The sequence below is a fragment of the Flavonifractor sp. An306 genome, from assembly GCF_002159455.1.
Classification (GTDB): Bacteria; Bacillota; Clostridia; order Oscillospirales; family Oscillospiraceae; genus Flavonifractor.
The window spans coordinates 1-40,451 of record NZ_NFIQ01000037.1 but is presented as its reverse complement, the minus strand read 5'-3'; the positions used below and the strand labels follow the sequence as shown (position 1 = coordinate 40,451).

The following is a 40,451-nucleotide window of genomic DNA, read 5'->3' as shown; positions in this document are numbered from 1 at the left end:
CTCCGCCTCCCCTGCCCTGCCCGCCCAAATCCCGGCGGGCAGGGCTTTTTTCGTGCAAAATGCGGGACGGCTAGGCTTGAAATGGCCGCAAGGGGTATGATATAGTATCAGAGTATGTATTTGCTTCGGGAGGCGCGTGTGCTTGTTTGACGGACTGCTCTTTGATCTGGACGGAACCCTGTGGGACTCGGTGGACGCCATCTGTATCTCCTGGCGGCGGGTGCTGGAGCGGCGGGCCCCAGAGCTGGCCGGGCTGATGACCCGGGAGAATGTCACCAGCTGCATGGGAATGCTGCTGCCGGACATTGTGAAAAAGGTGCTGCCCGATCTGCCCCCCGAGCAGCTCCAGCCCGTGCTGGCCGAGCTGCTGGCGGAGGAAAACAGCTACGTGGCCGCCCACGGCGGCGTCCTCTACCCCCAGGTGCCCGAAACCCTGGCGCTGCTGGCCCAAAGCTACCCCCTGTGCATCGTCAGCAACTGCCAGGACGGCTATATCGAGGCCTTTTTCCAGGCCCACGGCCTGGGGCAGTATTTTACCGATTACGAAAATCCCGGCCGCACCGGCAAGGCCAAGGCGGACAACATCGCCCTGGTGGCGGCCCGCAACGGCATGAAGCGCCCCCTCTACATCGGGGACACCCAGGGGGACTATGAGGCCGCCACGGCGGCGGGGGTGCCCTTCCTCCACGCCGCCTACGGCTTTGGCGCCATCGACCATGAGGTGCCCTTCGTCCGCTCCTTCGCCGGGATCCCGGCGGCGGTGGCGCAGCTGTCTCCCCCCTGAGCCAGCCGCCTCTATCGAACTTTCATTTCATCAAGGAGGAACCTTACCTTGTCTCAATACGAAGCTGAAATCAAACGCCGCAGGACCTTCGCCATCATCAGCCACCCGGACGCCGGTAAGACCACGCTGACGGAAAAGTTCCTGCTCTACGGCGGAGCCATCGCCCAGGCCGGTCAGGTCAAGGGCAAGAAAAACACTCGGGCCGCCACCTCCGACTGGATGGAGATCGAGAAGCAGCGCGGCATCTCGGTCACCTCCTCCGTCATGCAGTTCCAGTACGAGGGCTACTGCATCAACATTCTGGACACCCCCGGCCACCAGGACTTCTCCGAGGACACCTACCGCACCCTGATGGCCGCCGACTCCGCCGTCATGGTCATCGACGCCGCCAAGGGCGTGGAGGCCCAGACCCGGAAGCTGTTCAAGGTGTGCGCCATGCGGGACATCCCCATTTTCACCTTCATCAACAAGATGGACCGGGAGGCCCGGGACTCCTTCGAGCTGCTGGAGGAGCTGGAGAAGGAGCTGGGCATCGAGACCTATCCGGTGAACTGGCCCATTGGCTGCGGCAAGGAGTTTCAGGGCGTGTACGACCGGGGCAGCCGGAAGATCATCCACTTCACCTCCAACGGCGGCGCCAAGGCGGCCACCGCCACCGAGGTGGAACTGGGGGACCCCAACCTGGACGCGCTCATCGGCGGGCGGCTCCACCAGCAGCTCACCGACGAGATCGAGCTGCTGGACGGCGCTGCCGCCGAGTTTGACCTGGACCGGGTGCGCCACGGCAAGCTCTCGCCGGTGTTCTTTGGCTCGGCCCTGACCAACTTCGGCGTGGAGCCCTTCCTGGAGCACTTCTTGCAGATGACCACCGCCCCTCTGCCCCGGCGGGCGGGGGATGAGATCATCGACTCCATGGACGACGCCTTCTCCGCCTTTGTGTTCAAGATCCAGGCCAACATGAACAAGGCCCACCGGGACCGGATCGCCTTCATGCGCATTGTCTCCGGCAAGTTTGAGGCCGACCGGGAGGTCTACCACGTCCAGGGCGGCAAGAAAATCCGCCTGTCCCGGCCCCAGCAGCTGATGGCCGCGGAGCGGGAGATCATCGAGGAGGCCTACGCCGGGGACATCATCGGCGTGTTTGACCCGGGCATCTTCTCCATCGGCGATACCCTGTGCACCGCCGCCAAGAAGTTTACCTTTGACCCCATCCCCACCTTCGCCCCCGAGCACTTCAAGCGGGTGCGCAGTCTGGACACCATGAAGCGCAAGCAGTTTTTGAAGGGCATGGAGCAGATCGCCCAGGAGGGCGCCATCCAGATCTTCAAGACCCCCTACTCCGGCATGGAGGAGGTCATCGTGGGCGTGGTGGGCACCCTGCAGTTCGACGTGCTGGAGTACCGGCTGAAAAACGAGTACAACGTGGATTTGTACATGGAGGGCCTGCCCTACGAGTACCTGCGGTGGATCGAGACCGACGACGGCCAGCCGGTGAAGGAGGAGGACCTGACCCTGGGCACCGACACCAAGCTGGTGGAGGACTACAAGGGCAACCAGCTGCTGCTGTTCGGCTCCCAGTGGGCGGTGAACTGGACCCAGGAGCGCAACAAAAACCTCACCTTCCACGAGTTTGGCGGGGCCAGATTCTGATGAGACAGGCCGGGACGACTTTGCCGTCCCGGCCTGTCTGTTCACCTTTTCCACATCTTTGGGATACAATGTGGAAAAGGGGTGTGGTTTGATGGGCAAGGAGCTGGAACAGGCGGACAAATCCCTGTTTTTTCTCACCGTGCTGCTGGGGTCCATCCTGCTGTCCTGGCGGGCCCTGTGGCTCCAGCGGCAGGGGCTGTGCCGGGGGGAGGAGACCGATGTGACCGGCCTGCGGCTGGCCGCGTCGGTGCTGGTAGTGCTGTCCCTGAGTGTATTCTTCTGCCTGGCTCTCCAGGGCCGGAGGGATGCGGCGGGCACGGATGGGGAGGCGTCCGCCGCCACCAACGTGCTGGCCTCCCTGCTGGTGCTGCTGGCCGCCCTGCTGCGGCTGGGAGAGCTGCTGAAGGAGGAGGAAAACAGCCCCGCCGGGTGATACCCGGCGGGGCTGTAGGTTTATTTGACGAAAAAGGTAAAGGTGCCGGAGGCCACCAGCCGCTCCTCCCCGTCGGTGAGGGCCACGTCGTACACCACAATGGTGCGGCCAATCTTCTTGGGCGTAGCCACGCAGAACACCTTGTCCCCTCTGGCGGCAGCCAGAAACTGCATGGAGCTGTCCAAAGTGACGCAGGGCCGGTCCCCGATGGTATAGGCGGCGGTGCCAGTCACCGTGTCGGCCAGGGTGAACAGGGCCCCGCCGTGGATCACGCCCAGGGGGTTATAGGTGTCCTTCCGGACCTCCAGCACCCCCTCCGCCTCATGCTGCCGGATGGCGGTGACCTTCACGCCGCTGCTAGGCCCGAAAAAGGCCCCGCTGTTTACCTGCTCCAGCAGGTCGCTGTAGTCCTTACTGCAAGAAGCCATCCAGAATCTTCTCCTCCGCCTCCTGCTCGGTGAGGCCCAGGGTCATCAGCTTGAGGATCTGGTCCCCGGCGATGCGGCCGATGGCCGCCTCATGGATGAGTTGGGCGTCCACATGGTTGGCCACGATGGCCGGAATGGAGGAGATCCGGGCCTGACCCATGATGATGGAGTCACACTGCACATGGCCGAAGCACTTGGCGTTGCCCGTCATCTTGGGGTAAAACACCTGCTGGGAGTCGTCCTGGGCCACGGAGCGGGAAATCACCCGTCCGGAGGCGTCCTCCCCGTCCAGAATGATCTCCATGTCGCTCTCAGCGGTCTGCTGGCCGTGGGTGAGCAGCTTTTCGGTGATTACCGCCTCGGCCCGGGGGCCTACCACGATTTTGGTCTCCCGCTTGGTGGAGTCCACGCCCCGGATCTGGGTGGACTCCATGTTGAGGCTGGCCCCCTCCTCCAGATACACGATGGTCTGGGGATTCATCACCCGCTTGCCGGTGCCGGGGCCCTCGCCGTAGTGCCGCTCCACATAGCGGACCTTGGAGTTCTTGCCGATGTGGAAGGTGTGCACGCCGTCGTGCTGGCTGGTCTCGCAGCCGGTGTTGTGGATGCCGCAGCCGGCCACGATGTCCACATCGCAGTCGTCGCCGATGAAGAAGTCGTTGTATACCAGCTCGGAAAGGCCGGTCTGGCTGATGATCACCGGGATGTGGACCGACTCGTGCTTGGTGCCGCTTTTCACGGTGATGTCAATGCCCGACTTGCCCGGTTCGGTCTTGGTGGTGATCTCGATGTTGGCGGTGTTGTTGCGGGAGTCCAGCTGTCCGTTGCGGCGGATGTTGTAGGCCCCCTGGGGGGTCTTTTCCAGGTCCGCGATCTCCTTGAGGAGCTTCCACTCTGCCTGATCCATTACTTGTCCGCTCCTTCCGAAAGATAGCTGCAGCCCGTGCTGGTGTTGGCCAGGATCTGGGGGAAGATCTCGTCCTTGGGGCCGTGCTTCTGAATCTGGCCGTCGCCGATCATGACGATCTCGTCCGCCAGGTCGATGATGCGCTCCTGGTGGGAGATGACGATGAGGGTGGCCTCCCGCTTCTGGTGGATGAGCTTGAAGGTCTCGGTGAGCTTGGCGAAGGACCACAGGTCGATGCCCGCCTCCGGCTCGTCAAAGATCATCAGCCCGGACTTGCGGGCCAGAATGGTGGCGATCTCAATGCGCTTGACCTCGCCGCCGGACAGGGAGGCGTCCACCTCCCGGTCGATATAGTCCCCGGCGCACAGCCCCACCTTGGTGAGGTACTGGCAACTCTCCTCCCGGGTGAGCTTCTCGCTGCCCGAGGCCAGGGCCAGCAGGTCCTTTACCTTCAGCCCCTTGAACCGGGGGGGCTGCTGAAAGCCGTAGCTCACCCCCAGCCGGGCCCGGTCGGTGATGGGCATATGGGTAATGTCAGTTCCGTTCCACAAAATCTGGCCTCCGGTGGGCTCCACCAGGCCCATAATGGCCTTGGCCAGGGTGGTCTTGCCGCCCCCGTTGGGGCCGGTGATCACCACAAACTGATGATCTGCCACGGTGAGGGACACATCGTTGAGGATGCCCAGTTCCTGGCCCGCCTCGTCCTCCACCTGATAGCTGAGATGCTTGATCTCCAGCATGAGCGGTCTCTCCTTTGTCAATTGGTTGATCCCAGAGTTAGTATTGTATCACGCTTACCACAAAAATACAACCCTGGCGGGACAAATGCTCCTATTCCGGCATAGAATGGGGGGAATCCAAACAGAATTGGAGGCGGAAGTATGGAACAGACTTCCATTCCCGGCGTGGACCGGGAGGTGTTTGAGCGGGTGTGGCGGCGGGTGATGCCGGATAAGCGGGGGGATTGCCCCTTCACCCTGCCGGCGGAGGGAGAGGCGGCGGTGGAGGAGACGGCCCTGGCGGTACCGGCGGCGGCAGAGGCCCGGATCGTGACCCTGGGGCAGGCGGACGAGGGCCACGACATCCAGTGCCTGGGGCCCGCCTCCGCCGCCTACGGCGCGTCTTTGCAGGGGTACATAGATGACGAGATTTCCGACTGGCGGAGCTATCAGGCCCTGGCCCGCCGCACCCCCGGCGGGGGTGGCCGGGCGCTGGCGGCCATAGCCGCCGACGAGCGCCGTCACGCCAAAAAGCTGAGCACCGCCTATTTTCTCATCTCCGGGGTGCGCTACTGGCCGGAGGTGCGCTCCAGCCAGACCGCCGCGCCCCTCCACGCCGCCCTGCGGGAGCGGTTCTGGGCGGAGCAGCGGGGGGCAGCGGCCTATCAGGCCGCCGCCGCAGAGACCGCCGACCCCTGCCTGAAGGAGCTCTTTTCCGAGCTGGCCGGGGAGGAGGAGACCCACGTGTGGACCATCCGGGGGGTTCTGGAGCAGCTGTGACAAAACGGGAAGGGGCCGCTGCCAATGGCAGCGGCCCCTTGCGGTTCCCTCGATGTCACGCTTCGCGCCCTCCGCGACGGCGCACTGCTTACCGCTGCGCAAAAAACACCTTTGGCCTGCGGCCAAACTGCTTTTTTGTCTGCGCGGTTCACTGTGCGCCTGCTCCCGGGCGCTCAGCGCTTCTGCTTACTTCAGGTTGAAGAAGGCGTCCATGCCCAGGTACTGAGCCACGTCGCCCAGCTCCTCCTCGATGCGGAGCAGCTGGTTGTACTTGGCCACACGGTCGGTACGGCTGGGGGCGCCGGTCTTGATCTGGCCGGCGTTCAGAGCCACGGCGATGTCGGCAATGGTGGCGTCCTCGGTCTCGCCGGAGCGGTGAGACACGATGGCGGTGTAGCCGGCCCGGTTGGCCATCTGGATGGCGTCCAGGGTCTCGGTCAGGGTACCGATCTGGTTGACCTTGATCAGAATGGCGTTGCCCACCTTCTTCTCAATGCCGGTCTTGAGCCGCTCGGTGTTGGTGACGAACAGGTCGTCGCCCACCAGCTGCACCCGGTCGCCGATGGCCTTGGTCAGCATGGCCCAGCCTTCCCAGTCGGTCTCGGCCATGCCGTCCTCCAGGGAGACGATGGGGTAGGTGTCAACGAACTTCTTCCACATGTTCACCAGCTGCTGCTGGGTCATCTTCTTGCCGGACTTGGGCTGGATATAGCACTTCTCCTCCTCGTTCCACCACTCGGAAGAGGCGGCGTCGATGGCGATCTTGAAGTCCTCGCCGGGCTTGTAGCCGGCGTCCTCGATGGCCTTCACGATGACCTTCAGAGCGTCCTCGTCCTTCTTCAGGTTGGGAGCGTAGCCGCCCTCGTCGCCCACGCCGGCGGCGGGAGTGCCGTTCTCCTTCAGGGTGCTCTTCAGGGTGTGGAACACCTCAGCGCACATACGCAGAGCCTCGCGGAAGCAGCAGGCGCCCACGGGCATGATCATGAACTCCTGGATCTCCACGTTGTTGGTGGCGTGAGCGCCGCCGTTGAGGATGTTCATCATGGGCACGGGCAGCACCTTGGCGTTGACGCCGCCGATATAGTTGTACAGGGAGGTGCCCAGGCTCTCGGCGGCGGCCTTGGCGCAGGCCAGGGAGGCGCCCAGGATGGCGTTGGCGCCCAGCTTGGTCTTGTTGGGGGTGCCGTCCAGCTCGATGAGGGCCTTGTCGATGGCGGTCTGATCCAGCACGTTCATGCCCACCAGGCACTCGGCGATCTCGGTGTTGACGTTCTTCACGGCGGTGAGCACGCCCTTGCCCATGTAGCGGCTCTTGTCGCCGTCACGCAGCTCGCAGGCCTCATAGATGCCGGTGGAAGCGCCGGAGGGCACAGCAGCACGGCCCACGGTGCCGTCTTCCAGATAGACCTCCACCTCAACGGTGGGGTTGCCGCGGCTGTCCAGGATCTCACGGCCCAGCACGTCAACGATCTCGATGATCTGCTTCATGATAAAAACTCCTTTCAAATAGGGGAATTGGTGTGTGGGGGGCGGGCAACCGGCCCGCCGGAACTATATTTGGTACGGCGGAAGCCCGCCGGATACCGCTTTAGTTGAGAATCAGCGTCTCCCCGTCCATCTCTGCGGGCTTTTCCAGGCCCATCAGGTCCAGCATGGTGGGGGCGATGTCGGCCAGGCGGCCGTCCCGCAGCTTCACGTCGGCGCCCACAATGTAGAAGGGCACCAGGTTGGTGGTGTGGGCGGTGTAGGGGGTAACCCCATCGTCGTCCAGCATCCGGTCGGCGTTGCCGTGGTCGGCGGTGATGAGGGACACGCCGCCCATCTTGGTGGTGGCCTCCACCACCTTGCCCACGCCGGCGTCCACGGCCTCCACAGCCTTCACGGCGGCGTCAAACACGCCGGTGTGGCCCACCATGTCGCAGTTGGCGAAGTTGAGGATGATCACGTCGTACTTGCCGCTCTCAATGCGCTTGACGGCCTCCTCGGTGACCTCGGGGGCGCTCATCTCGGGCTGCAGGTCGTAGGTGGCCACCTTGGGGGAGGGGATCAGGCACCGGTCCTCGCCGGGGAACACCCGCTCCTCGCCGCCGTTGAAGAAGAAGGTCACATGGGCGTACTTCTCGGTCTCGGCAATGCGCAGCTGGGTGTAGCCCTGACGGGCGATATACTCGCCAAAGATGTTCACCAGCTCCCGGTGGGGGAAGGCGATGAGCACGTTGGGCATGGTGGCGTCGTACTCGGTGGTGCACACGTACGTCACAGGGAAATAGCCCTTTTTCCGCTCCACGTCGGTGAAGGCGGGGTCCACGAAGCAGCGGGTGATCTCCCGGGCCCGGTCGGGGCGGAAGTTCATGAAGATGATGGAGTCGCCCTCCTTCACCTTGCCCTCCTTGGCGCACACGATGGGCTCCACAAACTCGTCGGTGACCCCGGCGTCATAGGACTTCTGCACGGCGTCCACCGGGTCGGCGTTCTCGGCGCCCACGCCCAGGACGATGGCGTCGTAGGCCCGCTGCAGGCGGTCCCACCGCTTGTCCCGGTCCATGGCGTAGAAGCGGCCCATGACGGTGGCCACCTGGCCCACGCCGATCTCCTTGCACTTGTTCACCAGCTGCTCCACGTACTCCTTGCCGGAGGCGGGGGGCACGTCCCGGCCGTCCAGGAAGCAGTGGATGAACACCCGGCGCAGCCCCCGCTTCTTGGCCAGCTCCAGCAGGGCGAAGATGTGGGTGATGTGGCTGTGAACGCCGCCGTCGCTGAGCAGGCCGAACACGTGCAGCGCGCCGTCCCGCTCCTTGCAGTCGTCCATGGCCTCGATATAGGCCTCGTTTTCAAAGAAGCTGCCGTCCTGAATGGACTTGGTGATCCGGGGCAGGTCCTGGAACACCACCCGGCCGGCGCCGATGTTGGTGTGACCCACCTCGGAGTTGCCCATCTGGCCCTCGGGCAGGCCCACGTCCATGCCGGAGGCCGCCAGCTTGCAGCCGGGGTTCTCGGCAAAGATCTTGTCCAGATTGGGGGTATGGGCGGCGGCGATGGCGTTGCCGTTCTTGTCGGCGCGCAGGCCAAAGCCGTCCATGATAATCAGGGTAGTCGGTGTTTTACTCATAGTGTACCTCTTGTTCTCTGACCAGCCTGCTGCCTTATTCCTGATTGGCGGCGTTGATGATCTCCACAAAGTCGGGGGCCTTCAGGGAGGCGCCGCCGATCAGGCCGCCGTCCACGTCGGGCTGGGCCAGCAGCTCCTGGGCGTTCTTGGCGTTCATAGAGCCGCCGTACTGGATGGTGACGGCGCGGGCCACGCGGGCGCCGTACAGCTTGCGGATGACGGCGCGGATGGCCTCGCAGACCTCGTTGGCCTGCTCGGCGGTGGCGGTCTTGCCGGTGCCGATGGCCCAGATGGGCTCATAGGCGATGACCACATGGCGCATCTTGTCGGCGGGCACGCCGGACAGGGCGGCCTTCACCTGGTAGGAAATGAGGTCCATGGTGACCCCCAGCTCCCGCTGCTCCAGGCTCTCACCCACGCAAACGATGGGGTACAGGCCGGCCTCCAGGGCGGCGTGGACCTTCTTGTTCACGGTGAAGTCGGTCTCGTTGTAGTACTGGCGGCGCTCGGAGTGGCCGATGATCACGTACTTCACGCCGATGTCCTTGAGCATCTCGGGAGAGACCTCGCCGGTGAAAGCGCCGTGAGACTCATAGTGGCAGGTCTCGGCGCCGATGGCCACCCGGCTCTCCTTGAACAGCCGCACGGCGGCCTGCAGGTTCACGGAGGGCACGCACAGCACCACCTCACACCACTTGGGCTTGCCGATGAGGGGCTTGAGCTCCTCGGCAAAGGCCTTGGTCTCGGTGAGGGTCTTGTTCATCTTCCAGTTTCCGGCGATAATGGTCTTGCGGTATCTTCTGTTCATTGGGATCTTACCTCTTTCTTCCAGTCTTCTATTTCAGGTCCATGAACCGACGATGTTGAAATTACTTGTCCAGCAGGCAATTTACGCCACAAAATCAAGCGTCCAGCAGGCAGGCCACGCCGGGCAGCTCCTTGCCCTCCATGAACTCCAGGGAGGCGCCGCCGCCGGTGGAGATGTGGGTCATCTTGTCGGCGTAGCCCAGCTGCTGCACAGCGGCCGCGGAGTCGCCGCCGCCAATGATGGTGATAGCGCTGCTCTTGCTCAGAGCCTCGGCCACGGCCTTGGTGCCGGCGGCGAAGGCGGGGAACTCAAACACGCCCATGGGCCCGTTCCAGATGACGGTGCCGGCATCCTTCACAGCCTCGCTGTAAGCGGCGATGGCCTTGGGGCCGATGTCCATGCCCAGGCAGTCGTCGGGGATGTGCATGCTGTCCACGGTCATGGGCTCGGCGTCGGCGGCAAACTCCTTGGCGCACACGGTATCCTCGGGCAGCAGCAGCTTGACGCCCTTCTCCTGGGCCTTCTTCATCATGTCGTTGCAGTAGTCCAGCCAGTCCTCCTCCAGCAGGGACTTGCCGATGGAGCCGCCCTGGGCCTTCAGGAAGGTGTAGGTCATGCCGCCGCCGATGATGATGGTGTCGGCGATCTCCAGCAGGTTGTTGATGACGCCGATCTTGGAGGACACCTTGGAGCCGCCCAGGATGGCCACCAGGGGCCGCTTGGGATTGGCCAGGGCGCCGCCGATGATCTCCAGCTCCTTCTGGATCAGGAAGCCGGACACGGCGGGCAGGTAGTCGGCCACGCCGGCGGTGGAGGCGTGGGCGCGGTGGACGGCGCCGAAGGCGTCGGATACGTAAACCTCAGCCATGGAGGCCATGGCCTTGGCCAGCTCGGGATCGTTCTTGGTCTCGCCCTTCTCGAAGCGGGTGTTCTCCAGCAGCATGATCTGGCCGGGCTTCAGGGCGGCGGCCTTGGCCTGGGCGTCGGGGCCCACCACGTCCTCGGCCATGATCACGTCCTTGCCCAGCAGCTCGCTCAGGCGGGCGGCCACCGGCTTCAGGCTCAGGGAAGGCACCACCTCGCCCTTGGGCTTGCCCATGTGGGAGCAGGCGATCACGGCGGCGTTCTGGTCCAGCAGGTACTGGATGGTGGGCAGAGCGGCCCGGATGCGCTTGTCGTCGGTGATGACGCCGCTGCCGTCCTTGGCCATGGGCACGTTGAAATCGCAGCGCAGCAGAACCTTCTTGCCGGCCACATCGATGTCCTTCACAGTTTTCTTGTTGTAGTTCATCCTGTACAAGCTCCTTTCATCTCACCTTCCCCGGTGAGGCCGGGGAAGTCCAGCTGCCGCAGCGCCTCATAGGTCACGATGGCCGCGGCGTTGGACAGGTTCAGACACCGGGCTTCCGCCCGGATGGGGATACGAATGCAGCGGTCGCTGTGGGCCATGCGGAACTCCTCCGGCAGGCCGGCGGTCTCCTTGCCGAAGATGAGATAGCACTCATCCCGGAAAACCGCCTGGGTGTAGGACCTGGGGGCCTTGGTGGTGGCCAGCCAGATGTCCTGCGCCTTTGTCTTGCGGAAAAAGTCGTCCAGGCCCTGGTAGACCCGTACGTCCACCAGATGCCAGTAGTCCAGGCCCGCCCGCTTGACCGCCTTGTCGCTGATATCAAAGCCCAGGGGCTCAATGAGATGGAGCCGGGTTCCCGTCACCGCGCAGGTGCGGGCGATATTCCCGGTATTTTGTGGGATCTCCGGCTCAAAAAGCACAATATTGAGCATTTCCCCACCTCTTTCCAGCCTCTTTTTTTACCAGCGGAGGCTATTGTACTCCAAACCCGCACAAATTTCAACCGGGAAACCACGAAAAAGTGCTAAAACCTTCGGTTTTCTTTCCTGATTCCCCCCTTTCTTTTCTTTGCTTTTACACTTTATTGCAATGGGGATCTGTGGTATGATAATATATGGCGGAAAAGCCGCCGGAGAGGATGAGACATTTTGGAAAAACAGCGGGAGATCCGCCGGGTTGTGGTCAAGGTGGGCACCTCCACCCTCACCCGGGAGACGGGCAGCCTGAATCTACATAATATGGAGCATCTGGCCCGGGTGCTCTCCGACCTGCAGGGCATGGGCTGTCAGGTGGTGCTGGTGTCCTCCGGCGCCATCGGCATCGGCACCAAGAAGCTGCGCCTGCCGGAGCGGCCCTCCGAGCTGCGGATGAAGCAGGCCACCGCCGCCGTGGGCCAGTGTATGATGATGCACGTCTACGACAAATTTTTCTCCGAATATAACCGGACGGTGGCCCAGATCCTCCTCACCGGGGAGGACGTGGACGCCCCCGTCCGCTCGGAGCACCTGCACAACACCTTTGAAGCCCTGCTGGAGCTGGGGGTCATCCCCATCGTCAACGAGAACGACTCGGTATCCTCGGCGGAGATCGAGACCGGCCAGTGCAAGGTGCTGGGCGACAACGACACCCTGTCCGCCATGGTGGCCCGGCTGTGTGGGGCCGACCTGCTGATCCTGCTCAGCGACATCGACGGACTGTACGACGCCGACCCCCGCACCCATCCGGAGGCCAGGCTGATCCACCAGGTCTCCGCCGTCACCCGGGAGCTGCGGGCCATGGCGGGGGGCGCGGGCACCTGGCGGGGCACCGGCGGCATGACCACTAAGCTCAATGCCGCCCAGCTCTGCCTGGAGGCGGGCATCGACATGGTGATCGCCAACGGCAGCAACATGGAGGCCGTTTACGATATTGTGGCGGGCAAGGATGTGGGCACCCGGTTTACCCGGCCCCGCTGACCGGCCTGACCCTTTGATCTGACAAATAAGGAGTGAACGACTATGACACAGTTGGAAACCCAGGGCCTGGCGGCCAGAAACGCCGCCCGGGTGCTGTCCGTGGCGGGCACCGCCCGGAAAAACGCGGCGCTGGAGGCCATCGCCGCCGCCATCGTGGCCCGGCAGGGGGAGATCCTGGCCGCCAACGCCGCCGACCTGGATGCGGGCAAGGCCGCCGGGCTCCGGCCCGCCCTGCTGGACCGGCTGGCCCTGGACCAGGGCCGCATCGCCGGCATTGTGGAGGGGGTGCGGCAGGTGGCCGCCCTCCCCGACCCCATTGGGGAGGTCACCAGGATGTCCACCCGGCCCAACGGCCTCACCATCGGCAAGCGCCGGGTGCCTCTGGGGGTCATCGGCATCATCTATGAGGCCCGGCCCAACGTGACGGTGGACGCCGCCGCCCTGTGTCTCAAGTCGGGCAACGCGGTGATCCTCCGTGGGGGCAAGGAGGCCTTCCGGTCCAACCAGGCCTTTGTGGCCGTCATGCGGGACGCTCTGGAGGGGGTCGGCCTGCCCCGGGACTGCGTGGCTCTGGTGACCGACACCAGCCGGGAGAGCGCCAATGAGCTGATGGGCCTCACCGAATATCTGGACGTGCTCATCCCCCGGGGGGGCGCGGGGCTCATCCGCAGCGTGGTGGAAAACGCCAGGGTGCCGGTGATTGAGACCGGCGTGGGGGTGTGCCACGTGTACGTCCACGAGGGGGCCGACCTGGACATGGCCGCCCGGATCATCCACAACGCCAAGACCTCCCGGCCCTCGGTGTGCAACGCCGCCGAGTGCCTGCTGGTGGACCGGGGGATCGCCCGGGACTTTCTCCCCATGGCCTGGCAGTTGCTCCAGACCAAGGACGTGGAGCTGCGGGGCTGCCCGGAGACCCGGGCCATTCTGGGGGACTTTGTGAAGCCCGCCTCAGAGGCCGACTGGGACACCGAGTTCGGCGACTACATCCTGGCCGTCAAGGTGGTGGGCGGCTTTGACGAGGCCACCGATTTCATCGCCGCCCACGGCAGCGGTCACTCTGAGGCCATCGTCACCAACGACTACAACGCCGCCCAGCGGTTCCTGGACGTGGTGGACGCCGCGGCGGTGTACGTCAACGCCTCCACCCGGTTCACCGACGGCTTTGAGTTCGGCCTGGGGGCGGAAATCGGCATCTCCACCCAGAAGATGCACGCCCGGGGCCCCATGGGCCTGGAGGAGCTGACCTCCAGCAAGTTCATCATCTACGGCACGGGACAGGTCCGCTGAGCATAGGATGAAGCGGCCCCCAACCGGTCGTCTACATACGGCGGGCAGCCATGCCCGCCGTATGACTTTGTTTGGGGGTGTGTCCCATGCTGGAACGCAAGCTGACCTTGGAGGGCGGGACGCTGTACTGCGACCTGGGCTCCCTGGAGCCCGGCGGCTGGCAGACCCTGGACTGTTCCCTCCGGCTGGCGGGGGTGCTGCCCGAGCGGCGGGTGGCGGTATCGGTGGAGGTGCTGGAGGGGGACATGGTCCGGGGCAGCCGGATCTTCGCCGTCCCCGCCCACCACGGACCGGCGGCCACCGACCTGGTGCTGAGGGGCATACGGTTTTATCTGCCCGAAAGCTGTTCTCCCCGCCGCCTGACGGTACGCTCCGACGCCCACTACCTGGAGCAGGGCGAGCGCTGTCTGCTGTGACAAAAAACGACCCGCAAAGCCGGCGGCTTTGCGGGTCATTTTCCGTTTCAGAATTGAAAGAGCACCCCGAGCACCGCCGAGGCGGCGATAAAGGCGATGGGGTGGAGCTTTTTCAGCGGCCCCACCTGGAGGCAGACAAAGACCGCCGCCGCCAGAAGGATGGCAGGCCAGTAGAACAGCTCCGTTTTAGGAACCACGCCCCCCGGCACTACCTCCGGCCCCGCCGTCTGATGGAACATCAGGGCAATGGAGCATACCTCCACCAGGGCGGCGGCGATGAGGGCGGTGGAGGCGGGCCGGATGCCATAGAACACCGCGTCCACCCCCCGGCTCTCCCGGAATTTTTTCAGAAATCCGGCGATGATGAGGATGACGATGATGGAGGGGCACACCAGCCCCAGGGTGGCGATGACGCCTCCCGCGATCCCCCCCACAACGCCCCCCGCCAGGCTGCCGGTGTGGAAGCCCACATAGGTGGCCATGTTCACCCCCATGGGGCCGGGGGTGGACTCGGAAATGGCGATCATGTTGGCCAGCTCCCCGGCGGAGAACCAGCCGGTGCGGGCCCCCATGTCGGTGAGGAAGGGGATGGTGGCCAGGCCCCCGCCGATGGCGAAGAGGCCCGCCTTGAAGAACTCGAAAAAGAGCTGGAGATAGATCACGCCTTTCCCCCTCCTTTCGCCGCCCGGACGCACAATCCGGTGACGCCCGCCGCCACCACCAGCACGATGGGGGAGCACACATAGCCCAGCACGGCGCCCAGGGCGTTGGAGGGGAAGGTAACAAAGTTGCCCGCCACCGCCAGGATGAGCACCACCACGAAGATAACGGCGGTGGGCCCATCCACCACGGTGGACTTGCGCAGCTTGAGGACGCTGGACAAAATCAGGGCGCACACGCAGGCCCGGACGCCATTGAAGGCGTGGACCACCACGGGCAAATCGGCAAAGTTCTGCAGAAAGGCGGCGATGAGCATGATGATCACCAGGCAGGGAAACACCAGGCTTAGGGTGGCGGCCACGCCCCCCGCCGCCCCTTTCAGCTTGTGGCCCACGAAGGTGGCGGTGTTGACAGCGATGATGCCGGGGGTACACTGGCCGATGGCGAAATAGTCGGACAGCTCCTCCTCGCTGGCCCAATGCCGCTTTTCCACCAGCTCCCGCTGGAGGATGGGCAGCATGGCGTACCCCCCGCCGAAGGTACACACGCCGATTTTGGCAAAGGTCCAGAACAGATCGAAATAGAGATTCACGTCAGCTCAGGCCCTCCAGCTCCTCCAGCCACAGGGCGGCCACCGCGTCGGAGGGCATCCGCCAGTCCCCACGGGGGGACAGGGCCACCGAGCCCACCTTGGGGCCGTCGGCCAGGCAGGAGCGCTTGAACTGCTGGGAGAAGAAGCGGCGGTAGAAGCTGTTCAGCCACTTGAGCAGGGTAGCCCGGTCATACCGCTTGCCCATGGCCTGCTCCGCCAGGCGGAGCACCTTCCGGGGCGGGAAGCCCCAGCGGATGGCATAATAGAGGTAGAAGTCGTGGAGCTCGTAGGGGCCCACCAGATCCTCGGTCTTTTGGGCGATCTGCCCCTCGATGGCGGGGAGCAGCTCGGGGGACACGGGGGTGTCCAGAATGTCGGAGAGCACGCCGGAGAGCTGGGGATCCTCCGCCTCCTTGTCGTCGGAGATAAAGCTGACCAGATGGCGCACCAGGGTCTTGGGGATCCCGGCGTTGACAGCGTAGTTGCTCATGTGGTCTCCATTGTAGGTACACCAGCCCAGGGCCAGCTCGGAGAGGTCCCCGGTACCGATGACCAGCCCGCCGGTCTGGTTGGCGATGTCCATGAGCACCTGGGTGCGCTCTCTGGCCTGGCCGTTCTCGAAGGTCACGTCGTGGTCCTCCATGGACTGGCCGATGTCCTCAAAGTGGACCTTCACCGCCCGGCCGATGTCGATGGTCTTGAGGGTGCAGCCCAGCCGCTGGGCCAGCAGCACGGCGTTGGACCGGGTGCGGTCGGTGGTGCCGAAGCAGGGCATGGTGACGGCGATGATATCGCTGGCGGGGCGGTCCAGCATCTCCATGGACAGGGCGGTGATGAGCACCGCCAGGGTGGAGTCCAGCCCGCCGGACAGGCCCACCACCGCCGTCTTGGCGCCGGTGTGCTCCAGCCGCTTTTTCAGACCCAGGGCGGCGATATACAAAATCTCGTTGCACCGCTCCGCCCGGTCGTTCTGGTCCTGGGGCACGAAGGGGGTGGGGGACACGGGCCGGGTCAGCCGGGTGTCGGCCAGCTCCAGGTCGAAGGCAATGCGCCAGATCTCCCGGCTCTTGTCGGCGCTGTAGGTGTTCATCCGCTGCCGCTCATAGGTGAGCCGCTTCACGTCCAGCTCGCTGACGGTGAGGCCGCAGGCAAACCGCCGCTGGGCCAGGATCCCGCCGTTTTCGGCGATGATGTTGTGCCCGGCAAACACCAGGTCGGTGGTGGACTCCCCCTCCCCGGCGTCGGCGTACACATAGCCGCACACCAGCCGGCCGGACTGGCCGGACACCAGCCCCCGGCGGTAGGAGGCCTTGCCCACCAGCTCGTTGGAGGCCGACAGGTTCAGAATGACGGTGGCTCCCGCCCGGGCCAGAGCGGCGGAAGGGGGCTCGGGCGCCCACAGATCCTCGCACAGCTCCACCCCGATCACCAGCTCGGGCAGGTCGGGGTTGTTGCAGGCAAAGACCAGCCGGTCACAGAGGGACACCTGCTCCCCGCACAGGCTCACCGAGTCGTCCACCCCGGCCCCCGACGCGAACCAGCGCCCCTCATAAAATTCCCCGTAGTTGGGCAGGTAGGTCTTGGGGATCAGCCCCAAAATCTCTCCGCTCTGTATCACCGCCGCGCAGTTATACAGTTTGTTGTCCCATTTATTCCACACCGGCAAGCCCACGGCGGCCACCATGTCCAGATTCTTGGTGGCGTCCAGAATGGTGCGCAGGCCCTCCTCCGCCCCCTTCAGCAAAGTGGGCTGGAGAAACAGGTCCCCGCAGGTGTAGCCGGTGAGGCAGAGCTCCGGCAGGGCCAGCACTTTAACCCCCTGCTTGTCGGCCTCCCGCATGAGGGTAAAAATCTGTTCGGCGTTGTAACGGCAGTCGGCCACCCGGATTCTGGGGGTGCCGGCGGCCACTTTCACAAATCCGTCGCGCATAGACAGCGCCTCCTTTTGTATCAACACGGAATTTGATTTTATCATACCCCAATTTCCAGACGATTGCAACGCGAAGGCCCAAAAAGCCCCGGCCAAAGGCCGGGGCTTTTTGGGTGTGTGTTGTGTGTGTTTGCAAAGGTGTTGGAGAGGGATAAGAGAGGAATTGGTTTGGGAGGATGGTCTTGCATTCGATTCATCTCTGAATCTGTGTGTATCATACCTGGTAAATAAGGCTAAATCGTGTCCCCATTGTGAATAAACTGTTAATTTCATTTTTTGCCCGCCCTTCTTTCCTGTCCTTCCCGCTTGACAGGGCGGGCATTTGGTGATATATTGCCCTTGTAAAATTGGCATGGACGGAGAAGAACCCGCACAGCGGCGGACAGAGAGGGGCCCATCTGGTGGAAGGGTCCCACGACACGCGGCGGCTGTACCACTCCCGAGCCGCCCGGGATGACCGGGCCGGGGCTTTCCCGTTACAGGAAGTCACAAGCGGCATGAAGTCACGCTGCGCGCCCTCCAAACGGGCGCCTCCGCGCTCTATGCAAGCAGGGTGGAACCGTGGGACGTTTTTTCGCGCCTCACCCCTGACCAATCAGGGGTGAGGCGTTTTTTATTACCCTCCGCCCCAAATTGTTAAGGAGGAATTATGATGTCCGAAGAAGTCAAGAACGAATTCAGCTTTGAAAATCCCGAGTACCGCAAGACCTACTGGCACACCTGCTCCCATGTGATGGCCCAGGCCGTGAAGCGGCTGTGGCCCGAGGTGAAGCTGGCCATTGGCCCCTCCATCGACGAGGGTTTCTATTACGATATGGACGCCCCCTTCGCCTTTACCCCCGAGCACCTGGAGCAGATCGAGGCGGAGATGCGCAAAATCTGCAAGGAGAAGCTGAAGCTGGAGCGGTTTGAGCTGCCCCGTGAAGAGGCTCTCAAGTTCATGGAGGAGAAGGGCGAGCCCTTCAAGGTGGAGCTCATCCAGGACCTGCCGGAGGACGCCCACATCTCTTTCTATAAGCAGGGGGAGTTTACCGACCTGTGCGCCGGCCCCCACCTGGACTCCACCGGCCGGATCAAGGGCAACGCCATCAAGCTCACCGCCTGCAACGCCGCCTACTGGCGGGGGGACTCCAACCGGGAGACCCTGCAGCGCATCTACGGCATCGCCTTCCCCAAGAAGGATGAGCTGGACGAGTACCTGGCCCGTATCGAGGAGGCCAAGAAGCGTGACCACCGGAAGCTGGGCAAGGAGCTGGGCCTGTTTATGCTGCGGGATGAGGGCCCCGGTTTCCCCTTCTTCCTGCCCAAGGGCATGGTGCTGCGCAACACCCTGATTGACTACTGGCGCCAGGTCCACAAGCGCTACGGCTATGTGGAAATCTCCACCCCCATCATGCTCAACCGCCAGCTGTGGGAGCGCTCCGGCCACTGGGACCACTACAAAAACAACATGTATACCACCGTTATTGACGACACCGACTTTGCCATCAAGCCCATGAACTGCCCCGGCGGCATGCTGGTCTACTCCAGCGAGCCCCACAGCTACCGGGACCTGCCCCTGCGTGTGGGCGAGCTGGGCCTGGTCCACCGGCATGAGCTGTCCGGCGCCCTTCACGGCCTGTTCCGGGTGCGCTGCTTCACTCAGGACGACGCCCACATCTTCATGACCCAGGAGCAGCTGAAGGACGAGATCAAGAACGTGGTCAAGCTCTTTGACGAGGTGTATTCCGTCTTTGGCCTGCCCTATCAGATCGAGCTGTCCACCATGCCTGAGGATCATATCGGCACCGTGGAGCAGTGGGAGCACAACCAGGACATTCTGAAAGAGGCCATTACCGAGATGGGCAAGGACTTTGTGGTCAACGAGGGCGACGGCGCCTTCTACGGCCCCAAGCTGGACTTCCATCTGGCCGACTCTCTGGGCCGTACCTGGCAGTGCGGCACCGTTCAGCTGGACTCCCAGCTGCCTGAGCGCTTCGAACTGGAGTACACCGGCGAGGACGGCCAGAAGCACCGCCCCGTCATGCTCCACCGGGTGGTGCTGGGCTCCATCGAGCGGTTTATCGGCGTGATCACCGAGCACTTCGCCGGCGCCTTCCCCACCTGGCTGGCTCCCGTGCAGGTGAAGGTGCTGCCCATTACCGACCGTGCCGCCGCCTACGCCGACCAGGTATCCGCCAAGCTGGACGCGCTGGGCTACCGTGTGGAGGTGGACCACCGCAATGAGAAGATCGGCAAGAAGATCCGGGACACTCAGCTGGAGAAGGTGCCCTATATGCTGGTGGTGGGCGACAAGGAAGCCGAGAGCGGCGATGTGGCCGTCCGCAACCGCCACGGCGATCAGACCGTCATGTCCTTCGACGCCTTCGCCGCCCAGCTGAAGGAGGAAGTGGACACCAAGGCCCGGGAGCAGAAGTAACTTTTAACAGAAACAGGCCCGCCGGAGGGAAATCCCTCCGGCGGGCTTTTGTCGTTGATTGGGAGTATTACGCCTCCGGCGGGCCCCTTTCCACCGGCGGAAAGGGGCGAAAGGCCGCCGGGCTTCGGCCCGGACCCGGGGCCCATGGCGGCGGCTGGATTTTCTGCGGCTGGCAAATCCTCAGCCCGCAAGGCTCGGTTTGGCTCCCGCAAATCGGTACTCCGGCTGCCGCCCGGCGGCCTGTCACCCGGCAAAACTGGAGACCGCTGCGTTTTTCCCCTGCCAGCTTGCCGCCATTGGTGCCATGCCTCAGAACGAGCCTTTCCCTCGGGGCAGCTGGGCCTCTGTACCCCGCCTTCTTGGGGTGGACTTTCCCTGTGGGATATGTTAGAATGTGCTCTGCCGGGCGGCGTCTCGGCCTATTTTTTGCACAAAGGACGGATGGTTATGGGTACCACCCTGAGCACCCTCACAAATCTGGCAATCTACATCGCCCTGGTGGTCGTCGGAGCATTCATCGGCTCCCGGAAGGGGGTCCGCAGCCGCCCCCTGGTCTGGGTGGGCAAGCTGCAGTTTGTGGCCCTGATGATCCTCATTGTCACCCTGGGGGTCAACCTGGGGGCCAACGACGAGGTTATCTCCTCCCTGGGGCAGATCGGCCTGGCCGCCCTGCTCATCACGGTGCTGGCCATGGTGGGCTCCATCCTCTTTCTCTCCCTGCTGCGGCGGTTCGTGCTGAAGCTGGACCGGTTCGGCCTGCCCCGGGGCTCGGCCCAGACCCAGGAGCAGGAGGGCCACACCGCCGGTAAGGCGGACAACTCCCTGACCAAGTGGATCGTCATTGCGGTGGTGCTGGGTATGCTGGCCGGCCGGTTCGTCTTTCCCCCCGCCGTCACCGCCCACTGCGGCACGGTGATCAACTTCGGCCTCTATCTGCTTTTGTTCATGGTGGGCATGGACATGGGCAAGCAGGGCACCCTCATCAGCGACATCAAGGCCGCCGGGTTCCAGGTACTGCTGGTGCCGGTGGCGGTGTGCGCCGGTACCCTGGTCTTTGCCGCCCTGGCGGGGCTGATCCTCCCCCTGGGGATCAAGGACTCCATGGCCGCCGCCTCCGGTATGGGCTGGTACTCCCTGGCCCCCACCCTGCTGGCCCCCTACTCCCTGTCGGTCTCCGCGGTGGCCTTCCTGTCCAACGTGATGCGGGAGATCTTTTCCATCCTGTTTATCCCCCTGGTGGCCCGGTACATCGGCTATGTGGAGTGCGCCGCCCTGCCCGGCGCCGCCGCCATGGACACGGTGCTGCCGGTGGTGGTGGGCGCCACCCATGAGCGCATCACCATCTACTCCTTTACCTCCGGCGTGGTGCTCTCCCTGGCGGTGCCCATTCTGGTGCCCGCCATCGTGGCTCTGCCCTTCTAAAGGAGGCGCTTTATGGAAATTGAACGCCGCTGGCTGGTCAACGGCTGGCCGGAGCTGGAGCACGCCGCCGTGATCCACATGGACCAGGGCTATTTCGCCACCCACCCCGCCGTCCGGATCCGGCGGGAGGCCCGCCAGGGCGGTCCCTGCCAGTATATTGTCTGCTTCAAGGGCAAGGGCGGCCTGGTCCGGGAGGAGATCGAGCTGCCGGTGACGGCGGCGCAGTACCAGGCCCTGGCCGGTATGCTCACCGGCCCCATGATCCAGAAGGAGCAGCGCCGCTATCCCCTGCCCGGCGGGCTGATTCTGGAAGTAAATCAGGTAGACCGTGACCTGGACACCGGCTTTTTCTACGCCGAGGTGGAGTTCCCCGACGAGGCCGCCGCCCGGGCCTGGGTCCCGCCGGAAAATCTACGGACCTATCTCAGCCGGGAGACCACCGGCCAGAGCGGCGAGAGCATGGCCGCCTACTGGGCGCGCACCAGAGTTTCCTGCTGACCCCAAATGCCCGCTGTCCTAATGAGCTGCCCCAGATTGTGCGGACAGCACCGAAAGGACCCCTGGTAGGAAATATTGAGTTTTTAGGTGGAGAGGCGTCGCGCAAGCGATACCTCTCCAGTCTTTAGCCGGATGCGCTTATGTGTATTCCGCTCTTGTGAGCCGCGATGCTGTTATTCTGGAGATCATGGGTCACGGGAAGATACAGGATGCCCTGCATATACCAATACCCCCTGCATAGGTTTATTTTCCTATACAGGGGGCGTTTTGTCTATTGTCCGCTTTTATTGGACCTGTTCAGTTGTTTTTTCTGTTGGTCAGGTTACAGGAACAGGCTGCTGCACCCCTGAACGGCCAGAAACAGCACGCCGGCGGAGAGCAGCGGCGCCAGCCTGCCCGCCGGGCCGGAGGCCAGGCGCTCACAGATGGCGGTAAACAGGAAGGTCAGCACCAGAAAGGCCCCGCAGCTCACCACCGTGAACCGGAGCAGCTCCTGAAGGGCCACCAGTCCGGCGGCCAGGGGGAGCAGGGCGAAGGTTACCCCGCCCAGCAGGGCCACCATGGGCCAGACCCGCCGCTCCACCCGGGGCCCGGAGTAGGACTCCAGAACAAGGGCCAGCAGGGAGAGGCCGCTGACCAGCATCAGGTCCACCGGGGGGAGGATGGCGGCGGGGGAATAGGTCTGGATCAGCAGGTATCCCAGAAATACCAGGCCGGTCACCGCCGCCAGGAAGGTATTCAGACGATAGGCGTTTTTCATCACATCAACCTCCCCATTCCGTGGCGCTGGAGCCGATATCCGCGCCGGTCACAAAGGCGCTGGCCGAGGTGACCGCCTTGGCTACGGCCTTGGAGGTCACGGTGGCCCCGGTGAGGGCGTCCACATTTTCCCCCACGGTGAACGAGGTGCCGTTCCAGAGGAACTGGGACAGAAACGCCACGTCGGAGAGGGCCTTCATGCCCAGACCGTAGGTCTCCTGCATGTCCCGTACCACCAGGCCGGAAATGGAGCCGTCGGAGTGGACGCCCACCAGCATGGTGATGTCCCCGGCGTATCCCGCCGTGACCGTTTCGATCACGTAGCCGTTTTCCGCCTTATATACGGCGGAGATGGCCTCGTCCTCTCCCGTATAGGCCTCCTGGGTGAAGCTGTCCGCCCCCGGCAGGAGGGTGGACAGGATGGACTGCAGCTCCTGCTCCTCCTGCTCCTTGGCGATGGGGGAGAGCACGGCGGAGCTCGCAAACAGGACCAGCGCCGCCAGCAGGAGGGCGGCCACAGGCTGAAGCCACGGTATTCGCTTCACTGTACGCCCCCTCCTTTCACGGCGCCGAAGCGCTTGGGCGGCGCAAGCCGGTCCAGGCTCCAGGCACAGGCGTTCATCAGCAAAATGGCATAGGTGACCCCTTCCGGGAACAGGCCGTAGTAGCGCAGCAGCACCGTAAGCACGCCGCAGCCCACCCCGTAGAGCAGCTGGGCCCCGGGGGTCACAGGGGAGGTGGCGTAGTCGGTGGCCATAAAGAGGGCCCCCAGCAGCACGCCGCCGCACATCAGGCTGTAGAGCATCCACTGGACAGGGTCCTGTCCCTTGGAGAACATCAGGGTGAGCAGGGCCACAGAGCCCAGGTAGGCCGCGGGAATACGCCAGGAGATCACCCTGCGGAGCATCAGATACCCGCCGCCCAGCAGCAGGGCCAGGGCGGACACCTCGCCGATGCACCCGCCCATGTTCCCCAGAAACACATCCAGCAGGGATTCTGTGGGCAGGGCGGGCATGACCATGTGGTGGAGGGGGGTGGCGGCGGAGACGATATCCACCGACATGGACATCGGATCCAGCGCTGCGCCCGCCGGGGCGTACCGCACCATCCAGCTGGGCCAGAGCAGGACCAGAAGGGCCCGAGCGGCCAGGGCGGGGTTGAAGATATTCTGGCCCAGGCCGCCGATGAGGCCCTTGACCACCACGATGGCAAAGACGCCTCCCACCGCCCCCAGCCAATAGGGGACGGAGGCCGGCAGCGTCATGGCCAGCAGCACGCCGGTCACCGCCGCCGAGAGGTCGGGCAGGGTGTTGCTCTGCCTGGTGAGCATGCGGAAAAGCCACTCGGAGAGCAGGCAGGAGAGCACGGTGACCCCGGTGAGCACCAGGGCCCTCAGCCCGAAAAACCACACGCCGGCAAAGAGGGCGGGGAGCAGCGCCAGAAGCACGTCGCCCATCAGGCGGCTGGTGCGGGCGCCGCTATGGATATGGGGAGAGGATGTTACCAGCAGATTCATGCTCTGTTCGCCTCCTTCAGCTGCTGTTTGCCCCTGCGGAACCGCTCCACCAGGGGGAGCTGGCCCGGGCAGCTGTAGGCGCAGCTGCCGCACTCGATACAGTCCGTCAGGTGCAGCCGCTCCAGCTCCCGGAGGTTTCCGGCCTGCGCAAAGCGGTACAGGTACAGCGGCTGCAGATGCATGGGACAGACGGACACGCACTTGGCGCAGCGGATACAGGTGGGGGTTTGGGACTGGGGGGCGGCGCCCTTCAGGCACAGAATGGCGTTGGTGCCCTTGAGTACCGGCACGGACAAGTTCTTTTGGGCCACGCCCATCATGGGGCCGCCGGAGAGTACCTTTTGGGTCTCCTCCGACATGCCGCCGGCGGCCTCCAGGGTCTGCTGGAAGGTGGCGCCGATGCGGACGATCAGGTTCTTGGGGGCGGCGGCGCCGTCGCCGGTCACGGTCACGATCCGGCGGGTGACCGGCTTGCCCTCATAGACCGCCTGGTAAACGGCGGCGGCGGTGGCCGCGTTGAACACGGCGCAGCCCACGGCGGCGGGCAGCTTTCCCGGAGGGACCTGCCGGCCGGTGACCGCCTGTATCAGCTGCTTTTCCGCGCCCTGGGGGTAGCGGGTGGGGAGCACCCGCAGCTCAATGGACCCCTCTTTGGGCAGGGCCTCCCCCAGAATCCGGATGGCCTCCTGCTTGTTGTCCTCCACGGCGATTACGGTGTGCCTGGGGGTGAGGGCGTGGAGGAGAATCTCCGTGCCGCGGGTCACCTGCTCCGGGTAGGTACACAGCAGGGTGTCGTCGGCGGTGATGTAGGGCTCGCACTCACAGGCGTTGATGATGACGTAGTCCACCTGACCGAGGGCGGAAAAGGCCTTCACGTCCGTGGGGAAGGTGGCGCCCCCCATGCCCACGATGCCCGCGTCCCGGATGACGCGGAGGATCTCCTCGGCAGAGAGGTCCTTGTGGGTCAGATGGGGCTTCAGGGTATCGTCGGGGGTGTCCATGTAGTCGTTTTCGATGACCACCGACAGTACATCCTGTCCGTTGGGATGAGGGCGGGGCTCCACGGCCACCACCTTGCCGGAGACGGAGGCGTGGATGGGGGCGCAGACCCCCTCGCCGTCACCGATCTTCTGGCCCAGCCGCACCTGATCCCCCACCTTCACCACAGGGGTGCAGGCCGCGCCGATGTGCTGGAGCATGGGCAAAACCACCTGCGCCGGCAGGGGCGCGGGAACGGGGGCCGCCCCCCGGGAGAGGTCCTTGTGCCCCTCCGGATGGATGCCGCCCCAAAACAGTTTTCTCATTCTTTACACCTCAATCATACGAGCGCTCAGTCTACACTCGGATATACGCCTGAAATCCCGGACTGTACAGGACGGTTCCGTCCGGGCGCACCCACATGGCCTCCGCCCCGAAGGCGTCCAGCAGGGCCTGGCCCTCCTCCTGGGGCAGGGTGAACAGGGCGGTGGAGAGGGCGTCCGCCACGCCGGAATCCCCGCACAGGATGGTGACCGCCCGCCAATAGCCGGCGGGGAAGAGGGTGTCCGGGTCAATGATGTGGTGGTACGCCACGCCGTCCACGGTGAAATACCGCTGGTAATCTCCGCTGGTGACCACGGAGCGGTCTTTTACGTAAAGGGTGTGGAGGTACTGCTCGGAATCATCCGGGTCCTGGACCCCCACCACCCAGGGCTGGCCGTTTTCCGGCTTGGGGCCGGTGGCCCGGACGTTTCCGCCCACGCTGATGAGCAGCCCGGAGGGGGCGTTCCGGCAGACCTGTTCCACGGCGTAGCCTTTGGCAATGGCCCCCACGTCCAGCCTGACCTCCGGGTCGGAGAGAAACACGGTGCCCTGTTCCGGGTCAATCTGGATGCTGTCTATATCGGTGTGGGCCGCGGCCAGCTCCAGGGCCTCCCCATCGGGCAGGGCCGCCGCCCCGGGGTCCTGGATGCCAGCCTCCCGGGCGTCATGCCACAGGCGGAGCACGCTGCCCATGGCGATGTTGACCCTGCCCCCGGTCTGGGTATACAGCTCCTTGGAGAACTGCAGCAGGTCGATGATCCGCTGGTCCACCTCCACCGGCTGCTCCCAGGCGTGGTCGTTGATGGTCTTGATGTTGGAAAGCCCCTCATACTCGTTGTAGATGTCGTAGAGCTGGTGGTACTCCAGCAGCTGGTCGTGGATGGCCTGGGCGGTGGCGGTGAAGGCCTCCTCCGACTCGGCGTACCCCACGATGGTGGTGACCGTGTCGAACAGCGTCAGGAAGGTGGCCTGGTAGCGCTTCAGCCCGCCGGTGGGCTCCGCCGGCGCCGCCGTGCATCCGCAGAGCAGGGCCAGCAGGAGGAGCAGGGTAAGGATCCGCTTCATATGCCTGCGCTTCCGGGCGGGCTCAGGCGCCGGCCTTGGCCAGCAGGGCCTGGAACTCCCCGATGGAAAGGGTGACGGAGGCGGCCAGGTCGGCGTCGGCGGCGGCTCCCGTCTCCGTGACGGCCAGGCCCGCCACCTGGTCCAGGGTCTTGCCCGTGACGTAGGTGCAGAAGGCGGCCGCCTGCTCATACCACTCCTTGCCGATGGAGCTGGCCTTCTTCATGCCGTAATCGTCCCCCAGCTGGTTTTTGGAGGGCTGGGCCGCGGTCAGGTCGGAGGTGACCGTGCCGGCGGTGTCGAAATTCACGTTGGCCTGCACCGCGTCGATGTAGCAGCTGGTGATCACGTCGCCGTTGAGGGTGACGGCGGCCACGGTGGCGTAGGTCTGGATCAGCCCGTCCTCCTCCTGGGTGGCGCTCTTGCTGCTGGCCACGTTGGTGGAGGTGGTGAGGGCCAGCCGGTCCCCCTGGCTGGCGCCCAGGTGGGTGGCGTTGGCCACGGCCTGCTGGATGGCGTCCAGGTAGCCGCCGATGGATATGGTGACGGAGGCGGCCAGGTCGGCGTCAGCGGGCCTGCCCTCCTCGGTTACGGCGATGCCCTGGAGCTCTTCCACCGTCTTGCCCTCCACATAGTCGGCCAGAGCCTGGGCCTGCTGGTTCCACTCCTTGCCGATGGGGCTGTACTGGCCCATGCCGTAGTCGCTGCCCAGCTCGTTTTTGGTGGGCACCGGGGCGGTCAGGTCGGCGGTCACGTTCCCGGCGGCGTCAAAGCTGACCTTTGACTGGATGGAGTCAATCACGCAGGAGTCGATGACCCCTTCGTCGGTTACGGTGACGGCCACCAGGTCAATGTCGGCCTGACCGAGGCCGTCCTCGCCGTCGGCGGCGCTTTTGCTGCCCGACACGCTGGCGCTCAGGTAGAGGCCGGTCTTGACCGCTTCGCCCGAGGGCTCCCGGGGCTGGTCGGGGGTGGGGGTTGCCGGTTCGGACTCCTGGGGCGGGGGCACGGCCACCACCGCCGTGCCGCCGCAGGCGGACAGGGCGCCCATTGTCAGCGCGCCGGTCAGGATCAAGGCAAGCAGTTTCTTCATATGTAGTACCTCCTGAATGATTAGTGGGTCTGTTTCATTTCAAAGTGAATCAAAAACGACAGCAGCGCCCGCAGCAGGATGACAGCGCCCAGAAATATCAGCTCGTTGAGCTCATGGACCAGGACTGTTTTCAGAATCTCCGCCGCCATTTTGAACTCCAGGCCGATGGCCAGGCCGTTGGCCAGGGCAAACTTCACGTCCCCCTCCGCATGGGTGATAAGCCCCTTCACATAGCGGATAAACGCGCCGACCGCCGACACCGCCACCACGAAAATGCCCATCAGCTCCAGCAGGGAGATCAGCGTGGGCAGCGCGGTTTCAATCCATTGTTTCAGCATAAGCAGCCTCCACTCCTGATACAACATCGGCAAGGTTGTGGCTCCCTCCGGACTCAGGGACTTCTGCGCCTGCGCATCACATTCAGGGCCACAAACTGGCCCAGCAGCTCCACGGTGCCCTCCGTGCCCAGAAGGCCGCTGTTGACCGTCAGGTCATACCGGTCCAGATCGGCCCATTTTGCCCCGGTATAGCAGCCGTACAGCCGGGACCGCTCCCGGTCCTGGTACAGGGCCTCCCGCTGGGCCTGTTCCCGGGAGAGGCTGTTTTCCTTCATGATCCGCTCCAGGCGGCGCTCCATGTCGCAGTGAATGAAAATGCGCATCAGGCCCTCCCGGCCGGCCAGCACAAAGTCGGCGCAAAAGCCCACCATGACGCAGGGCCCCCCCTCCGCCAGCCGGAGGAGCTGCTCCCGCCAGCCGTCGTCGCCGGGCTGGGGCAGGAAGTCCACGTCGTAATAGGGAATGTCCAGACGTTCCGCCAGCCGCCGGCCAATCTCCCGCCCGCCGCTGCCGAACTTCCGTGTAATGGTGATAATCATTTGACCGCTCCATTTCGCGCCCCAAAGGAATTTGACAAAATTATAACAATCTCTGCTTAATGGGCCATTACTCCACCCTTAATATTTATTAAGAAAGGGGGATGGACGCCGCTGTGGGAAGCGGCGTCCATCCCCCTTTGGGGTCATATGTGGTTGTCCCCGCCCTCCGGGTCCGGCGGCGGGAGGGGCAGGCGGACGGTGATGGTGGTCCCCCGGCCCGGCTGGCTGTGGACTGAAACGCTGCCCTGGTGATCCTGGACCACCTGCTGCACGATGGCCAGGCCCAGCCCGGTGCCCTTTCCCCGCTCCTTGGTGGTGAAGAAGGGCTCAAAAATGTGCTCCAGCAGGTCGGGGGCGATTCCCGGACCTGTATCGGCCACATGGAAGCAGACGGCATCCCCGTCCTGTTCGGTTGTGACGGTCAGGGTCCCGCCGTCGGTCTCCATGGCCTGATAGGCGTTCAAAACCAGGTTCAGCAGCATCTGGGACAGCTGGATCTCGTTGCCCCGCACCCAGAGGTGGCGGCAGTGGAGCCGGCTGACCACCTCCACCCTGGGCGGCTTGGCCGGGGCGGAAATCTCCAGAACCCGCCGCACCAGCTCGTCCGGCGCCACATACTGGAAGGTGAGGGGGGTGTTTTTCCGGGAGAGGTCGGAGAGCCGGGAGATGATGGTCTTTGCCTTGCGGGAGGCCTCATAGATCTCCAGTACGTTGTCATACAGCTCCTCGGCGTCCGGCGGCAGCTTTTCCAGGACCAGGATGGAATAGCCCATGATGGGGGTCAGCAGGTTGTTGAATTCATGGGCAATACTGGAGGTCAGGGTGCCGATGATCTCCAGCCGCTGATGATGGGCCAGGGCCTGGGTCTTTTTTGTCACCGCCTCCAGGGCCAGATTCCGCTCCCGGAGGGTGAGCACCTCCTGCTGGGCCCTCACATTGCGCCGGGCCACAAACAGAATGAGGGTCAGCAGCAGCAGGATGCCGGTGATGATCATGCTGCTGTATGCGGCAAGCCGTATGGTGGCCATGTGGATGGGCCGCTTGACGGTCTCATAATTGAGGGAGGCCCCCACGGAAAACACGCCGTTGTTGCCGGCGGCGGGGAGGGCCGCCATCCGTGCCGTGTAAGCGTCCTCCTCCCGGCCGTCCCCCGCCTGGTAAAAGACGGCGGATTCCGCTCCGGCGCTCTGGCAGCTCAGCAGGATATCCAGCTCGTCGGAATAGACCCCTTCCGGCAGGCCGTCGGATATCAGCGCCGCCCCAGGGCCCGCCTCGGTCTGGTAGAGCACCGCCCTTCCCCCCGCGTCCAGCAGCAGAATGCGGTCCTGGGTCCCGGCAATCAGGTTTCCCGCCACGGCCTGGTAGAAATCGGTGAGGCTGACCAGCACGCCGTATTGCAGGCCCCCGTCGCTGGTTTTCAGAAACGAGAGATAAATGGCGCCCGTCCCGTCGATACATGGCCCAATGCGGATTTCCCCATCCAGTCCGGCCCGGGCGGGGAAGGTGTAGTCGGTTCTGCCCCGGGCGGAATAGACAACGGCGTCCCCGTCCATGCACAGCATGTCGTAGGTCAGCGGATGGTCCCACAGGAGGGTGTCCTGTAGATTCTGCCCAATGCCTGCGGCGCTTTCGCCCTCCCGATAGGCCGCCTCCGCCTCCTCCAGCCCGGCCCGCCGCACAGTGTGCTCCAGATCCCGCAAAAACTGCTGCAGGTAGCTGGTGATGCTCCGGTCAACCGAGCGGGCCAGGCCCAGAAGCTGCCGGTCCTCATGTTCAATGATGAGGCTTTCGTACTGCTGGAACACGCGGAATACCATCACAATCCCCATGCAGATCAGGCCGAGGGTCAATAGCGCGGCAATCAGAATTTTGCGCTCCTGCCGGATGAATTGCTTCAATTCTCATGCTCCCCCTTGCCAAAGCCTGTAAGATTCTTTTATACTGGATATCATACTGTAGGAAACAGGATGTGTAAAGGGGGATGCACCGTGGCGGACCAGGTGCTTATTGTGGACGATGATCAGGCGGTTCTCACCATGCTGTATAAAGTCATCAGCAGCAACGGCCTTCAGGCGGACACCGCCGAGTCGGGGGAGGCGTGCCTGGAGCTGCTGAAGCAGAAGCAGTATGACCTGCTCCTGCTGGACATCAATCTGTCCGGCATGGACGGGTTTCAGGTGATCCAGCACATCCGGCGGCAGGGCAGCAAGATCCCTATTGTGATTGTCAGCGGCCGGAAGGAGGATTACGACACCCTCTACGGCCTGGATATCGGGGCCGACGACTACATCACAAAGCCGCTGAACCCCGTCACCCTGGCCGCGAAGGTGAAGGCGCTCATCCGCCGCAGCCGGGGCAATCTGCCCGGCGCGGAGCAGGTGCTCGCCGCCGGCCCCTTCCAGTACAATACCAGCACCCTGCGCTTCTATAAAGACGGGGTGGAAATTCCCCTCTCCTCCAAGGAAAACGCCATGATCAAGCTGTTTATGGACAATGTAAATCACATTTTTTCCAAGGATATGATTTACGATCTGGTGTGGGGGTCGGCCATTATTGACGAAAACGCCATCATGGTCTACATCAACCGGCTCCGGGCCAAGATTGAGGAGAACCCCTCCAAGCCCCGGTATATCCAGACCGTCCGGGGGCTGGGGTATCGGTTTGTGGTCCCATAGCCAAAGCGCCTTTTGCCGGAAAAATTTTACTGAGCCGCTGTTTCCAGGGGAAACAGCGGCTCAGTCCGTCCAGCGGGAAAGGGCGCCGGCTTTATAAGCGCCAGGGGGCAGACATACACACAAACGGCAGGAGAAACGCGGCCAGGACCAGCAGCCATTCACCGCCCAGCGCAAAATATCCCCGTTCGGCATATGCAAATGGAATGCCCCACCAGGCGATAACGGCGCCTGACACAACGGCAATCCCTACCAGAATGTACACAACGTGTTTTTTCATGCTTGCTCACCTGTCATGTTTCGGTTTTGGCCTGTAAAGGGAGTGGGTCTGAGATGCTACGGCCCAGTATAACAAATACGGAAGCCCGTAGGGGCTCCTGCGAAAATAACGGGTGAAATTGCGAAGATCCTGTCGTATTTTGCCGGGGGCGCCGGACTAACCCGCCGGGCGCCTGCGGAAGCAGAAAATCAGACAGGTTCAGCTCCGGCCGGACCCGGTCAAATCCAAAGGCTGGGTAAGGTTGTACAGTTCCGGCAGGGGAAAATGTGCATATTGCATAAAAAAAGAAAAATAAAAATACAACATTGCAAAAATATCACTATAACCATACAACTTTATGCTATTCTTTTAAAGATTTGTTGCATTTCAATCAGACCCAATGGTAAATTAAATATAACAGGCGAGATAAAAAGCCTAAAAACTGGAGAAATGATACAAAATGAGAAGGAGTGTAAAGAATGAAAAAACGGCTACTTAGTTTGTCTCTTGCAGTGGTCATGTCGCTGGGCCTGCTGGCCGGTTGCGGCAACAGCTCCGGAGGCGGCGGCGGGAAAAGCGCCAGCTGGAAGGTGACCTGCCCCTGGGCGCCCTCCGGCGTGGCCGCCATGGTGAGCCAGAAGGCGGCGGCCAAGTCCACCGAGTACTCCGACACCATCACCCTGGTGGCCGAGGCCATTGCCGGCGACGCCGCCACCGTCAACACCTGGGTCATGGACACCGAGGCCAACGACCCCGAGCTGGTGTTTGTGGGTGAGGGCCTGCTGTCCATCACCTCCATCATCGACCCCTCCAAGATGCAGTTTACCCAGGATGACTTTGTCTTTGTGGAGAACCTGTACTCCTCCATCTTCGTACTCTCCGCCGACAAGGAGCTGAACATCAACAACATCTCCGAGCTGGAGGCCTTTGTGGGCCAGGGCGGGGAGATCAGCGTGGCCGTCAACGGCGCCACCGGCTCCGAGGCCTTCCTGGCCGCCTCCCTGTTCGGTAAGATGGGGGCGGGGGACCAGCTGAAGCTGGTGGCCTACCAGTCCGCCGCCGAGGCCGCCCAGGCGGTGGCCAAGGGCGAGACCCAGTTCGCCGTCTCCCACCAGTCCCAGATCCAGGAGACCTATCAGCAGGACGGCGTGACCATCGTGTGCGCCTTTGACGAGAAGCCCCTGGAGAACGGCCCCTTCGCCGGCGTGGAGGGCGTGGGCGAGTATGGCTATCCCTACTTCCGCAACCGCTGCTTCATCATGGCCCGGGCGGGCACCGACGAGGAGACCGTGGCCCAGCTCAAGGAGCTGTACGGCAAGATCCTGGCCGATGAGGAAGTGGTCACCTGGCTCCAGGACACCATGCTGCTGGAAGTGGACACCATGTCCCAGGAGGACATGGACGCCCACGTGGAAAACGTGAAGAACATCGTCAACGAGTATAAGGATATCGTCGCCGGCTGAGCGCGGTAAACCGTGATGATGGGGGAATGGGATGGATAGGCCCTCCCATTCCCCCTTTTGCGCCGATTTTTGTCCGTGAGAGGAGGTCTGTACAATATGAAACAATGGGTGGATCGCCTGTATGCCCGCATGGACGCCTTGGGAGAGCGGCTGGGGGAAAAGCAGCTGCGTATTCCGGTGGACCTGACGGCAGGCATTGTCTTTTTCCTGTTCGCGGTGGTGATCCTGCTGGTCATGCCCAATCAGGTGGTGGTCTCCGACAAGGACGCGGTGGACGGCCGCGCCTTCCCTACCCTGCTGATGGTGGTCATGATGCTCTGCTGCGCCATGCTGGTGGGCAAGGAGCTGTACAAGCTGGCCACCAAACGGCCCATGAACTGGAAGGACATCCATCTGCAGACGGAGCTGAAAGCGCTGGTGATCCTGGCGATTCTGGTGGTCTCCTATCTGCTGGCCCGGGTCACCGACCTGTTCGTGGTGGGCGCCCTGGTGTGCTCGCTGGGCTTTTTGGTCTACTTCCGCTGCAGAAAGCCCAGCTATTACGCCATTACCCTGACCCTGGCCGTGGCCATCTGGGCGGCCTTCCGGTTTGTACTGAATGTGGATTTTTAAGGAGGAGGTCTTTTCATGCTGCAATACATAGCCCCCGCTACCGGCCTTCTCTTCACGCTGGAAAATATCCTGTGGATTAACATCGGCGTGTTTGTGGGCGCGGTTTTTGCCGCCATTCCCGGCCTGAGCGTTATTTTGTGCGTCATTCTCTTCCTGCCGGTCACCTACACCATGACCGCCATTCCCGGCATGATGTTCCTGCTGGGCATCTACTGTGCCGGCGGCTACGGCGGCAGCGTGTCCGCCATTCTGATCAACACACCGGGCACCCCCCACGCCGCAGCCACCATGCTGGACGGGCACCCGCTGTCCCAGCAGGGCCGCACCAAGGCCGCCCTGAAAATCGCCCTGTATGCCTCCACCTTCGGCGGCATTTTCTCCGCCCTGATGCTGCTGTTCCTGGGACCCCAGGTGGCCAAGGTGGCCGCCCAGCTGGGTACCGCCGAGTACTTTATGGTCTGCGTGTTCGGCCTGACCATCATTGCCGGCGTGTCGGGCAAGAGCATCATCCGGGGCCTGGTCTCGGCCTGCCTGGGCCTGCTCATCTCCTGCGTGGGCACCGACCCCATGACCAGCTATGACCGCTTCACCTTCGGCATCCCCCGGCTGTACCTGGGCCTGGACCTGGCGGTGTGCCTCATTGGTCTGTTCGCCCTGGTGGAGATCCTGGCCAAGGTGGAGAAAAAGCGGGGGGACCTGCACATGGATACCCGCAAAATCAAGGACGACGGCAAGATCACCCGCCAGGAGTACAAGCGCATGGCCCGGCCGGTGCTCATGTCCTCCATCATCGGCGTGCTGGTGGGCATCATTCCGGGCACCGGCGCCTCCGAGGCCTCCTGGTTCAGCTATAACACCGCCAAAAACCTGTCCAAGCACCCTGAGGAGTTCGGGCACGGTTCGGTGGAGGGCATCGCCGCCGCCGAGTCGGCCAACAACGCCGTCACCGGCGCCACCCTCATCCCCCTGCTGACCCTGGGTATCCCCGGCGACGGAACGGTGGCCATCATGCTCTCGGCCCTGATGATCAACGGCCTGAATCCCGGCCTGTCCCTCTTTACCACAGACGGCGACATCATGTACGCCATCATGCTGGGCCTGATCCTGGTGAATCTGTTCATGTTCCTCCAGGGCAAATTCCTCACCTCCCTGTTCGCCAAGGTGGTGTCCATCCCCCAGGAGATCCTCACCCCCATCATCGTCATCTTCTGCTTTGCCGGCGCCTACTCGGTCAATGAGAACTACTTTGACGTGGCCGTTGCCCTGGTGTTCGGCGTGCTGGCCTGGGTGCTGCGCAAGCTGGACCTGCCCCCGGTGCCCATCCTGCTGGGCCTGGTGCTGGGCCGCATGACGGAGACCAATTTCCGCCGGGCGCTGCTCATTTCCAACGGGGACCCCTCCATCTTCGTTCAGAGCATCTACTGCAAGATTTTCCTGGCGCTGATCATCGTGGCGGTGGCCGCTATCATCCGGGGAAAGCTGAAGGAGCAGAAAGCCGCCAAAGCGGCCGCTTCACAGTAAGGAAGGAGTACGGGCATATGGCATACAACATTTTATTCTACTTTACGGACCAGCAGCGCTGGGATACCTGCGGCTGCTTTGGCCAGCCCCTGGATATTACCCCCAACCTGGACCGCCTGGCGGGAGAAGGGGTGAAATTTGACAACGCCTTCTCTCCCCAGCCGGTGTGCGGCCCCTGCCGGGCCCTGTTCCAGACCGGCAAGTACCCCACCGAGACCGGCTGCTTCCGCAACAACATCATGCTCCCCGCCGGGGTAAAGACCCTGGCCAACTACATCGAGGAGGCGGGCTATGAGACCGCCTACATCGGCAAGTGGCACCTGGCCAGCGACGGCGAGCTGGAGAAGCCCCCCACCATCGACCACACCATCACCGCCGTGCCCAGGGAGCTGCGGGGAGGCTACACCGGCTTCTGGCGGGCCGCCGACGTGCTGGAATTTACCTCCCACGGCTATGACGGGTACGTGTTTGATGAAAACAACAACCGCATCGACTTCAAGGGCTACCGGGCCGACTGCATCACCGACCTGGCGCTGGAGTTTTTTGACCAGTACGACGGCAAAAAGCCCTTTTTCATGACCATCTCCCAGATCGAGCCCCACCACCAGAACGACCGGGGCCACTACGAGGGGCCGGAGGGGTCCAAGGAGAAGTACAAAAACTTCGTGCTCCCCCACGACCTGGAGGTGCTCCAGGGCAACGCGGCGGAGGAGTACCCCGACTATCTGGGCCAGTGCGCCAGCCTGGACGAAAATCTGGGCCGGCTGGTGGAGCGGCTGAAGCGGGAGGGGCTGTATGACAACACCATCATCATCTTCGCCTCCGACCACGGCTCCCACTTCAAGACCCGCAACACCGACAGCCACCTAAACGGCTATGACGACTACAAGCGCACCTGCCACGACGGGGCCCTCCACGTGCCCCTGGTCATTGCCGGCGGACCCTTCCGGGGCGGCGTGGCGGTGGAGGAGCTGGTGAGCACCGAGAGCCTGCCCAAGACCATCCTGGCCATGGCCGGCGTGGATGTGGGGGAGGCCATGATCGGGGAGAACCTCCTTGACGTGGTGGAGAAAAAGAATGATAATAGACCCAACCAGGTGTTTGCCCAGATCTCCGAGAGCCGGGTGGGCCGCTGCGTGCGCACGCCGGAGTATCTCTATTCGGTCTACGCCCCCGGTGTCAACGGCGGCGAGGCGGCGGCGGCGGACGTCTACGCCGACGACTTCCTCTACGACCTGAAGGCCGACCCCTGGCAGCTGAACAATGTGGTGGCCGACCCGGCCTACAGCCAGGTGAAGGAGGAGCTGCGCGGACGTCTGCTGGACTGGCTGGAGAAGGCGGAGGGGCGCCGGCCCACCATAACGGACTGAGGAGAGGGTGCGCTTGGCGGGCTCTGGCAAAAAGACGGATGAGGTCTACCACTGGCTGATGGCCTATATCGACGAGAACAAGTTTTCCGGCAACCTGAAGCTGCCTTCGGAAAACGCACTGTGCCGCCGGTTGGACATGAGCCGGGAGACGGTGCGCGCCGCGCTGGAGCGGATGGCCCGGGAGGGGCTGGTCCGGCGGGTGAAGGGGAGCGGCACCTACATCAACAAAGAGGTGGCCCTGTCCCGGGAGCTGGACACCGGCTCCGCCCTGCTGAAAATCGGCCTGATCCTCCAGGGCCAGGACGCCGACGCCAACTCCGCCCTGCTGGAGGGGATCAAGGGCGTGCTGCCCGCCGACCAGGTGGACCTGCGGGTGTTTTTTACCGACAACAAGTTCTCCAACGAGCGCAACTGCCTGCAAACGGTGGTTCATCAGAACTTCCAGGGCTTCATCATCGACGGGGTCAAGGCGAGCCTGCTCAACCCAAACCTGGACTGCTACCGGGAGATCTACCGGCGGCACATCCCGGTCATCTTCTATAACAATTACTACAAAAACCTGCGCTATCCCCGGGTGATCGTCAACGACCTGGAGTGCGCCGACCGGCTGGTGGGCATGCTCATCGAGCGGGGCCACAGGCTCATTGCCGGCATCTTTGTCTATGACAATTACCAGAGCATTGAAAAGTTCCAGGGCACCGCCGCTGCCATGCAGAAGCGGGGGGTGGAGTTTCAGGACGACTACATCAAGTGGTGCGTCTCCAATGAGGCCCATGACCAGCGCTTTGCCCGCACCATCGACCACTTTTTGAAAGGGCTGCCCAAGTATACCGCCGTGGTGTGCTGCAATTACATGATCTACCGCCTGGTGCGCCGGGTGCTGGAGAGCCAGGGCAAGCGGGTGCCGGAGGACTGCTCGCTGGTGTGCTTTGACTACTCGGGCCAAAACTGGGAGGCGGAGGGGATCACCTGCTCCGTCCACCAGGGCCAGCAGATGGGCCGCCTGGTGGCCACCCGGCTGATGACCATGATCCAGCGCCGGGACTGCGACGATAAAAACTATACCTATGTGATGAAACCAAAGATTTACGAGGGCAGCTCCATCCGCACCTTGTAAAAAACGCTCTGAGCGGTCCGGAACCGCTCAGAGCGTTTTTTATCGCCTCCAGGCCGCCGCACAGGGAAGGGGCCATCTGACGGGGCCGCTCATAGGATAGGGCGGGAGCCTTTCCCAGAAGGAGGTAATACACATGGGTATTACAAATTCCAACAAAGTGATCAGCGCCGACCGCATTGCCTGCGACGGCGCTTTCCGTGTGACGCTGGCCCTGACGGCCGCGCCGGACATCGTAGCCAATCCCACGGACATCGTGCTGGTCCTGGACCGCTCCGGCAGCCTGGCCGGCCAGCGGCGGCACCAACCATGCCGACGCCTTTGTCAAAGCCACCCAGCTCTTTGATCCCAATTCCTCCAATGCCAAGGTCATGGTCATGTTTACCGACGGCAACACCACCGCCGGCGCACCGCCTGCCCCGGTGGCGGCCGCGGCCAGAGCCCAGGGCATCATCATTTACTGCATCGGCCTGATCGGCACCGACGGCCTGGACGTCACCGCGCTGAACAACTGGGCCACAGACCCGGACGCCTCCCATGTGGCGGTGACGCCGGACGCCGCCGAGCTGGAGGCGCTCTTCGCGGAGCTGGCCGCCAACATCTCCAAACCGGGCGCCACCGACATTACCATCCAGGAGGTGGTCAACCCGGACTTTGTCATAACCAGCATTTTGTCCCCCACCAAGGGGACCGCCACCATGCTGGACGCCCGTTCTCTGCGGTGGGATATTTTGGAGCTGGGGGTAACCGCCAGTGAAAGCGCGGCGCTGGAGTTTTTGGTGCGCCATGTGGGTCAGCAGTCCGGGACCAAGCTGGTCAATCAGTCCATCACCTATTCGGACCGGGAGGGAAACCTTGTCTCCTTCCCCAAGCCCGCCGTAACGGTGGAGTGCGAGATTGTGGTGCATCCCGAACCATGTCCCCAGCCTGTGGAGCTGACGGTGGAGGGCTGCCGAGATTCCGTGCTGGTGGACCTGGGAGACGTTGAACTGGCGTCCCAGGGCCGGATCATTCAGATGGATGTGACCATCAAAAACGTCTGCCCCGGCAAACGGGTGGCCCTGGCGGCCATCCTCACCGAGGTGGACCAGAACGGCATGGAGCACCAGCGGGGCATGAAGGCCATGACCATTCCGGCCCACGATTCCCCCACGTGCCGGGATGTATTGGTCAAGTGCGTGAAATTTGTGCTGCCGGAGGACCTGAGCGTGTCCGGCGGGGCCATGTGCAGCCCCCGGAAATTAAAGGCACGCTTTCTCGCCAACAACATTGACACGGACTACCGCTGCTGTGAGTCCGTTTTTACGCTGTAACAGGTCTGCCGCCGCCTGTGGGACGGCCCGGTCGCTCCGGGCCGTCCCGCTTGATATCTGCCGCGCCGCCTTGAAAAGATGGGGAGAAACCGGTATAATAGCCTCGTCCCTGTTCCGGTTTGGAATCTCGGGGAGCCGCCGGAAGAGAAAGGCGAAGCATTGTTCCGGGCAAAGCAAAATCCCCCGAAGCCTTGCGGCTTCAGGGGATTGGTCTGGTGGACGATACAGGACTTGAATTAAAAAATGCTGATTATTGTGCGTAAATTGCTGTAATTCTCTGTATTTCTACTACCTGATATTTTAAAAAAGTGTAAATAATGTGTATAGTTGTAAAGGGTAGAAAAGCGGCTAAAGGGTATTTTGAAGGGTCAAAAAGGGTCGCCGTGTATGCCCTTGTCACCTGTCAGATTTTATGCTATTCTGTCTATGGCGCTGCACAACGGCAGGCGGTTAGCCACATCCCCGGAAAGGGGGTGAGGCCATGCCAATTACCATCACGTTACATATCTTCGGATTCACTGTAACGATACGGATAAAAGGCAAGAACCGCCACCGGGCAGGGTGACGGTTCTAGGCTTGCCTAGCTAGTTCTCTGACCGGGCTAACCGCTTGTTGCAGCGCCCTTTCTATATTCATTATAGGCTGCTATTGTTACACTGTCAAGCCCTGGGCGCTGCGCCTGGGGCTTTTGCACCCTTTCGTGGGCGGTAAAGTTAACTGTGAATTTTTCCGTGGTTAAAGATTATCGGCATACTCCAGCAGGGCGGCATAGTCCGGGAAATCAAGGGTCGTGTCCTCATATACAACGGTATAGCCGCCGCTCTTGCGGTCTTTGCGGATGGTGGCCCCATACTTATACAGTTTTTTTCGGATCCGCTGCTCCAGGGTGTGAAGGGGGACATCTTCTGTCCGCTCCTGGGCCTGGGTGTTATCCTGTACCGCTGGGGCCTCCTGGGGCCTCTTGTCCCGCTCCATCGCCTCTGCAATGGCTCTCCCTATAAAGGCGTTTACGCTCTCGCCCCTGGCCTCTGCATGGGTCTGTATCTCTGCTTTTCGGCCTTTAGGTACCTTTATCTCTATGCGGTCGTAATTCTCTTTCACATATCTATCAACGGCTCTTTGCTGTGCCTTTGATACTGGCATTACACTCATCTCCTTTCCTGGGGTGTCACAAATAGGTACACCCTCTCCAGTATGCCATTATTTTAGCATATTTGTCTATTGCCGTCCATATACAATGTAGACAATATATTGTCGTCAATACTGTATACTATGCCTATTGATATATTGTCGTCCATATATTATAATACATAATGTCGAGAGGGACAAGTCAAGGTGGATGCCGAGAACACAAGGTAAGACCGGCAAGGGATACGGGAGATTGAGACGAACTTAGAATAACGCTACGCCGTAATGCCCCCGGCGCTTGTCCAATAGTTTCCCCTAAAGTGGGGAGGAAGGGCGGTACAGTATGGGCACCAATGAACTGGAAAGCAAGATCAGGGAGTTGCGCCAGCTCCAGGCGCTGATTGAGGAGGCCACGGCTGAGGCTGAGGCCATCAAGGACGCTATCAAGGCCGCTATGGGCGACACTGAGGAACTTCGGGCCGGGGAGTATAAGATCACCTGGAAGGCAGTGACCTCTTCCAGACTGGACAGCAAAGCCCTGAGAGCCGCCGCCCCTGAGCTGGTGGAGCGATTCACTCGGATCACCACCACCCGCCGCTTTTGTGTGGCGTGACAAAAGGGACAAAAGGGACAAAAGCCTGTATATGGACAAAAAACGCCGCCTCACCTGTGAGGGCAGGCAAGGCGGCAGAAGGGGGGGTACAGGGTATGAGGTATCAAAATGGGTACTGGTATTACCG

At 62.9% G+C, this 40,451-nt stretch carries 40 protein-coding genes and 1 pseudogene; 19 read left to right on the top strand and 22 right to left on the bottom strand.

What is annotated here, in order from left to right; genetic code table 11:
- Positions 1 to 136: 136 nt before the first annotated feature.
- The 3 genes from B5F88_RS10660 (at position 137) to B5F88_RS10650 (ending at position 2,867) form a co-directional block, all read left to right on the top strand.
- Positions 137 to 784, top strand: coding sequence for an HAD family hydrolase (locus B5F88_RS10660; protein WP_087345617.1), 648 nt, complete (start codon positions 137 to 139; stop codon positions 782 to 784).
- A gap of 48 nt (positions 785 to 832) precedes the next feature.
- On the top strand, positions 833 to 2,434 hold the full coding sequence (locus tag B5F88_RS10655; RefSeq protein WP_087345613.1) for a peptide chain release factor 3: 1,602 nt from the start codon (positions 833 to 835) through the stop codon (positions 2,432 to 2,434).
- Between the two features lie 91 nt (positions 2,435 to 2,525).
- On the top strand, positions 2,526 to 2,867 hold the full coding sequence (locus tag B5F88_RS10650; protein WP_140402091.1) for a hypothetical protein: 342 nt from the start codon (positions 2,526 to 2,528) through the stop codon (positions 2,865 to 2,867).
- A 20-nt stretch (positions 2,868 to 2,887) separates the two neighbouring features.
- Here B5F88_RS10650 and B5F88_RS10645 read toward each other — a convergent pair whose 3' ends face one another.
- From B5F88_RS10645 to B5F88_RS10635, 3 genes are read right to left on the bottom strand one after another with little or no spacing between them, the layout of a single operon-like run.
- On the bottom strand, positions 2,888 to 3,295 hold the full coding sequence (locus tag B5F88_RS10645; RefSeq protein WP_087345607.1) for a PaaI family thioesterase: 408 nt from the start codon (positions 3,293 to 3,295) through the stop codon (positions 2,888 to 2,890).
- On the bottom strand, positions 3,279 to 4,202 hold the full coding sequence (locus tag B5F88_RS10640) for a SufD family Fe-S cluster assembly protein (protein ID WP_087345605.1): 924 nt from the start codon (positions 4,200 to 4,202) through the stop codon (positions 3,279 to 3,281). The genes B5F88_RS10645 and B5F88_RS10640 overlap by 17 nt, the downstream gene beginning before the upstream one ends.
- The gene (locus B5F88_RS10635) at positions 4,202 to 4,942 is read right to left on the bottom strand and encodes an ATP-binding cassette domain-containing protein (RefSeq protein WP_087345602.1); all 741 of its coding nucleotides are present in this window, start codon (positions 4,940 to 4,942) and stop codon (positions 4,202 to 4,204) included. The genes B5F88_RS10640 and B5F88_RS10635 overlap by 1 nt, the downstream gene beginning before the upstream one ends.
- 141 nt (positions 4,943 to 5,083) lie before the next feature.
- Between B5F88_RS10635 and B5F88_RS10630 the strand changes: the two genes are divergently transcribed.
- Positions 5,084 to 5,701, top strand: a complete 618-nt coding sequence (locus tag B5F88_RS10630; RefSeq protein ID WP_087345599.1) for a ferritin family protein — start codon at positions 5,084 to 5,086, stop codon at positions 5,699 to 5,701.
- Positions 5,702 to 5,887: 186 nt separating this feature from the next.
- Here the strand turns inward: B5F88_RS10630 and eno are convergent, their stop codons facing one another.
- From eno to B5F88_RS10605, 5 genes are all read right to left on the bottom strand, one after another.
- Positions 5,888 to 7,189 (bottom strand): phosphopyruvate hydratase, encoded by a 1,302-nt coding sequence (gene eno, locus B5F88_RS10625; protein ID WP_087345595.1) that lies wholly within the window; start codon positions 7,187 to 7,189, stop codon positions 5,888 to 5,890.
- Between the two features lie 100 nt (positions 7,190 to 7,289).
- Positions 7,290 to 8,810, bottom strand: coding sequence for a 2,3-bisphosphoglycerate-independent phosphoglycerate mutase (gpmI, locus tag B5F88_RS10620; RefSeq protein ID WP_087345592.1), 1,521 nt, complete (start codon positions 8,808 to 8,810; stop codon positions 7,290 to 7,292).
- A gap of 34 nt (positions 8,811 to 8,844) precedes the next feature.
- Positions 8,845 to 9,618, bottom strand: a complete 774-nt coding sequence (tpiA, locus tag B5F88_RS10615; RefSeq protein ID WP_087345589.1) for a triose-phosphate isomerase — start codon at positions 9,616 to 9,618, stop codon at positions 8,845 to 8,847.
- Between the two features lie 94 nt (positions 9,619 to 9,712).
- The gene (locus B5F88_RS10610; RefSeq protein ID WP_087345586.1) at positions 9,713 to 10,909 is read right to left on the bottom strand and encodes a phosphoglycerate kinase; all 1,197 of its coding nucleotides are present in this window, start codon (positions 10,907 to 10,909) and stop codon (positions 9,713 to 9,715) included.
- Positions 10,906 to 11,400, bottom strand: a complete 495-nt coding sequence (locus tag B5F88_RS10605) for a tRNA (cytidine(34)-2'-O)-methyltransferase (RefSeq protein ID WP_087345583.1) — start codon at positions 11,398 to 11,400, stop codon at positions 10,906 to 10,908. Before B5F88_RS10605 ends, B5F88_RS10610 begins: the two co-directional genes overlap by 4 nt.
- Positions 11,401 to 11,616: 216 nt before the next feature.
- Here B5F88_RS10605 and proB point away from each other — a divergent pair, with 216 nt between their 5' ends.
- The 3 genes from proB (at position 11,617) to B5F88_RS10590 (ending at position 14,129) form a co-directional block, all read left to right on the top strand.
- On the top strand, positions 11,617 to 12,423 hold the full coding sequence (proB, locus tag B5F88_RS10600) for a glutamate 5-kinase (RefSeq protein WP_207757975.1): 807 nt from the start codon (positions 11,617 to 11,619) through the stop codon (positions 12,421 to 12,423).
- 42 nt (positions 12,424 to 12,465) lie between these two features.
- Positions 12,466 to 13,713, top strand: coding sequence for a glutamate-5-semialdehyde dehydrogenase (locus tag B5F88_RS10595; protein ID WP_087345577.1), 1,248 nt, complete (start codon positions 12,466 to 12,468; stop codon positions 13,711 to 13,713).
- Between the two features lie 86 nt (positions 13,714 to 13,799).
- The gene (locus B5F88_RS10590; protein WP_087345574.1) at positions 13,800 to 14,129 is read left to right on the top strand and encodes a hypothetical protein; all 330 of its coding nucleotides are present in this window, start codon (positions 13,800 to 13,802) and stop codon (positions 14,127 to 14,129) included.
- A gap of 47 nt (positions 14,130 to 14,176) precedes the next feature.
- Here the strand turns inward: B5F88_RS10590 and B5F88_RS10585 are convergent, their stop codons facing one another.
- From B5F88_RS10585 to B5F88_RS10575, 3 genes are read right to left on the bottom strand one after another with little or no spacing between them, the layout of a single operon-like run.
- The gene (locus tag B5F88_RS10585) at positions 14,177 to 14,791 is read right to left on the bottom strand and encodes a chromate transporter (protein WP_087345571.1); all 615 of its coding nucleotides are present in this window, start codon (positions 14,789 to 14,791) and stop codon (positions 14,177 to 14,179) included.
- The gene (locus B5F88_RS10580) at positions 14,788 to 15,381 is read right to left on the bottom strand and encodes a chromate transporter (RefSeq protein ID WP_087345568.1); all 594 of its coding nucleotides are present in this window, start codon (positions 15,379 to 15,381) and stop codon (positions 14,788 to 14,790) included. Before B5F88_RS10580 ends, B5F88_RS10585 begins: the two co-directional genes overlap by 4 nt.
- Before the next feature lies 1 nt (position 15,382).
- The gene (locus B5F88_RS10575; RefSeq protein WP_087345565.1) at positions 15,383 to 17,311 is read right to left on the bottom strand and encodes an NAD(+) synthase; all 1,929 of its coding nucleotides are present in this window, start codon (positions 17,309 to 17,311) and stop codon (positions 15,383 to 15,385) included.
- 652 nt (positions 17,312 to 17,963) lie between these two features.
- Here B5F88_RS10575 and thrS point away from each other — a divergent pair.
- The 3 genes from thrS (at position 17,964) to B5F88_RS10560 (ending at position 21,650) form a co-directional block, all read left to right on the top strand.
- Positions 17,964 to 19,730 (top strand): threonine--tRNA ligase, encoded by a 1,767-nt coding sequence (thrS, locus tag B5F88_RS10570; RefSeq protein WP_087345562.1) that lies wholly within the window; start codon positions 17,964 to 17,966, stop codon positions 19,728 to 19,730.
- Positions 19,731 to 20,177: 447 nt separating this feature from the next.
- Positions 20,178 to 21,152 (top strand): lysine exporter LysO family protein, encoded by a 975-nt coding sequence (locus B5F88_RS10565; protein WP_087345559.1) that lies wholly within the window; start codon positions 20,178 to 20,180, stop codon positions 21,150 to 21,152.
- Between the two features lie 12 nt (positions 21,153 to 21,164).
- The gene (locus B5F88_RS10560) at positions 21,165 to 21,650 is read left to right on the top strand and encodes a CYTH domain-containing protein (protein ID WP_087345557.1); all 486 of its coding nucleotides are present in this window, start codon (positions 21,165 to 21,167) and stop codon (positions 21,648 to 21,650) included.
- Positions 21,651 to 21,972: 322 nt separating this feature from the next.
- On the opposite strand, the gene B5F88_RS10555 is transcribed toward B5F88_RS10560, so the two are convergent.
- From B5F88_RS10555 to B5F88_RS10515, 9 genes are all read right to left on the bottom strand, one after another.
- A complete protein-coding gene (locus tag B5F88_RS10555; protein WP_087345554.1) occupies positions 21,973 to 22,410 on the bottom strand; it encodes a hypothetical protein in 438 nt (145 codons plus the stop codon).
- 4 nt (positions 22,411 to 22,414) lie between these two features.
- Positions 22,415 to 22,954: an FMN-binding protein gene (locus B5F88_RS10550; protein WP_087345551.1), complete on the bottom strand. Its 540-nt coding sequence runs from the start codon at positions 22,952 to 22,954 to the stop codon at positions 22,415 to 22,417.
- Positions 22,951 to 23,925, bottom strand: coding sequence for an RnfABCDGE type electron transport complex subunit D (locus B5F88_RS10545; protein ID WP_087345546.1), 975 nt, complete (start codon positions 23,923 to 23,925; stop codon positions 22,951 to 22,953). The genes B5F88_RS10550 and B5F88_RS10545 overlap by 4 nt, the downstream gene beginning before the upstream one ends.
- The gene (rsxC, locus tag B5F88_RS10540) at positions 23,922 to 25,229 is read right to left on the bottom strand and encodes an electron transport complex subunit RsxC (protein ID WP_087345544.1); all 1,308 of its coding nucleotides are present in this window, start codon (positions 25,227 to 25,229) and stop codon (positions 23,922 to 23,924) included. Before rsxC ends, B5F88_RS10545 begins: the two co-directional genes overlap by 4 nt.
- Positions 25,230 to 25,260: 31 nt before the next feature.
- A complete protein-coding gene (locus tag B5F88_RS10535) occupies positions 25,261 to 26,292 on the bottom strand; it encodes an FAD:protein FMN transferase (RefSeq protein WP_087345541.1) in 1,032 nt (343 codons plus the stop codon).
- 22 nt (positions 26,293 to 26,314) lie between these two features.
- Positions 26,315 to 27,382, bottom strand: a complete 1,068-nt coding sequence (locus tag B5F88_RS10530) for a hypothetical protein (protein WP_087345538.1) — start codon at positions 27,380 to 27,382, stop codon at positions 26,315 to 26,317.
- A gap of 20 nt (positions 27,383 to 27,402) precedes the next feature.
- On the bottom strand, positions 27,403 to 27,720 hold the full coding sequence (locus B5F88_RS10525; protein WP_087345535.1) for a DUF1622 domain-containing protein: 318 nt from the start codon (positions 27,718 to 27,720) through the stop codon (positions 27,403 to 27,405).
- A 53-nt stretch (positions 27,721 to 27,773) separates the two neighbouring features.
- The gene (locus B5F88_RS10520; RefSeq protein WP_087345533.1) at positions 27,774 to 28,259 is read right to left on the bottom strand and encodes a cytidylate kinase-like family protein; all 486 of its coding nucleotides are present in this window, start codon (positions 28,257 to 28,259) and stop codon (positions 27,774 to 27,776) included.
- Between the two features lie 143 nt (positions 28,260 to 28,402).
- Complete coding sequence (locus tag B5F88_RS10515; RefSeq protein ID WP_087345531.1) at positions 28,403 to 30,157, bottom strand: ATP-binding protein; 1,755 nt, start codon at positions 30,155 to 30,157, stop codon at positions 28,403 to 28,405.
- A 90-nt stretch (positions 30,158 to 30,247) separates the two neighbouring features.
- Here B5F88_RS10515 and B5F88_RS10510 point away from each other — a divergent pair, with 90 nt between their 5' ends.
- Positions 30,248 to 30,934, top strand: a complete 687-nt coding sequence (locus B5F88_RS10510; RefSeq protein WP_087345528.1) for a response regulator transcription factor — start codon at positions 30,248 to 30,250, stop codon at positions 30,932 to 30,934.
- Between the two features lie 91 nt (positions 30,935 to 31,025).
- On the opposite strand, the gene B5F88_RS10505 is transcribed toward B5F88_RS10510, so the two are convergent.
- Positions 31,026 to 31,211, bottom strand: a complete 186-nt coding sequence (locus B5F88_RS10505) for a hypothetical protein (protein WP_087345525.1) — start codon at positions 31,209 to 31,211, stop codon at positions 31,026 to 31,028.
- 458 nt (positions 31,212 to 31,669) lie between these two features.
- Here B5F88_RS10505 and B5F88_RS10500 point away from each other — a divergent pair, with 458 nt between their 5' ends.
- The 7 genes and pseudogenes from B5F88_RS10500 to B5F88_RS10475 form a co-directional block, all read left to right on the top strand.
- The gene (locus tag B5F88_RS10500; RefSeq protein WP_087345523.1) at positions 31,670 to 32,653 is read left to right on the top strand and encodes a tripartite tricarboxylate transporter substrate-binding protein; all 984 of its coding nucleotides are present in this window, start codon (positions 31,670 to 31,672) and stop codon (positions 32,651 to 32,653) included.
- Between the two features lie 96 nt (positions 32,654 to 32,749).
- Positions 32,750 to 33,265, top strand: coding sequence for a tripartite tricarboxylate transporter TctB family protein (locus B5F88_RS10495; protein WP_087345520.1), 516 nt, complete (start codon positions 32,750 to 32,752; stop codon positions 33,263 to 33,265).
- A 15-nt stretch (positions 33,266 to 33,280) separates the two neighbouring features.
- Entirely contained in the window at positions 33,281 to 34,786 is a 1,506-nt protein-coding gene (locus B5F88_RS10490) for a tripartite tricarboxylate transporter permease (protein WP_087345517.1), read from the top strand.
- 17 nt (positions 34,787 to 34,803) lie between these two features.
- Entirely contained in the window at positions 34,804 to 36,156 is a 1,353-nt protein-coding gene (locus B5F88_RS10485; protein WP_087345514.1) for a sulfatase-like hydrolase/transferase, read from the top strand.
- A 7-nt stretch (positions 36,157 to 36,163) separates the two neighbouring features.
- The gene (locus B5F88_RS10480; RefSeq protein WP_242959734.1) at positions 36,164 to 37,273 is read left to right on the top strand and encodes a GntR family transcriptional regulator; all 1,110 of its coding nucleotides are present in this window, start codon (positions 36,164 to 36,166) and stop codon (positions 37,271 to 37,273) included.
- A gap of 133 nt (positions 37,274 to 37,406) precedes the next feature.
- Entirely contained in the window at positions 37,407 to 37,616 is a 210-nt protein-coding gene (locus B5F88_RS21385) for a VWA domain-containing protein (RefSeq protein WP_242959732.1), read from the top strand.
- A 7-nt stretch (positions 37,617 to 37,623) separates the two neighbouring features.
- Positions 37,624 to 38,583 (top strand): annotated as a pseudogene (locus tag B5F88_RS10475) (VWA domain-containing protein); the annotation flags it as partial.
- A 735-nt stretch (positions 38,584 to 39,318) separates the two neighbouring features.
- On the opposite strand, the gene B5F88_RS21380 reads toward B5F88_RS10475, so the two are convergent.
- On the bottom strand, positions 39,319 to 39,726 hold the full coding sequence (locus tag B5F88_RS21380; RefSeq protein ID WP_242959730.1) for a hypothetical protein: 408 nt from the start codon (positions 39,724 to 39,726) through the stop codon (positions 39,319 to 39,321).
- 328 nt (positions 39,727 to 40,054) lie between these two features.
- Here B5F88_RS21380 and B5F88_RS10465 point away from each other — a divergent pair, with 328 nt between their 5' ends.
- Positions 40,055 to 40,324, top strand: a complete 270-nt coding sequence (locus tag B5F88_RS10465) for a hypothetical protein (RefSeq protein WP_087345508.1) — start codon at positions 40,055 to 40,057, stop codon at positions 40,322 to 40,324.
- Positions 40,325 to 40,451 lie beyond the last annotated feature (127 nt).

Bases quoted from the DNA above. Each gene is read 5' to 3' on its own strand.
- B5F88_RS21385 (WP_242959732.1), top strand. From the start codon at position 37,407: ATGGGTATTACAAATTCCAACAAAGTGATCAGCGCCGACCGCATTGCC.
- B5F88_RS10465 (WP_087345508.1), top strand. From the start codon at position 40,055: ATGGGCACCAATGAACTGGAAAGCAAGATCAGGGAGTTGCGCCAGCTC.
- B5F88_RS10535 (WP_087345541.1), bottom strand. From the start codon at position 26,292: ATGAAGCGGATCCTTACCCTGCTCCTCCTGCTGGCCCTGCTCTGCGGA.
- B5F88_RS10555 (WP_087345554.1), bottom strand. From the start codon at position 22,410: ATGAAAAACGCCTATCGTCTGAATACCTTCCTGGCGGCGGTGACCGGC.
- B5F88_RS10520 (WP_087345533.1), bottom strand. From the start codon at position 28,259: ATGATTATCACCATTACACGGAAGTTCGGCAGCGGCGGGCGGGAGATT.
- B5F88_RS10635 (WP_087345602.1), bottom strand. From the start codon at position 4,942: ATGCTGGAGATCAAGCATCTCAGCTATCAGGTGGAGGACGAGGCGGGC.
- B5F88_RS21380 (WP_242959730.1), bottom strand. From the start codon at position 39,726: ATGCCAGTATCAAAGGCACAGCAAAGAGCCGTTGATAGATATGTGAAA.
- thrS (WP_087345562.1), top strand. From the start codon at position 17,964: ATGTCCGAAGAAGTCAAGAACGAATTCAGCTTTGAAAATCCCGAGTAC.
- B5F88_RS10640 (WP_087345605.1), bottom strand. From the start codon at position 4,202: ATGGATCAGGCAGAGTGGAAGCTCCTCAAGGAGATCGCGGACCTGGAA.
- B5F88_RS10500 (WP_087345523.1), top strand. From the start codon at position 31,670: ATGAAAAAACGGCTACTTAGTTTGTCTCTTGCAGTGGTCATGTCGCTG.
- B5F88_RS10525 (WP_087345535.1), bottom strand. From the start codon at position 27,720: ATGCTGAAACAATGGATTGAAACCGCGCTGCCCACGCTGATCTCCCTG.
- B5F88_RS10495 (WP_087345520.1), top strand. From the start codon at position 32,750: ATGAAACAATGGGTGGATCGCCTGTATGCCCGCATGGACGCCTTGGGA.
- rsxC (WP_087345544.1), bottom strand. From the start codon at position 25,229: ATGAGAAAACTGTTTTGGGGCGGCATCCATCCGGAGGGGCACAAGGAC.
- B5F88_RS10485 (WP_087345514.1), top strand. From the start codon at position 34,804: ATGGCATACAACATTTTATTCTACTTTACGGACCAGCAGCGCTGGGAT.
- gpmI (WP_087345592.1), bottom strand. From the start codon at position 8,810: ATGAGTAAAACACCGACTACCCTGATTATCATGGACGGCTTTGGCCTG.
- B5F88_RS10610 (WP_087345586.1), bottom strand. From the start codon at position 10,909: ATGAACTACAACAAGAAAACTGTGAAGGACATCGATGTGGCCGGCAAG.
- B5F88_RS10590 (WP_087345574.1), top strand. From the start codon at position 13,800: ATGCTGGAACGCAAGCTGACCTTGGAGGGCGGGACGCTGTACTGCGAC.
- B5F88_RS10595 (WP_087345577.1), top strand. From the start codon at position 12,466: ATGACACAGTTGGAAACCCAGGGCCTGGCGGCCAGAAACGCCGCCCGG.
- B5F88_RS10630 (WP_087345599.1), top strand. From the start codon at position 5,084: ATGGAACAGACTTCCATTCCCGGCGTGGACCGGGAGGTGTTTGAGCGG.
- B5F88_RS10605 (WP_087345583.1), bottom strand. From the start codon at position 11,400: ATGCTCAATATTGTGCTTTTTGAGCCGGAGATCCCACAAAATACCGGG.
- tpiA (WP_087345589.1), bottom strand. From the start codon at position 9,618: ATGAACAGAAGATACCGCAAGACCATTATCGCCGGAAACTGGAAGATG.
- B5F88_RS10575 (WP_087345565.1), bottom strand. From the start codon at position 17,311: ATGCGCGACGGATTTGTGAAAGTGGCCGCCGGCACCCCCAGAATCCGG.
- B5F88_RS10490 (WP_087345517.1), top strand. From the start codon at position 33,281: ATGCTGCAATACATAGCCCCCGCTACCGGCCTTCTCTTCACGCTGGAA.
- B5F88_RS10565 (WP_087345559.1), top strand. From the start codon at position 20,178: ATGGGTACCACCCTGAGCACCCTCACAAATCTGGCAATCTACATCGCC.
- B5F88_RS10530 (WP_087345538.1), bottom strand. From the start codon at position 27,382: ATGAAGAAACTGCTTGCCTTGATCCTGACCGGCGCGCTGACAATGGGC.
- B5F88_RS10505 (WP_087345525.1), bottom strand. From the start codon at position 31,211: ATGAAAAAACACGTTGTGTACATTCTGGTAGGGATTGCCGTTGTGTCA.
- eno (WP_087345595.1), bottom strand. From the start codon at position 7,189: ATGAAGCAGATCATCGAGATCGTTGACGTGCTGGGCCGTGAGATCCTG.
- B5F88_RS10645 (WP_087345607.1), bottom strand. From the start codon at position 3,295: ATGGCTTCTTGCAGTAAGGACTACAGCGACCTGCTGGAGCAGGTAAAC.
- B5F88_RS10560 (WP_087345557.1), top strand. From the start codon at position 21,165: ATGGAAATTGAACGCCGCTGGCTGGTCAACGGCTGGCCGGAGCTGGAG.
- B5F88_RS10650 (WP_140402091.1), top strand. From the start codon at position 2,526: ATGGGCAAGGAGCTGGAACAGGCGGACAAATCCCTGTTTTTTCTCACC.
- B5F88_RS10545 (WP_087345546.1), bottom strand. From the start codon at position 23,925: ATGAATCTGCTGGTAACATCCTCTCCCCATATCCATAGCGGCGCCCGC.